The sequence below is a fragment of the Geminocystis sp. NIES-3708 genome, assembly GCF_001548095.1.
In the GTDB taxonomy this organism is placed as follows: Bacteria; Cyanobacteriota; Cyanobacteriia; order Cyanobacteriales; family Cyanobacteriaceae; genus Geminocystis.
The window spans coordinates 1,038,086-1,095,756 of record NZ_AP014815.1 but is presented as its reverse complement, the minus strand read 5'-3'; the positions used below and the strand labels follow the sequence as shown (position 1 = coordinate 1,095,756).

49 protein-coding genes (2 of these 49 running past the window's edge) are annotated in these 57,671 nt (G+C 31.0%); 23 read left to right on the top strand and 26 right to left on the bottom strand.

Going from position 1 to position 57,671, the window contains the following annotated elements:
• The 5 genes from GM3708_RS04765 to GM3708_RS04745 form a co-directional block, all read right to left on the bottom strand.
• Positions 1-5: the start of a PP2C family serine/threonine-protein phosphatase gene (locus GM3708_RS04765; RefSeq protein ID WP_066344544.1), read on the bottom strand. 1,852 nt of this gene lie to the left of the window's left edge; the window shows 5 of its 1,857 coding nt (coding positions 1-5); it begins with the start codon at positions 3-5; its stop codon lies off the left edge, out of view.
• 158 nt (positions 6-163) lie between these two features.
• Positions 164-1,168: a beta-ketoacyl-ACP synthase III gene (locus GM3708_RS04760; RefSeq protein ID WP_066344543.1), complete on the bottom strand. Its 1,005-nt coding sequence runs from the start codon at positions 1,166-1,168 to the stop codon at positions 164-166.
• A gap of 131 nt (positions 1,169-1,299) precedes the next feature.
• Positions 1,300-2,337: a phosphate acyltransferase PlsX gene (plsX, locus tag GM3708_RS04755; RefSeq protein WP_066344541.1), complete on the bottom strand. Its 1,038-nt coding sequence runs from the start codon at positions 2,335-2,337 to the stop codon at positions 1,300-1,302.
• A gap of 190 nt (positions 2,338-2,527) precedes the next feature.
• Positions 2,528-3,622 carry a response regulator gene (locus tag GM3708_RS04750; protein ID WP_066349337.1) on the bottom strand — a complete coding sequence of 365 codons (1,095 nt, stop codon included), beginning with the start codon at positions 3,620-3,622 and terminating at the stop codon, positions 2,528-2,530.
• 402 nt (positions 3,623-4,024) lie between these two features.
• On the bottom strand, positions 4,025-4,711 hold the full coding sequence (locus tag GM3708_RS04745) for an MBL fold metallo-hydrolase (protein WP_066344540.1): 687 nt from the start codon (positions 4,709-4,711) through the stop codon (positions 4,025-4,027).
• 84 nt (positions 4,712-4,795) lie between these two features.
• Here GM3708_RS04745 and GM3708_RS04740 point away from each other — a divergent pair, with 84 nt between their 5' ends.
• Complete coding sequence (locus GM3708_RS04740; RefSeq protein ID WP_066344538.1) at positions 4,796-6,304, top strand: site-2 protease family protein; 1,509 nt, start codon at positions 4,796-4,798, stop codon at positions 6,302-6,304.
• 303 nt (positions 6,305-6,607) lie between these two features.
• Here GM3708_RS04740 and GM3708_RS04735 read toward each other — a convergent pair whose 3' ends face one another.
• The 3 genes from GM3708_RS04735 to GM3708_RS19755 form a co-directional block, all read right to left on the bottom strand.
• Positions 6,608-8,185, bottom strand: coding sequence for an NAD(P)H-quinone oxidoreductase subunit 4 (locus tag GM3708_RS04735; protein ID WP_066344537.1), 1,578 nt, complete (start codon positions 8,183-8,185; stop codon positions 6,608-6,610).
• An 80-nt stretch (positions 8,186-8,265) separates the two neighbouring features.
• Positions 8,266-8,403, bottom strand: a complete 138-nt coding sequence (locus GM3708_RS18655; RefSeq protein ID WP_158505849.1) for a hypothetical protein — start codon at positions 8,401-8,403, stop codon at positions 8,266-8,268.
• Complete coding sequence (locus GM3708_RS19755; protein ID WP_396229665.1) at positions 8,379-8,471, bottom strand: hypothetical protein; 93 nt, start codon at positions 8,469-8,471, stop codon at positions 8,379-8,381. The genes GM3708_RS18655 and GM3708_RS19755 overlap by 25 nt, the downstream gene beginning before the upstream one ends.
• Positions 8,472-8,819: 348 nt before the next feature.
• Between GM3708_RS19755 and GM3708_RS04725 the strand changes: the two genes are divergently transcribed.
• From GM3708_RS04725 to GM3708_RS04715, 3 genes are all read left to right on the top strand, one after another.
• Complete coding sequence (locus tag GM3708_RS04725) at positions 8,820-9,548, top strand: 16S rRNA (uracil(1498)-N(3))-methyltransferase (RefSeq protein WP_066344534.1); 729 nt, start codon at positions 8,820-8,822, stop codon at positions 9,546-9,548.
• 85 nt (positions 9,549-9,633) lie between these two features.
• Positions 9,634-10,722: a tetratricopeptide repeat protein gene (locus GM3708_RS04720; protein WP_066344533.1), complete on the top strand. Its 1,089-nt coding sequence runs from the start codon at positions 9,634-9,636 to the stop codon at positions 10,720-10,722.
• A gap of 80 nt (positions 10,723-10,802) precedes the next feature.
• Positions 10,803-11,393: a phycobiliprotein lyase gene (locus tag GM3708_RS04715; RefSeq protein ID WP_066344532.1), complete on the top strand. Its 591-nt coding sequence runs from the start codon at positions 10,803-10,805 to the stop codon at positions 11,391-11,393.
• 133 nt (positions 11,394-11,526) lie between these two features.
• Here the strand turns inward: GM3708_RS04715 and pstS are convergent, their stop codons facing one another.
• Positions 11,527-12,612, bottom strand: coding sequence for a phosphate ABC transporter substrate-binding protein PstS (gene pstS, locus GM3708_RS04710; protein ID WP_066344530.1), 1,086 nt, complete (start codon positions 12,610-12,612; stop codon positions 11,527-11,529).
• A gap of 196 nt (positions 12,613-12,808) precedes the next feature.
• On the opposite strand from pstS, the gene GM3708_RS04705 reads away from it, so the two are divergent.
• The 4 genes from GM3708_RS04705 to GM3708_RS04690 all read left to right on the top strand — a co-directional run bounded on the left by GM3708_RS04705 (position 12,809) and on the right by GM3708_RS04690 (position 15,970).
• The gene (locus tag GM3708_RS04705) at positions 12,809-13,351 is read left to right on the top strand and encodes a PD40 domain-containing protein (protein ID WP_066344527.1); all 543 of its coding nucleotides are present in this window, start codon (positions 12,809-12,811) and stop codon (positions 13,349-13,351) included.
• A gap of 229 nt (positions 13,352-13,580) precedes the next feature.
• Positions 13,581-14,504: an alpha/beta fold hydrolase gene (locus GM3708_RS04700; protein ID WP_066344526.1), complete on the top strand. Its 924-nt coding sequence runs from the start codon at positions 13,581-13,583 to the stop codon at positions 14,502-14,504.
• A gap of 433 nt (positions 14,505-14,937) precedes the next feature.
• Entirely contained in the window at positions 14,938-15,240 is a 303-nt protein-coding gene (locus tag GM3708_RS04695) for a DUF6679 family protein (protein ID WP_066344524.1), read from the top strand.
• A 94-nt stretch (positions 15,241-15,334) separates the two neighbouring features.
• Positions 15,335-15,970, top strand: coding sequence for a ribonuclease H-like domain-containing protein (locus tag GM3708_RS04690; RefSeq protein WP_066344523.1), 636 nt, complete (start codon positions 15,335-15,337; stop codon positions 15,968-15,970).
• Between the two features lie 165 nt (positions 15,971-16,135).
• Here GM3708_RS04690 and GM3708_RS04685 read toward each other — a convergent pair whose 3' ends face one another.
• A complete protein-coding gene (locus GM3708_RS04685; RefSeq protein ID WP_066344521.1) occupies positions 16,136-18,055 on the bottom strand; it encodes an NERD domain-containing protein in 1,920 nt (639 codons plus the stop codon).
• A gap of 244 nt (positions 18,056-18,299) precedes the next feature.
• Between GM3708_RS04685 and GM3708_RS17810 the strand changes: the two genes are divergently transcribed.
• The 4 genes from GM3708_RS17810 to GM3708_RS04670 all read left to right on the top strand — a co-directional run bounded on the left by GM3708_RS17810 (position 18,300) and on the right by GM3708_RS04670 (position 27,262).
• Complete coding sequence (locus GM3708_RS17810) at positions 18,300-18,395, top strand: cytochrome b6-f complex subunit PetL (protein WP_071827582.1); 96 nt, start codon at positions 18,300-18,302, stop codon at positions 18,393-18,395.
• Positions 18,396-18,733: 338 nt separating this feature from the next.
• On the top strand, positions 18,734-25,072 hold the full coding sequence (locus GM3708_RS04680) for a translocation/assembly module TamB domain-containing protein (protein WP_066344520.1): 6,339 nt from the start codon (positions 18,734-18,736) through the stop codon (positions 25,070-25,072).
• 80 nt (positions 25,073-25,152) lie between these two features.
• Complete coding sequence (locus tag GM3708_RS04675; RefSeq protein ID WP_066344518.1) at positions 25,153-25,968, top strand: tetratricopeptide repeat protein; 816 nt, start codon at positions 25,153-25,155, stop codon at positions 25,966-25,968.
• Positions 25,969-26,128: 160 nt separating this feature from the next.
• Positions 26,129-27,262 carry a 5-(carboxyamino)imidazole ribonucleotide synthase gene (locus GM3708_RS04670; RefSeq protein WP_396229664.1) on the top strand — a complete coding sequence of 378 codons (1,134 nt, stop codon included), beginning with the start codon at positions 26,129-26,131 and terminating at the stop codon, positions 27,260-27,262.
• 68 nt (positions 27,263-27,330) lie between these two features.
• Here the strand turns inward: GM3708_RS04670 and GM3708_RS04665 are convergent, their stop codons facing one another.
• The gene (locus tag GM3708_RS04665; RefSeq protein ID WP_066344515.1) at positions 27,331-28,074 is read right to left on the bottom strand and encodes a Tic22 family protein; all 744 of its coding nucleotides are present in this window, start codon (positions 28,072-28,074) and stop codon (positions 27,331-27,333) included.
• A 286-nt stretch (positions 28,075-28,360) separates the two neighbouring features.
• Here GM3708_RS04665 and GM3708_RS04660 point away from each other — a divergent pair, with 286 nt between their 5' ends.
• The 8 genes from GM3708_RS04660 (at position 28,361) to priA (ending at position 38,850) form a co-directional block, all read left to right on the top strand.
• Positions 28,361-29,089: an OB-fold-containig protein gene (locus GM3708_RS04660; protein ID WP_066344513.1), complete on the top strand. Its 729-nt coding sequence runs from the start codon at positions 28,361-28,363 to the stop codon at positions 29,087-29,089.
• 77 nt (positions 29,090-29,166) lie between these two features.
• Entirely contained in the window at positions 29,167-31,254 is a 2,088-nt protein-coding gene (locus GM3708_RS04655) for a flotillin family protein (protein ID WP_066344511.1), read from the top strand.
• A 73-nt stretch (positions 31,255-31,327) separates the two neighbouring features.
• On the top strand, positions 31,328-31,618 hold the full coding sequence (locus GM3708_RS04650) for a hypothetical protein (RefSeq protein ID WP_066344510.1): 291 nt from the start codon (positions 31,328-31,330) through the stop codon (positions 31,616-31,618).
• The gene (menC, locus tag GM3708_RS04645; protein WP_066344508.1) at positions 31,615-32,724 is read left to right on the top strand and encodes an o-succinylbenzoate synthase; all 1,110 of its coding nucleotides are present in this window, start codon (positions 31,615-31,617) and stop codon (positions 32,722-32,724) included. Before GM3708_RS04650 ends, menC begins: the two co-directional genes overlap by 4 nt.
• 124 nt (positions 32,725-32,848) lie before the next feature.
• Positions 32,849-33,799: a bifunctional riboflavin kinase/FAD synthetase gene (locus GM3708_RS04640; RefSeq protein ID WP_066344506.1), complete on the top strand. Its 951-nt coding sequence runs from the start codon at positions 32,849-32,851 to the stop codon at positions 33,797-33,799.
• A 183-nt stretch (positions 33,800-33,982) separates the two neighbouring features.
• Positions 33,983-34,264: a KGK domain-containing protein gene (locus GM3708_RS04635; protein WP_066344505.1), complete on the top strand. Its 282-nt coding sequence runs from the start codon at positions 33,983-33,985 to the stop codon at positions 34,262-34,264.
• A gap of 114 nt (positions 34,265-34,378) precedes the next feature.
• Entirely contained in the window at positions 34,379-36,292 is a 1,914-nt protein-coding gene (gene mnmG, locus GM3708_RS04630; RefSeq protein ID WP_066344503.1) for a tRNA uridine-5-carboxymethylaminomethyl(34) synthesis enzyme MnmG, read from the top strand.
• Between the two features lie 11 nt (positions 36,293-36,303).
• Positions 36,304-38,850: a primosomal protein N' gene (gene priA, locus GM3708_RS04625; protein WP_082713998.1), complete on the top strand. Its 2,547-nt coding sequence runs from the start codon at positions 36,304-36,306 to the stop codon at positions 38,848-38,850.
• Between the two features lie 153 nt (positions 38,851-39,003).
• Here priA and GM3708_RS04620 read toward each other — a convergent pair whose 3' ends face one another.
• The 13 genes from GM3708_RS04620 to recJ form a co-directional block, all read right to left on the bottom strand.
• Complete coding sequence (locus GM3708_RS04620) at positions 39,004-40,080, bottom strand: acyl-CoA desaturase (RefSeq protein WP_066344499.1); 1,077 nt, start codon at positions 40,078-40,080, stop codon at positions 39,004-39,006.
• A gap of 165 nt (positions 40,081-40,245) precedes the next feature.
• Entirely contained in the window at positions 40,246-42,360 is a 2,115-nt protein-coding gene (gene pabB, locus GM3708_RS04615) for an aminodeoxychorismate synthase (protein ID WP_066344498.1), read from the bottom strand.
• A 128-nt stretch (positions 42,361-42,488) separates the two neighbouring features.
• Complete coding sequence (locus GM3708_RS04610) at positions 42,489-43,262, bottom strand: tetratricopeptide repeat protein (RefSeq protein ID WP_231933072.1); 774 nt, start codon at positions 43,260-43,262, stop codon at positions 42,489-42,491.
• A 38-nt stretch (positions 43,263-43,300) separates the two neighbouring features.
• On the bottom strand, positions 43,301-43,753 hold the full coding sequence (locus GM3708_RS04605; RefSeq protein WP_066344497.1) for a hypothetical protein: 453 nt from the start codon (positions 43,751-43,753) through the stop codon (positions 43,301-43,303).
• A gap of 36 nt (positions 43,754-43,789) precedes the next feature.
• On the bottom strand, positions 43,790-44,275 hold the full coding sequence (locus tag GM3708_RS04600; RefSeq protein WP_066344495.1) for a 2Fe-2S iron-sulfur cluster-binding protein: 486 nt from the start codon (positions 44,273-44,275) through the stop codon (positions 43,790-43,792).
• Positions 44,276-44,442: 167 nt separating this feature from the next.
• Positions 44,443-45,117: a V4R domain-containing protein gene (locus GM3708_RS04595; RefSeq protein WP_066344494.1), complete on the bottom strand. Its 675-nt coding sequence runs from the start codon at positions 45,115-45,117 to the stop codon at positions 44,443-44,445.
• A gap of 37 nt (positions 45,118-45,154) precedes the next feature.
• Complete coding sequence (locus tag GM3708_RS04590) at positions 45,155-45,631, bottom strand: phycobilisome protein (RefSeq protein WP_066344493.1); 477 nt, start codon at positions 45,629-45,631, stop codon at positions 45,155-45,157.
• Positions 45,632-45,640: 9 nt separating this feature from the next.
• The gene (locus GM3708_RS04585) at positions 45,641-46,066 is read right to left on the bottom strand and encodes a hypothetical protein (protein ID WP_066344487.1); all 426 of its coding nucleotides are present in this window, start codon (positions 46,064-46,066) and stop codon (positions 45,641-45,643) included.
• A complete protein-coding gene (locus GM3708_RS04580; protein WP_066344483.1) occupies positions 46,063-46,779 on the bottom strand; it encodes a V4R domain-containing protein in 717 nt (238 codons plus the stop codon). Before GM3708_RS04580 ends, GM3708_RS04585 begins: the two co-directional genes overlap by 4 nt.
• Positions 46,780-47,043: 264 nt before the next feature.
• Complete coding sequence (locus GM3708_RS04575) at positions 47,044-47,880, bottom strand: pentapeptide repeat-containing protein (RefSeq protein ID WP_066344482.1); 837 nt, start codon at positions 47,878-47,880, stop codon at positions 47,044-47,046.
• Between the two features lie 499 nt (positions 47,881-48,379).
• Positions 48,380-49,648, bottom strand: coding sequence for a cell wall metabolism sensor histidine kinase WalK (locus tag GM3708_RS04570; protein WP_066344481.1), 1,269 nt, complete (start codon positions 49,646-49,648; stop codon positions 48,380-48,382).
• Between the two features lie 81 nt (positions 49,649-49,729).
• A complete protein-coding gene (locus GM3708_RS04565; RefSeq protein ID WP_066344479.1) occupies positions 49,730-50,482 on the bottom strand; it encodes a response regulator transcription factor in 753 nt (250 codons plus the stop codon).
• A gap of 123 nt (positions 50,483-50,605) precedes the next feature.
• Positions 50,606-52,345, bottom strand: coding sequence for a single-stranded-DNA-specific exonuclease RecJ (recJ, locus tag GM3708_RS04560; RefSeq protein WP_066344478.1), 1,740 nt, complete (start codon positions 52,343-52,345; stop codon positions 50,606-50,608).
• Between the two features lie 82 nt (positions 52,346-52,427).
• Between recJ and GM3708_RS04555 the strand changes: the two genes are divergently transcribed.
• Positions 52,428-53,201, top strand: a complete 774-nt coding sequence (locus GM3708_RS04555) for a class I SAM-dependent methyltransferase (protein ID WP_066344477.1) — start codon at positions 52,428-52,430, stop codon at positions 53,199-53,201.
• 2 nt (positions 53,202-53,203) lie between these two features.
• Here GM3708_RS04555 and GM3708_RS04550 read toward each other — a convergent pair whose 3' ends face one another.
• Both GM3708_RS04550 and GM3708_RS04545 read right to left on the bottom strand, forming a co-directional pair.
• Positions 53,204-55,267, bottom strand: coding sequence for an AAA family ATPase (locus tag GM3708_RS04550; protein ID WP_066344476.1), 2,064 nt, complete (start codon positions 55,265-55,267; stop codon positions 53,204-53,206).
• Entirely contained in the window at positions 55,264-55,443 is a 180-nt protein-coding gene (locus GM3708_RS04545) for a hypothetical protein (protein WP_066344475.1), read from the bottom strand. Before GM3708_RS04545 ends, GM3708_RS04550 begins: the two co-directional genes overlap by 4 nt.
• Positions 55,444-55,622: 179 nt before the next feature.
• Here GM3708_RS04545 and GM3708_RS04540 point away from each other — a divergent pair, with 179 nt between their 5' ends.
• Both GM3708_RS04540 and typA read left to right on the top strand, forming a co-directional pair.
• The gene (locus GM3708_RS04540) at positions 55,623-56,534 is read left to right on the top strand and encodes a cation diffusion facilitator family transporter (RefSeq protein ID WP_066344473.1); all 912 of its coding nucleotides are present in this window, start codon (positions 55,623-55,625) and stop codon (positions 56,532-56,534) included.
• Between the two features lie 151 nt (positions 56,535-56,685).
• Positions 56,686-57,671, top strand: the 5' portion of a protein-coding gene (gene typA / locus GM3708_RS04535) for a translational GTPase TypA (protein ID WP_066344470.1). It continues 808 nt past the right edge of the window; only the first 986 of its 1,794 coding nucleotides appear in the window; it begins with the start codon at positions 56,686-56,688; the stop codon falls past the right edge of the window.

Genomic DNA, 57,671 nt, shown 5'->3' with positions numbered 1-57,671 from the left:
GTCATAATGGGAGGTTAACAATAGGGATTGAAAGTGACCTTAAATTCACTTAGAACAAAATCTATTTCAATCATAACTGTTATATTTGCATTTAAGATCAAAAAAATAAAAATCTTAGTCAACTGAAAGTTAGCTAATTTTTTATCCTGAATTTCTAACTATTTTATTCAAAAGCACCCCATTTAAAAATTGCAGCCCCCCAAGTCAAACCGGCACCAAAACCAGAAGTTACGATGGTGTCACCATTGCGAATTTTTCCATGACTAACAGCTTCATCTAAAGCGAGGGGAATAGAAGCGGCGGAAGTGTTACCATATTCGCTGAGATTACTAATGATTTTCCAACTAGGAATATTTAATCTTTCAGCGACGGCTTCAATAATTCTTTGATTTGCTTGATGTAAAATTAGCCAGTCTATTTGTTCTGTAGTTAAATCTGCTCTAAATAGTGCTTTTTCGATTACCTCTGGTACTTTATTAACGGCAAAACGATAAACTTCTCTACCGTTCATCGTGATTTTACCGAATCCACCTTGCACAATTTGTTTATTATGACCAATATTCTTTATCTCCCCTTGATAAGCTAGATTTAGGGCATTATTGAGCTTACCATTGCTACACATTTCAAAACCTAATAGGCGATCGCTAAATTCACTAGCTTGACAAACAACAGCCCCAGCCCCATCACCAAAAAGTACGCAAGTAGTGCGATCAGTCCAGTCCACCCAACGAGAAAGACAATCAGCACCGATGATGACAATATTTTCATAAACACCATTACGGATGAATTGACTAGCAGTAATCAAAGCAAAGACAAAACCAGAACAAGCGGCCGTTAAATCAAAGGCAACGGCTTTTGTCGCACCGATCATACTCTGTATTTGACTAGCACTACCAAATAAATCATCAGGGGTAGAAGTGGCAAGAATAATCATATCAATATCCGCAGGAGTCAACCCAGCGTTGAGAATAGCTTTTTGTGCGGCGAGAGAAGCTAAATCACTAAGAGAATTAACAGCAGAAATATGACGTTTTCTGATACCTGTACGGGTTTTTATCCAATCATCAGAAGTATCAACTATTTTACTCAAATCATGATTATCTAAAACTTGTGTAGCAGTTGCTGAACCACTACTGATAATAGTTACGCCTTTTTTTACCTGCTCCAATGATCTACTCCTTAAATAATTAGTAATTAGCCATTAGGAATCAATAATTAGGGAAAACTAGGAGACTCAGATCAAAAAATTCTAGCTCTTCCCTATTCTCTATTCCTTTTTTCACTATCAACTATTTACTATCAACTGTCAACGGTTACCTCTTTTTCCACTTGATACTGATCATTTTGTATTCTCTCGATCACATTATGACCAATAGCTTCTTTTGCAATGCGAATGGCGTTAAAAATAGAAGGTGCTTGGGAACTACCATGACTGACAATACAAATACCATTAACTCCAAGAAGTAACGCCCCTCCATGTTCAGCGTGATCAATTCTTTGCTTAATGCGTTTAAGGTTAGGTTTTAAAATCGCTGTGCCAATTTTACCTCTGATGCCGAAGGGTAATTCCTCTTTAATGATTTGTAACATAATTTCTCCCACTGCTTCCGCAAATTTTAAGAGAACATTTCCCACAAAACCATCACAAACAATTACATCGAAATCTCCCGACAAAACATCTCTACCTTCAGCATTGCCAAGAAAAGAAATTTTAGGATTATTCTCTAATAATTTATAGCTTTCCTTAGCTAATTCGTTACCCTTACTAGATTCTTCACCGATATTCACTAAACCTACTTTAGGATCTTCAACCTCTAAAACATATTTACTATAAATCGAACCCATGAGAGCGAATTGTTCTAAATACTTAGGTTTACAGTCAACATTTGCCCCCACATCTAGCACAATTACCGATTTATTGGCATACATCGTAGGAAAAACAGCCCCAATAGCGGGACGATCAATACCCTTAATCCTACCTAATCCTAGTAATGCTGCTGCCATTGCCGCCCCAGAATGACCTGCGGAGACTACCCCTTGAGCACGGTTTTCTTTTACTAAATTCATGGCTACATTGATGGAAGCGTTAGGTTTTCGGCGAACACCCACGAGAGCTTCTTCATCCATAGAGACAACACCATCAGCAGGTACAATTTCGATATTGTTGACAGTGTTACCATGTTTTTCTATTTGTGCCTGAATTGCATCAGGATCACCGACTAATAATATATCGACTTCGAGTTCTGCTGCGGCTCGGATTGCACCAGCAACAATCTCATCTGGGGCGTTATCTCCGCCCATTGCATCCACTGCTATTTTTGCGCGTGTCTGTGCCATTGCTCATTTTATTGGTTTAAAATCTCTCAAATTATACCATAACTGAGATGTTTGACTAAATTGAAAATTCCGTCAGGGTATCACCTCAGTTCGACAAAAAAAAGGTGAAGGCAAGACAGATGGACAAGTGGACAGGTGGATAACTGCAAAAATTACCAATAAGGGAATTAGAAATAATGATTACAATCAATTATCGCTTAAGTAGAATGTGAATTGTTGTTTGTTCATGAGGTACACTTTCAATAAAAAGAATACCTTGATAAATTTCAATGATTTTTTGCACAATAATTAAACCTAATCCACAACCATTTTGGGCATAAATATCTTTATGAAACTGCATAAATGCCGCTATATTTTCTCTTTCTTCTAATGTCATTCCTTGACCTTGATTTTGAATAAAAAGATTGAGATAATTATCATCATTAATATTTGTTCTAATTATAACTTCATCACCTTTATTAGAAAATTTAAAAGCATTTTCAACTAATTCTTCAACTATTTTCACAAAATCACTTTCAGACATATTAATATTAATGTCTTCTAACTCTAATTTTAAATCATTTTCTCTTTGAATTTTTCTGGCTTGTTTTTCAGCGATTGTCGATAAAATATTTTTAGTGTTACATTCATAGTTTTTCTCATGAATAGTCTGTAATTTTTCAGGATTATTGATTATTAATTCTAAATAAGTACAAAGTAAAAATTTTTCGCTCAAAGTTTTTAATCGTTGAGAAGATTCTACCAAAATCTTTGCTATTTCTTTAATTTCTTCGACCTTCATGGTATCTGCATATTCATGTAGCAAAGTTCCAGAAACAATTATTCCATTTAACGGTGTATATAATTCATGAGGTAATGTTTTTTGAATTTTAAAACTCAGTTTATCAAGTAAAGTTTGATTTTTGTTATTAATTTTAGCCTGTTTTTCTAAACGAGTTGTGATTCCTTTTAATAATTCTTCAGAAGTAAAAGGTTTAATTAAATAATCATCTGCACCTAAATTCATTCCTTTACGAAAATCTTGACTATTTGATTTAGCCGTTAAAAAAATAAAGGGTAGATTCCCATTATCATCATCTTTTCTGATTTCAGTTAATACTTGATAACCATCTAATTCTGGCATCATTATGTCACATAAAATTAAATCGGGGTTTTCTTTTTTTACTAAACTTAATCCTTCTTTTCCATCTTTGGCAATGATAGTTTGAAAATTTGATAAATCTAAAATTTGCTTGATATTTTTGGCAATATTACTTTCATCTTCTATGACTAGAATTTTAGGCATTGCAATTATCCCCATTTTTTTTATATTATCGACAGGTTTATATAATTATCTTGTTATTTATTTTTCTCTAACAAGATAAAACTTCAAAAAAGATTAAACACATTCTTTTTTTACCTATTTTTCTGATGATTTTTTAACGGTCAACATTTCAAATTTTACTTATTTTCTATAATATAATACATTTAGTTTATAACATTGAAAAACAATTGTTAAGAAATACTACATGAGAAAAAATTTCCCAATACTTGTGCATTTTTAAAATAATTTGATTGATTAACAAAAAAAATAATCCCCCTATCTCTGTGTCAGCTTGTCAACGAGAGTCAGTTGTCTCTTATTCTTATATTGAATTCAGCTTACATCCTATCTCCTACCTTCACCAAAAAACTTTTTCATCACATTCTAGTTAAGAATACTCATACTCGTATAAGCATTATCAATAAAACCTTTACCCCGTAAATAACCTGTATTTGCTCCCGGACATATATAGTTTAAATTCTCTTTTGAAAAGCGATGAGATAATAACTTTACATTACGTAATTGTCTTGGATGATGAAACGTTTTTTTTAATTTTAAGGCGGTAACTTGATTATTTCCAATAGGTAATAAATGTCTGCCTGAGAACAAAACTCCACCATTACCATCATAATATAAACAAGAAGATCCGGGAGAATAACCAGATGTCCATATCAGTTGACAATCATCATATATTTGATAATCTTGAACAAAAGTAATTGGGTTTTGATGAGGTAATAAATAACCCTCTTGTTCTTGAATAATTAAATCACAGTCAAGTTCTTTTTTTATTTGACTAATATGCTTACTAATACCATCACGATTAGTTAAAAATAAATATTTTACACCTCCTTTCTCAAGACAAAATTTTTGATTAAATTCATTCCATAATGGGCAATCAATTAAAATATTTCCTTTAGGATGAATCAGTAGATAAGAAGTACCTCCTAGGGTATCCCGATTAGGAGAAAAAGCAAAAATATTTTCTAAAATAAGTTTTGGAGATTTATAACGGGGATTAGTCTGGTTTGTCTGATGGTTATTTTTTTCTGTAGAATTAAGATTAGAGTTCATTTTAAAATTATTGATTATTTACTATCTTCTTTTTTTTCAAGATAATCCTAAAAATAGCTGACAGCGTTACTATTATAAATAAACATGGAATTAATTATTCTTTTTCTCTTGCTCAGTACCATTAGTTATATGGTAATTAAACGAAATATAGGCAAAATTACCACCACTCCCATTTGGTTATTATGGTTAGCCTTAATGAGTCCACCGTTAATTTGGGCAGGATGGTATATGATTAATCCGAATCAAAATTCCATGCCACCAATTCTCATCTTTATTCCTTTACTTCTTTCCCCTTTACTCTACATTTGGTTGATTGAAATAGGTAAAATACCACCAAAAAAAGAAGAATCGGATCATCAATCTCCATCTACGATGGAAAATTTAGAAAAATCACCTCCAGAATCTGAATCTGAAAATAAAGAAAAAAATAAGCCACCTCATCCTATCAACGCACAAGAAGAAAAAGCCTTAAGAGATTGCTTTCCTTGGGGAGTTTATTATCTACAAAAAATTGATTATTTACCTCAAGCAATTTTGTGTATGGGTAAATTAATGACAGCACCAGAAAAAGCTTATCCAATGGTTAAGAATAATTTAGAAAAAGTTTTTGAGGATCGTTTTTTAGTTATCTTTCAAGAAACATTACAAGGTCAACCTTTTTTTGCATTAGTACCAAATCCTTATTCTAATAAAGCTCAAGAAAAATTACCCCAAGAAAAATTAACTCGTCCGGGTATGGCTTTAGTATTATTATTATTAACCATTTTGACAACTACTATTATTGGTGCAGAAATTAGTGGTGTACAAGTTTCAGAATTAGAAACAAATCCATTCTTAATTTTGCAAGGATTACCCTATAGTTTATCTTTAATTGCTATTTTAGGTATTCATGAATTAAGTCATTATCTTTTCGCCGTTTACTATCAAATTCGTACAACTTTACCATATTTTATTCCTATTCCCTTCTTTTTAGGTACTTTTGGTGCTTTTATTTCCATTAAATCTCCTATGCCTAATCGTAAAGCAGTTTTTGATGTGGCGATCGCAGGCCCTATTGGTGGATTTTTAGTAACTATACCAGTATTAGTATGGGGTTTAGCCTATTCTAAAGTAGTACCAATGCCTGAACAGATAAATATGTTAAATTTTGAAGCATTAGATCCTCGCTTTTCTCTTTTGTTTGCTATTATTAGTAAAATTGCATTAGGTAGTAAATTAGTAGCAGATCAAGCCATTGGTTTACATCCAGCCGCCGTAGCAGGTTATATAGGTTTAATCATCACCGCTTTAAACTTAATGCCCGTAGGACAACTTGACGGGGGACATATGGTTCATGCTATGTTTGGACAAGGAAAAGCTCTAATCATCGGACAGATAACTCGAATTTTAGTCATAATGTTAGCTCTAGTACGGGGAGAATTTTTGTTATGGGCAATAATTTTAATATTTATGCCAGTGACAGATCAACCAGCTTTAAATGATGTTACAGAATTGGATAATGTTAGAGACTTTTTAGGATTACTAGCACTAATTTTGTTAATTACCATTTTATTACCGTTGCCACCTACCGTTGCACAGTGGTTAAATCTTTAGGTAATCAATAGGCAATTGATGATTTTTAAACAATAATTAATTTTAAGTTTCTTTTTTTAAAGATGTCTAATCAGCACTCTTGCAATAACAACTATGCACAAGATAAGCTAGTGGTAAAGACAGGCAATAGGCAATGGGCAAGATTTTTAGGTGTTTTCATTAGTTTGAAAAAATGCAAGTTAAATGCGTTTTAGCTTATGAGTTTTTTTATTTGTGACTAATTTAAAAGGAAGCAGATTAAATGGGTTTTATCTCAGGTAATCAGAGATTAATTGTTAATTGTTAATTGTTAATTGTTAATTATTAATGATTAATATCTGCAATTGTGAAATTAGCTTCAGAATTAAGATCAGATTTTAAGACAATAACTTCTAAAGAAGATCGAACTTTACTAGCTATTTCAACTGTTTTCACATCATAACTATCCATCGCAATTTTAGGATATAAACCAATAGCGATAATTGGTAAAATTAAACAAGCAGTAATAAAAATTTCACGAGGTTTAGCATCAAAAGAAAAACCCTCTAATTTTAAACTGGTTTCTTGTTTACCATAAAAAACGATTCTTAACATTGAAAGTAAATAAATAGGAGTTAAAATTAAACCAACTCCAGCTAAAAAGAGGATAACTACTTTAAAAGTTGAACTATAAGCATCACTTTGGGCAACTCCTAAGAAAATACTCAATTCACTGACAAAACCACTCATGCCGGGTAAAGCTAAAGAAGCCATAGAAACTGCTGTAAATAAAGCAAAGGTTTTTGGCATTATTTTTCCCATGCCTCCCATTTCATCCATCATTAGGGTATGAGTTCTTTCATAAGTAACTCCTGAAAGGAAGAATAAAGCGGCGGCTATTAAACCGTGAGACAACATCTGCAACATCGCACCGTTTAAACCTAAGTCAGTAAAGGAAGCGATACCAATTAAAACAAATCCCATATGGGAAATAGAAGAAGAAGCTAAACGACGTTTAAGGTTAGTTTGTCCAAAGGCAGTAAATGCACCATAAACTATATTAATTACCCCTAATGTAATCAATAAAGGAGCAAATTTGATATGAGCATCAGGTAAAAGCTCCATATTGAAGCGAATTAAACCATATCCCCCCATTTTTAACAAAACTCCGGCTAAAATCATCGATACAGGGGCTGAGGCTTCGCTATGGGCATCTGGCAGCCATGTATGGAATGGAAAAATAGGTAGTTTTACACCAAAAGCGATTAAGAATCCTACATAAGCTAATGTTTCTAAAGCTATAGGATAATTTTTCATGCCCAATTCAGCGATATTAAGGGTGAAGTTATCCCCATAAAATGCCATGGCTAAACCAGCAACGAGAATGAAAATAGAAGCTAAGGCGGTGTAAAGAATGAATTTTGTGGCGGCATAAAGGCGTTTTTTCCCACCCCAAATAGATATTAATAAATAAACGGGAACTAATTCTAATTCCCACATAATAAAAAATAAAAATAAATCTTGAGCTGCAAATACACCGATTTGAGCACTATATAAAACTAATAATAAGAAAAAATATAATTTAGATTTGTGTTTGACTTGCCATGAAGCAAGAATTGCAAGGGTAGAAATTAAACCTGATAAGATGATTAAGGGCATTGATAAACCATCAACTCCTAATGCCCAATTTAAACCAATTTGAGGTAACCAACTATAAGATTCCTGTAATTGAAAATCTTTAGTAGTAGTAGTATAATTTTGCCAGAAACCGTAAATTATTAAAGAAAAATTGATTAAAGCAACGCTAAGAGCATAGTTTCTGATATTTTTACCATATTTATCAGGAATAAGAGGAATCGCAAAGGCACTTATGAATGGAAAAAGAATAATTGCGGTAAGCCACGGAAATTCTGAACTAATCATGACTAATAGTAATTTATACTTAGTGAATCTCTTTCTTATTGTATTAAGTTTTGTATAGATTGCCAACTATAAGTTAAAAATTAAACATGAATAATTAAAGATAGAAATAATGCTACATAAAAATAAGTCAGTTTATTTTTGATTTTTTCCGCTTTTTTCATCCTCATGAGCAAACTTCTCTGGCTACTAATAATTATTTGTTGGCGATTTCTTGCCATTCCAATAAAACGGGATAAGGTATTTTGAGAGTCAGATATGTTTCCTTAACAGGTAGTGATACGGTGATAGATTTTTCTTCTGCTAATTGAGGTAATATTCCTACAAAATTATATTCTCCCTATTCCCGTTATTATCTACTAGGCGATTTCTGGCTTGATATAGCATTTGTCCTTGTCCTTCTGTTTGTTTGATAATATTCGCTAAACTGGGGTCAGCTACGGAAAAATTGATCGTTATGGTTAATAAAAACAGTATGATAATTTTTATTAGCTTATATCTTTTTAAAATCTTAAATAGCTTTATAGTTATATAATAATTCATACACTAGGAATTAGAGTCAAAAATTAGATTCAGAAATTAAATAAATATCGTTATAGTAAAAAAATAATCAAGTTAGCTTAAAATTTTAATTAGTTTGTTATACCGTTTAGTTATTAATCCTCATCAAAAACAAGATAATCTGATTAACCTTTTTTCAGAACAAGAACATTATTTACGTCGAGTAGTTAGACTCAATAATGAACAAAATTTTATCGCCTTAGATGGGAAAGGAAATTGTTGGTTGGTAAAATTGACAGATAGAGGAGGAGAAATTATTAATTATCTTCAAGAAAATCGGGAATTGAATTCTTCTGTGACTTTAATAGTTGCTTTACCAAAAGGGAATGGTTTTGAAGATATTATTCGTTGCACCACAGAATTAGGAGTCAATCAATTACAGCCCGTCATCAGTGAGCGCACTTTATTAAAACCCAAAGACAATAAATTGGAACGATGGCGTAAAATAGCGATAGAGTCGGCAGAACAATCAGAAAGACAAATAGTGCCTTATATTGCCCAACCAGTATCTATTTTTGAGGCTTTCAAGAAGATGAGTGACAGAAATATTCCAAAATATATCGGTGTTGCCCGTACAAATGCACCTCATTTACTTAATTTTTTGACAAGGGATTTATCTGATTATGCTTCGGAAATTGTGATTGCTACTGGATGTGAAGGAGGATGGACTCCTAATGAAGTTCAAATAGCTACTGACTGTAAATTTCAAGAAATTTCTTTAGGTAAAAGAATTTTAAGGGCTGTTACTGCACCGATTATGGCGATGTCTTTAATCGCTTCTGTTGGTGAAATAAGTAATAAATAAGAATTGAGAATTAAATACTAATAACAAAAAATAAATTTCAAAATATTGATTAATTATTAACCATTAGCGAAATAAAATTATTAAAATGTTTGAAGAAGTAAAACTAGCAATTGAGAACAAAAATTATAATCAAGCTAAAGAAATTTTAAATCAATTAGCTATGGATGATTATGATAATTTATGGATAAAATACTATTATTCATTAATTTTAGAAAGAGAAGGAAATTTCCAAGAAGCAGAAGCAAATTATCGTCAAATTATTAAAGATAGTATATATCCTGATCCAACTTTAATTAAAATAATTCGTGATAGTATTGAAAGAATAGTTGAAATTGAAAAACAAATAAAGCAAAAAAAAATTAATGATTTTAAAAATATTGAAAATGGTCAAGATTTAGCTGTATTAATTTTAGAGTCTGTTAGTTTAATTGAAAAAAAAATCTTAGCGCCTAAGTTATCTAAAATTATGAACATCGATAATTATACTGCTACTTTACAAATACCTACTCGTAGTTGGCGTTTATATAAAACTGGTCATTTAGGCGAACTTAATTATTGGCAAACAGAATTATCTCAAGTTAATATACCTTGTTTTTGTGAAACGATTAAGAACATTAATAAAATCGTAGTTTATCAAGTAAAATATATTATTCAAGATAGTGAACAAGTAACTATTTTAGTGGAAGATAAAGAGCAAAAAGAAAAAGAAATAACATTCAAATGGAATAATATCAATAATAAAGTACAGGGTTTAATTCCCATCTTTGAGTTAACTTTAAATTTTGATGCTAAAGGAAAACCATATCGAAAACAATCTATACTAGATTACGCACAGTTTTATGATTTACATTTATTATCAAATAATTTAATTTTAAGATTTACTGATAATTTTTATAAATTTGATCAAGGTTTAAAGATGATCAAAGAACAAAAAACTTCTAAAGAAAAATGGCAAATTTTAATTAATTTATTAACTAATAATATGCCTGAGCAAAAATTATGGTCCGATTTTAATTTATTTGGCGAAGGGGTGATACAATTTCCTGAAATGTTAAAACAAATTGAATCTCATATTAATCTTTTTCATCGAGAGAAAAATATCTGGGATGAGGCTTTTCAACTTTATAGTGGTTTAATTTTTTCTCAGTCTTTATTAAAGTTGAATTCTTATTAATAAAATATTTTTATTCCTATTCATCTTTATAAATTACTTATGATAAGATAATCTGTTAATCTAAATTTTTTTTACATTTTATGGATGGTTTAACCTTTTTTCAAAATAGTGCAGGAAAATGGCGATCGCAGCGTACAACTCATCATTTACCCTTTAGAAGAGCAGAAACAGGAGGATCTGAAATTAAAGTAGAGACATTAAACAAAAATGACCCTAAAATAGTCGAAATTTGTCAAATGCACTCCTTTGAACCAGAATTATCTGTTGGTGGTTCTTATGTAACGTGGGATGGTGCTATGCAATGGGATAAGGAAAATGAAGATCACAAAGGTGAGACAGTTTTTGCCTTAATTCCTGCCACTGATAATCCTCGACAAGGTAAATTATTAAGAGAAAGAGGTTATGCTGAAATAGTACCCGTTGCTGGAGAATATTACTTAGATCATGATGATGCTCTAGTTTTAACTACAGAGTATGAGACCATGACAATTCATGAAAGATTTTGGTTTGTCACCGATGATATTAGGATGAGAACTAGCACTGTAAAACGTTTTGGTGGCTTTAATACGGCAACTTTTTGTATCGAAGTAAGAGAAACTCCGAAAAATCAAAATTCGATACACAATCAGGAAAAAACTTTTCTTGATACTCCTGCTATTACGGGATGGTAAAACTTAACTTAGATCTTGTTCTAATAATAAAAAATAAACGGCAAAGGGCAAAAGAGAAATATTAGTAACGAATTACTTTTGAGGGTTTTATCATAACCTAATCAACTCATTTTCTCTAGCCCAAAGCCTGATACTAAAAACTATTATTAAGGGAAGTGATCACCTTTTCTTGTAAATCATCAGGAATAGGTAAATAACCTAAAGTACTTGCATTTTGGTCTCCTTCGATTAAACTCCATTGTACAAAATTTTTAATAACTTCTATTTTATTAGGATCATTATAGTTTGCATATAGAAGCAACCACGTTAAACCGACAATAGGATAAGCATCAGTAATGTCTGTATCTGGTATCACCAAAGCAAAATCGTCAGGGACATTAGTATTAGCAAATGCTTTAGAAGCACTTTCAGGAGAAGGCTTAATAAAGTTACCTGCTTTATTTTCAATGGTGGCTGTTTTTAAATTTTTGGTTTTAGCGTAAGAATACTCAATATAGCCAATAGCACCATCAGTTTGTTGAATTTGCGTACTTACTCCCTCATTTCCATCAGCCCCAATGCCCGAAGGCCACTCAACCTTTTTTCCTGCTCCTGCTTTCCAATCATTACAGACTTTTTCGATATGACTTGTAAAGATAAAAGTAGTTCCACTACCATCAGAACGATGAACAAAAATTACGGGAAGATCTGGTAATCTTAAATCAGGATTATCCGCCATAATTTGGGGATCATTCCATTTCGTAATATTGCCAGTAACAATACCACAATAACTATCCCTAGAAAGACGAATATCCTCTAATCCTTCATAATTTGAGAGATTATAAGCAAAAACAACTAATCCTCCTGTCATGGGAATTTGTAAAGCCTTACCCCTATTTTTAGGCATTTTTTGCTTTTCTTCTTCATTTAAAGGTGCATCACTAGCACCAAAATCTACATTTTCACTTAAGAAATTTTTAACCCCTGCACCGCTACCGACGGAATCATAAGCAATTTTAATATTTTGTTTATCTTTTTCTTCGCTATATTTCTGTATCCATAGCTGATATAATGGAGCAGGAAATGTAGCTCCAGCACCTTTAATCATGACTGTTTGATTGGGATCAATACTAGGTGCACTGACGGACGAATTAGATTTACTTTCACAACCAGTTAATACTCCGGTAAAAAGAACTGCACCAAATAAACTAGAAGCTAAATTTTTAGATACCTTAACCATAAATCCCTAAATATGTCCATGAATAACTATTTCTAAAACAACAATATCTTAGGTAGTTTAAATTCAGGTAAAGGAAAACAAATTAGTAAATTAAGAGTTGTTTAATCGTTGAATTTATGATAATATTTTTGGGCTTACAAATGTTTTATTAAAAGTTTTTTTTACATTCAACTACTCTTAATTATTCTTTTGCTGAATGCTTGTAAATAGTGTGAAATTACTTCGTTTTGTCAATGTTGGTGTGTGTGTTTTTGTCTTAACCAGTTGTAGTAATTATCCTCGATTATTAAGTTTTTCTTTTTCTGATAATAATAAAAGTTTTAATAGTCGTTCATCAGAATTAAATCCTTCTATTTCAGGTCAGTATATTACATTTGTTTCTGATCGTAATAGCTCTCAAGATGTTTTTTTATTTGATGCAAAAAATAGACGTTTAATTGATTTGCCCGGTTTAAATTCTATAGAAGAAATTGCTTCTAGCCCTTCTATATCAGAGGATGGACGTTATTTATTATTTATTGCTTTAGTGCAAGGAAAATCAAGTTTATTTTTATATGATCGTACAACTCAGCAAAAACGTCCTTTAATTACTCAGCTCAAAAATGAAATTAGAAATGCCATGATTAGCAGTAACGGTGAAAGAATAACTTTTGAAATAGCTAATAATGGTCAATGGGATATTGTAGTGACTGATATAAAAGGAAACGTATTGAATATTCCTACTAATTTGTTGCAGTAAATAATTTACTGGCGAAAACTGGTAAATCGGAAGACTCGGAAGACAGGAGAGGCGAAGACTTTCCGCCTAATTGATAGTTGATAACATAATATTTTATATCATTAACAATAATTTATACAATATTGGGAGTCAATTTTTTTCTTTAACCATTGTGAGTTATATTGAAAAAATGGAAGAATTTAATCGTTTCCTAAAATGTATTAGGAAGTAGTGAAAGCCAACTAAATCGATGAATAAAATTAATATTCGTGGTGTTAATCATTATTATGAATTTACAAAAAGTGAATCTTACGACTCATCTAAACCAATATTGGTTTTTATTCATGGATGGTTATTAAGTGGTCAATATTGGACACCATTAATTGATCAACTCAAGCATCAATATTCTTGTTTAGTTTATGATTTAAGAGGATTTGGCGCTTCTCAGATTTTATCTTCATCAACGGAAGAAAGTGATGAAAAGAATCAACTATTATCAAAAAATAAATCTTTTAGTTTACATAGTTATGCGGAAGATTTAAAAGAATTATTAACTCAATTAAATATTCAAAATGCTTGGCTTATTGGTCATTCTTTGGGTGGTAGTATTGCTTTATGGGGAGCTGATATTTGCAGTGATATTGTCGAAGGAGTGATTTGTGTCAATGCTGGGGGAGGAATTTATCTTCAAGAAGAATTTGAGCGTTTTCGCAAAGCAGGAGAAAACTTAGTTAAATTTCGTCCTCAATGGTTGTTGAAGATACCATTTTTTGATTTTATTTTTGCTATAATGATGGTCAAAAAACCTTTAAAACTTCGGTGGGGTAAACAAAGACTCAAAGATTTTTTATTCGCTGATGAAAAAGCGGCTATTGGTTCATTATTAGAATCTACCACTGAAGATGAAGTTCATTATTTACCGCAAATAGTAGCTCGTTTAAATCAACCCGTATATTTTATCGCTGGAAAACAAGATCAAATTATGGAAACTCAATATGTTAAACATTTAGCTAGTTTTCATACTCTTTTTCAACATCATCAACAAAATGTGTATGAAATTAATGATTGTGGACATTTTGCCATGTTAGAACAAACAAAATTGGTCGCTGAATATACTTTTAATATTATTCAATCTAATAAGATCAAGATTAATCCAAATAAAATGCTACGATAGATCAATAAGTTCAAAATTTTAGAATCAATTCTCCCTAAGAAATAACCATGCCCATCCAAAGTTTATCTTCATGGCTTTTAATATTTTTGATGTTTCCAATAATGTTTATGTACTCAAATCTTAAAAATTATTTCAGTTCGATAGAAAAAAAATAATGAAGACAAGACAGAAGGACGAGTAGAAAAGTGGACAAGGAGAAAAAATCTCAGTCTTTGTATATTTTTGAGAAAGTTTTATTAATTTATGAAAAACACAATCTACGTGTCAATGAGAGTCAGTCACCGCTTATTTTTAGCTCGAACTTAGATAAAAATTAGTTACCATAGACATTTTTATTTACCTTGATTTTGAAAAAAAAACTCGCCTTAAGAAGTTTTACCATTACAATTATTCTAAAAATTATTTTGATCTTTAGCAGTGTAAGGAGAAGTATATGTTAGACCGCAAAATTTATCAGATGTATAAAGAAGGTTGTGATGTCTCTATTTTCCTGCGAGATCAACAACGTTGGATTGAAGACGCTCAAGTCATTGCCATCGAGGGCGATGTAGTTACTATTCGTTATGAAATGGAAGAAGACTATGAGAATAGCTCTTGGGAAGAATTTGTTCGTCTTGAAAGCATTGGTGCTATTAGTCGGAAATTAGCTTCTGTGCCTCGTGGTTATAGTGAAATACTTGTGTCAGATGATTGTCCTGAAGCCGAGCAAATTTATCCTCGTCACCAAGAAGAATAATTAATAAGTAATAAGTAATCACAAGAGAAAAAAGAGGACAATAAAAATTCCTCATCTCTAATCCTCAATCTCTCAATTCTCAACTTTTATATAAATGTCATTAAATAATTTCTTAGTGTGTGAAGGGGATTTACCTGAAAATATTTTTAATCAGTATCTCCAAGCAGAATGTTTAGCTATGGATACTGAAACTATGGGTTTAGTACCACAGCGCGATCGCCTTTGTTTAGTACAAATATGTGATCCTCAAGGTTTTGTTACCGCCATTCGTATTACGAAAGGGCAAACTTCTGCTCCTAATTTGACTAGATTATTAGAATCTTCTAAAATTACGAAAATTTTTCATTACGCTCGATTTGATGTTTGTCAATTCAAATATACTTTTAATGTGGAAACAGCATCTATTTTTTGTACGAAAATAGCTAGTAAAATTGCACGTACTTATACTCAAAGTCATGGTTTAAAAAGCCTTGTACAAGAATTAGAAGGGGTAGAATTAGATAAAAAGGCTCAAAGTTCAGATTGGGGTAATGTTAATAGTTTATCAGCTGAACAACTAAGTTATGCGGCTAATGATGTTCGTTATTTAATTCCTGTAAGACAAAAGCTAATTACAATGTTGCAAAGAGAAGATCGTTGGGAGTTAACGAAAAGATGTTTTGAAGCCATTTCTTTATTTGTAGATTTAGATTTGATGTATTATAACAATGTGTTTGAACATCAAACGTAGTTAAAAATTAACAATTAAGTAAATGAGTATCATTAATTGTGGATTTTATCTTTCTTAAACCTTTGGCAACAATGGGTAACAAGGGGTTTAAACCCCTTGGCTTAGACTACTTATACACAATTAATTTTGCCTAAGTATTTAACAATTTATAATTGAGATTTGAGATTAAACACGGATGTGATCAGATGATAAAAAAGATTGGAAAAAATCTTTATAACGATTGCCTTCTAAATCGATGATAAATAAATTATTACGACAACGAGTAATAGCCGTATAAATTAATTCATCAGTTATAAAACAGTTTTTTTCTGAGTCTTTTTCAATAAGTAAAAATAAAGTATCGATTTCCCAACCTTTAAAGCTGTGTATGGTAGAAAATTTAGTATTTCCTGTATTCATCCAAAAATGTCTTTTTTTATTTTTTCTGATAGTTTCTAAAGTATTTCTAAATCTATTTCTAGTGAGATTTTTTTCGGCTAAATTTTGATAGATTTCTTGAGTTTCAAATATTCTAGTTGTTTTTAATTTTTGAGTATTTCTAAAATAATAGTCTATTTTTCTTAAACATCCTATTCGTGAACTTTGAATAGAAATATCATTAGGGTGAATAGCATATTTTTCTACTTTTTCTTTAATTAAATTAGTGATTTTTTCTGAAGAAAATGAAGTCATAGAAATATATTCTATATTTTGTGAAAAAGAAAATATATTATGTTCGCTAATTTCCACCTTTTCTATTTCATATTTATCAGTAAAAAATTCTTGCTGAAAATTACTAGCTAAATTAGCAATATTAGAGGATAAACGAAAAGATTGTTTTAATAAATTCCATGCACCACCTATTCCAGTATAAGGTTTTTTATCTACTTCCATTTTTCGTTCATAAACATTTTGTTTTTCATCTCCAAAAACTACATATTCTCCATTATCTTCTAAATAACATTTTTTAATTATTTCTACCCATTCTTTTTTATAATCCTGAATTTCATCAATAAAAATGACAGAATATTGCTTAATTTTTCTTGTATTGTTAAGAAATAAATCAAGATTGCTATAATAATTAGTCTCAAAATATAGAGAACGGGATTCACTATTCCAATCATCAAAATCATCAGGAATATCTATTTTTATTTCTAAATTATTTAATTCTTGAGTGATAAAATCGTGATAATTTATAATATGAAAACTACTCCAATTAAAATCTTCCTTTATCTCACTAATTCGATCATGAATATAATTTATTAAAGTTATATTATATGTGAGTATCAGAATTTTTGGTTGATAAATATTATCTTCATTTTCTATTCTTTTTAAAGCATTTACTGCTCTTTTTGCTAACACACAAGTTTTTCCCGAACCAGCTACACCTTTAGCTTTTTGTTGCCCTATTTTACTGATGATTAACTCTTGTTGTTTACTGGTATAATTTAACTCTTTCCCTTCTTCTTTTGTGTGATAAGGAGGTTGTAAATGACGTTTAAAACTTTTATATAATTGCTCATCAAAATATTTTGATTTTTTATTCAAATAATTTTTATCTAAAATCTTATTAAAATTCTCCTTTTTTAAAGAATCATTTCCTAATATTATTTGATGACTTAAAAAGTTAAGATAACTTTGATCCTGTTGAAAATGACCAGTTAAAAAGTGATTAATTTTTGCTTCTGTTTCACAATGGAAATAAACCGCACAAGTGACAATTGCCCAATGATGAGATTGTTTAATATTTTTTTCTAATAAATTCTCAATATGCAAATCATAAAGATTTTGTTTATAAACTAAAACTTGATCTATTGGTGATTTAATACTATACCAATTTTCACCATTTTGAGTAACTTCCCATTGCTTTTTTTGATTAATTCTATAATTTTCTAAATGCCAGTCTTTTACTTCAATAATCATTACTCCCGAATATTCTCTCATTAATATAATATCAGGGCGATCGCCATTTAAAAAAGGCTGAAAATAGATTTCATAAGAATCATCTAAATTATTGATCAAAAAATTGATTAAATGAGATTCTCCATCAGTGGGTTTTTGACGAAGATTAGGAAATTGCTCTAAAGAAGGAAATACTTTTGCCATACTTTAACTCACAATAAATATTGGGACTTACATTTTACTATCCTATGTAAAAATCTGAAATATTCTTAAGTACTTCGGCAAAATTAATTGTGTATAAGTAGCCAAGGGGTTTAAACCCATTATTACCAAAAGCTTAGAAAAAATAAAATCCACAAATAATTATACTCACTTACTTAACCTTGTTCATTGTCTTAAAGTATTATAAAATACGAAATTATTAATAATTTATTAGGAGATTTTCTTTATGACCGGATTGATTGCTTACGTAGGATTTATTGGTGGATTTTCCGTGATTGCTTTAAGCTTATATTATGGTTTCCGTGCTATTAAATTTCTTTAATTTTGAAGATTATTTTTTTGTATGTAAATGGTTGATGAATTTATTGTCAGCCATTTTAATTCTTTTATATTACAAAATAGGCGGATCACTATTATCATATGTACTCTATTGTGTCAAAATAATTATGATTTGTCAAGGGTAATATTGAAAAATTTGAAAAGAAAAGTTAACAAATAATTTTTGATTTTTTAACAACGTCATTATCTGGTGGATAATATATTAATTAAAATATTATGCAACCTAAAAACTAATTAAAATCAATACTTCACCTTTGTCTTTTAACGTCTGTTATAGTTAAAAGAAAATATCAGATTGAATTGATATTGTGAGAGTGAAACATGACTAATCAATCACCGCTAGATTCAGAAAATAATCAAGCAACAAGGAGTTTCGGCAATAAGGTGGTAAAAATCTTACAGAAACCTCAAACTCAAGTTATCTCCTTGATAACGTTAACGGCGATAATTATGGGTGGTTATGCTGGTGGTAAGCATTTATTAACAGTTATTCCTTTAAAAGTAGAAAAAGAATTAGAGAAAGTTTTAAACAGAGATGTTAGTTTAGGAAACATTAGTTTTTTTTCGTTTAATCAAGTTATTTTTGAAAATTTAGAGATTCCACAGACACAAAAAGACTCAAGTTTTTTGGAAATAGATGCGATTAAAGTGAGGGTTGATTTATTATCAATAATTTTGCATCGTCAATTATTTCTTGATGTTATTGTTAATGATGTTATGGGTTATGGGCAATTAGATACTTTATTCTTAATGGAGGAAAAAAAGCCTTTACCTAATTCTTTTAAGTTATCACCATTACCCATAGAAACGAAAATTAATTTACGTTTAAATAATAGCAAGATTGCAGTTACTCCTAATATGCAAACTCAAGCGGTGGAAATAAAGACAAAGGGAAAACTTCAGTTAGTTTATGATAATGACACTCAACCATTAAGTTATCAGTTAGAAAATTCCATTAACAATAGTCGCATTGATATTAAGGGAGAAACTTTATTAAGCAATACGAAAAGTAAAAATCAGGTGGAAATTCATCATCTTTATTTGCCAGAAGTTGCTTATTTAATTCCTAATTTACCTTTAGAGATAAAAGAAGGAAGATTTAACAGTAATTTAGAATTAGTGACTTCTTCCTTGCCAGAATTTAGGGCGACAAAAGTTAAGGGTAATATTAGTTTGGAGGATGTAGAAGGAAAATTAAACTCCTCGAAGATTAGTGAAATAGAAAAACTAAATAAGATTCCCCTCTTAGAAAAAAAGTTTACAGCGAATGTGTTTTTAAATTTGGAAGAAGATTCTCTTAATATTGAAACGGCTAAATTTACTTTAGGTGAGTTAGGCGGTTTTGTTAACGGTGATATTGCTAGAGAAGAAGGATATAATTTAACAGCAAATATTAACCCAGTAATTATCAATCGAGTTTTACCTAGTTTAAATATCAAGACTCCTGTTTTTGTTAATGGTTTATTATCAGGAAATTTTCAGGTTAAAGGAGAGATAGATAATCCCAAAATTTTAGGAAAGGTTAAAGTAAAAAATAGTGAAATCGATAAATTAGAGTTAGGGGAAATTAATAGTCAATTTTTGGCAGACTTAGATAAAGTTACTGTTAAAGAAATTGTCATTCAACCTCCGACTAAGGGAAAAATTGTCAGTCAAGGAGTTATTAATACTAATTTTCGTCAAACTCTTACTGATAAAAAACCTTTTCAAATCGAGAAGACTCCTTTCAATTTTCGATTTACTGCCAATTTACCTTCAAGTCAATTAATTGATAGTTATGATATTTTACCGACTGGCATTGATATAGGAAATTTATTAGCGGCGGGAGAAATTAAAGGCAATCTTTTGCAACCTCAAGGAAGAGTCTCTTTTTCTTTGCCGAATATGACGGGAGAAAATTTAGGTATCATTTCGACACAAGGAAAGTTAGTTATTAGTAAAAATGAGGTTAATCTTCTCGATACGGAATTACTTATTAATGAAAGTCAGATTCAAGTTAACGGTAATAGTAATTTTCAAGAAAAAAGTTGGCAAGTTTCGGCAGTTAGTAATGACAATATCAACTTAACTCCTTTTCTTCGTCAATTTTGTCAAAACTCTGATAACTGTGGGAATCTTCCTGTCAATGTTAACTTACCCATCAAAGCAAAAGATTTTGATGTTAGTTTTCGAGGCAATTTCGTTGAAACAGGAAGACGGGGAGACGGGGAGACAAGAAGACAGGAAGACAGGCAGACAGGAAGAGTAGGTGAAGAAAAAAATCAATATCAAAATAGTAATGAATTGGCAAGAATTAATTTTAATAGTATAGAAGGGGAAGGAAAAGTTAACCTTATTATCGATGATGGTAATTTAGATTTAGATACTCGTTTAGTTAATGGCAATTTAGTTATTAACGGTGAAGCAAATCAAATTTCTGTCAATAATTTATTCCCTTCTTTACCCACAACGACTCATATTATTAATAGTCAATTTAATCTTAGTGGTGATGTTGCACAATTATTAGACATCGGTAACGAAAACAGAGAGAATCTTCCTTCGAGTTTAGTTATTACTGCTGATAGTCAACTGCACATTGACAACAACGGTTTATTAAATACTGTCGTTAAAATTGATGAGGAAAAGACTGAATTTTCCGCTAATCTCAATCAAGTTAGTCTTAATCAAATCATTAATAGTTTTCGAGAAGAAGAAGGAAAACCAAAGCTAAAAGAAAATGATAATTTTGCTAGTCAAATAAATGTTTCAGCTAAAACGAGGGAGTTATATCAATTAGTAAGGCTACCTTCTAACTTAAATAATTTTTCTACCATTAATAGTCTTAACTTGACAGGAAATTTTCAAGGTAATTTCGGAGATGGAAATTTTAATAGTCAAGCTACCGTTAACAATGGCGTTTTTACCTTAGATGGAAAGACTCAAAATATTTCTCTTTCACAATTTTTACCTGATAGTAAGCTAAAAGCAAAAAATATTCATACTAATATCAGTCTCTCTAGTAATTTTTCTGAGTTGTTGTCTTTTGCCGTTAACTATATCGATACTCAAACTTTTTCACCGTTGCCGAGTTTAAATTTGCAAGGAAAAGTTAATACGAATATTGCTGAAGGAAAAGTTTTTCTTTCAACGCAAGTTAATAACAATCAGTGGCAAAGTCAAATTAATAGTGAAAATCTTAATCTTAAAAGTCTCAATCAACAGTTAGCATTTCTTGATAGTAAGTCGAAAATTAATCTTGCTGATGTCGAAAATATTAATAGTCAAATAAATATTGGGGGGAATCTTCTCGTTTTTGGTGAGAAAGTCACTTCTTTTCCTGTCAATATTTTATCGGCGGTTATCGAATCAGGAAAAAATATCGTCAATGCTAAAGGTAAGTTTAATCTTGTCAATGTTTTCACTAAACCTGATGTTAATAATTTACAACTGCAAGTAACGGCTAACTCTAGCTTAAATGTTATTCCCGTCAATCAACTTTTGTCTTTGAATAATAATCAAAAGAATTTTGTTTCTCAAGGAAAAAAAGAAGTTAAAAAAAATAATCAAGTTTCTTCCTTGCCTAACAATAAAGGGATGAATTTTCTTCCGCAATCAGTTAATCTCGATGGTAAGGCAAATTTTGAGGGAGTCTTCACGGCAACAAATTTATTAACTAATCCCCTTGGCAAAAATAATCTTAACCTCGAAGGAAATTTAACTCTTCATAACCTTAATTTTAGTCAATTGCAATTCGAGTCTTTATTGACAGGAAAAGTTATTATTAATCCGAGTCAAAAAATCTTCTTCAATTTACAAGGAAAAGAAGACATCATCGCTGCCGAATTTATTAACAAAAAGTTATCAATTCCATCAGCTAATTTTACTTTACCCTTCACTCCTAACAATATCGAAATTAATAAAAGTGGGAATTTTCCTTTTAATTTTCAAGGAAGACGAGAAGAAAATCAGTTTATTGCTTCCGTAAAAAACTTTGCCTTAGAAACTTTACAACTAAAACCAGTTATTAATTATGGTATTAAAGGCGAAATTAAAGGAAACCTAGCAACAAATTTTGCTATCAATTTAACTGATTTAACAGCAAAAGGCGACTTAAAGTTAGATAACCTCGGTATTGGCAATATTATCGGTAAACAATTTATAACAAATTTTAACTATCAAAATAATATCGCACAATTAAATAATGGACGGCTAAAATTTGCCGAAACTGTCTATGATTTACAAGGAAAAATAAACTTAGTCACGCAAAATATCGAAGGCAAAATTAACTTACAAGGCAATATCGAAGACATTTTTAACACTTTACAAATAACCGATGTCGCTACCTTAACTGGCTTACTCAAACAATGGCAAAATCAAGACTTTTTCGCCGATGCTTCTGCTATTCCTTCCCAATTTCTTGACAAGAAAGACGACTCCATTAAAACTAAAATCAATCTACTTTCTCGTATAGATGATCAAATTCGTGCGATCGCCAAACAAGTGGAATCTGGTACAATACCTAATGATTTAGACATATCTGGTGGCTATAAAGGAGAGATTCTTCTGGGAGGTAAACTAACTAAACCTGAGATTGGAGTTAACTTTGAGGGTAATCAATGGCAATGGCTACCACAACAACCTTTTCCGAATATTGTTGAAGGTTTAGGCTTAATAATTCAAGACAGTCAAGCAATTCCCATTCAAAAAATTGCTGTTAATGCTAATTTCAAAAATGATAATTTAACTGTTAATCCTTTTCTTCTAAATGTTGCCAATAGTCAAATTTTCTTTGCTGGAAATTTATCTCCTGAAACCCAAGAAGGAAAATTTAAAATCAAAGATTTTCCTCTCGATTTTATTACGGCATTTTTCCCATTACCATTCGATGTGAATAGTATTATTGATATGGAAGGAAACCTCGCTGGAAATTTATTAAATCCGGAAATAAAAGGTAACTTAGTTTTAAATAACACAGCTATAGATGGGGCAATAATTGAAGATAAAATTAATACTAAATTTACTTATCAAAATTATCAATTAGATATAGCCACATTTGATACTAAAAATATTAAATTTAATGCTATTTTACCTTATCATCCTTTAAATTTAGAAGAGAAACTAGCAGAAATTAATTTACATCTTAACACTGAAAATATAACATTTTTAGAGCTATTTACTAGAGGTAATTTACAATTACAAGAAGGTAAAATCTCTACCAATTTAAGGATAACTACTGCTTCATTATCACAACTTTTTAATAACTTTAATTTAGACCAAATTAGAGTGGGAGGAAACATAAATTTTGAGGAAGCAAAAATCAATTCTATTACTTTGAATACCCCTATTAATTTATCAGGAGAAGTTAACTTATTAGAAGATAAACAAGCGATTGATGTAACTAATTTACAAGCAAAAATTAACAATACTGATGTTAATATTTCAGGAATTTTACCCTTAATTAAACCTTTAGAAAATAACGAAAATCTCCTTACCTTAAACATTCCTAACCAAGCCTTACAAATAAAAGATATTTATTCAGGGAAAGTTGACGCTGATATAACCATAGATGGTACAGTATTAAAGCCACAAATCGGTGGTTATGTAAATCTAAACGGTGGCAACTTTAGCCTTCCTGAAGCCGAAACAACTATCACAAAATCGGAAAATAAACAACTGTGGCAAGATTGGCTTGGTGATTCTTCCTCCTCAAATTCCTACTTTTTTCAACCTGAATTTAAAGATTTTGCTCTGAAACTAAATAATACACAAGCTATTGAAAGAAGACTTTATCGCTTTTTATTCGGTGGTGAACTTAGTCTTAATGGTAGTGTATTAGATTGGCAAAATATCAGGGCAGATGGGGCAATTAATATTCGTAGAGGTCAAATTTACTTGGGAGGAGCAAGTCCTTTAACAAGTTTATCATCCGATTTAGCTGTAGGACAAACTACATTTTTTCTATCTCGTACAAATAAGAATATAATCACATTTCAACCTGATGAAAATATTCTCAATCCAGACATTGATTTAGAATTTCAAGGGGATATAGTAGATTACTCAAGACAATTACCCACTACTCAACGAAACGAAATATCAGATCCTATTTTAAAGGGTGGAAGGGGAGAAACCATCAGAGTAGTGTTAAAAATTGATGGTGGCTTGGCTCAATTGTTACCAGTTTTATCCGATAACGGTTATGGTATTTGTCGTGTGCCGTCTTCGACTCCTATCTCTAATAATATTCAACTATCACCGTCACAATTAAATAAAGTATCACAATGTATTAACTTAACAGTCTTAAACCAACAAGGCACAAACTTAAACTTGTTAAATTCTCCGTTAGTTTCTTTGAGTAGTACTCCTAATCGTAGTGAAGGGGAATTAATTAATTTAATTATAGGGGGACAATTGTTAAATTTAGCAACTCAATTACAAGAGTTAAGCGGTGAGGAATTATTTGAAAATGGTTTAGTCCAATTTTTGGTTGTACCTTTAGCCAATAATATCAGTTTCGGGATCAATGAAAAAGTTAGTACTTGGGGTAAACCTTTAGGGATGAAAGATTTAAGGGTTTTTCCTTTGGTTGAAGGGGTTTATGAAGTAAAAGATAACTCTAATGTTACGGTTTCTTATGACTATATCTATGGTGAGTTTAAAGTGAGGTATCAAATGCGATTTTGACAATGTACAATGAACAATTAACAATATAAATATTTATCTTTTGTTCTTGATTAATTTTTATCATCAAAATACAGAATCTTATGTTAAGACTAATTATTGTCATGGTGCTTTTTTGTACCTGTTTTTTTATTAATCCGACTATCGCTGAAGAAATTAATATCAATACTTCCATCACCGAAGCACAGTTACAAGAAGGGGAAAACATCGCTATTGAAGCCTTACAAGCTACTGATGAAGGTAATTTTATCCTTGCGGAAAAATATTGGAGTGATTTAATTGAAAAATTCCCTACTAATCCTGCGGTATGGAGTAATCGAGGTAACGCCAGAGTTAGTCAAAATAAATTAGAAGAAGCTATTGCTGACTATAACGAGTCTATCAAACTTGCCCCCACTGCACCAGATCCTTATCTCAATCGTGGTACTGCCTATGAAGGTTTAGGAGAATATGAACAGGCGATCGCCGATTATGAGAAAGTATTAACATTAGATCCAGAAGATGCTATGGCGTATAATAACATTGGTAATGCTAAAGCAGGATTAAATGATTGGAAAACCGCCGTAGAATATTATCATAAAGCCACAGAATTAGCCCCCAATTTTGCCTTTGCTGGGGCGAATGAATCTCTTGCCTTATATGAATTAGGGAAAAAAGATGAAGCCTTGAGAAAAATGCGTAATCTTGTGCGTAAGTATCCGATGTTTCCTGATATGCGGGCGGCGTTGACGGCGGTTTTATGGGAAAATGGAAAACAAGGGGAAGCTGAAAGTAACTGGGTTGCTACCATCGGCATCGATAGTCGTTATAAAGATGTGGAGTGGTTAAAAGAGGTTAGACGTTGGCCTCCCACTATGATTATAGCACTTGAGAACTTCTTGACTTTAGATGCAAAATAAATCAATAGACTTGGGGTGAATTAAATATCTGCATATCTGAAATCCTTGTCATATCAGGGGTAAATTTTAGAACAATCCTATTTCACAACAATTCCAATTAATAATTAACAATTAAAGATACATTATTGGCAATAATTAAAAAGTAATTAAAAAAAATATAATAATGAAAAAAAAAGTTGGAGTTATCGGTGGTGGTCAGTTAGCATGGATGATGGCACAAGTTGCACCATCGCAAAATATTGATTTATTAATACAAACCCCTAGTAACTCCGATTCTGCCGTTAGTCTTGCTACAAAAACAATTTTTGCTCCTATTGATGATGCGATCGCCACAGCAACATTAGCCCAAAATTCTGAGATTATTACTTTTGAGAATGAATTTGTTAATTTAGATGAGTTGCAGAAATTAGCTGATAAAGGCGTTTGTTTTTATCCTCGTCTTTCTAGTTTATCGCCTTTACTAGATAAATATGAGCAAAGATGTTTTTTGAAAGATAATGGTTTTCCAGTGCCTAATTTTAAGGCTTATAATTCATTCAATGATTTTGATTCTTTTTCTTTTCCTCTGGTCTTAAAAGCTCGTCGTCACGGTTATGATGGACAGGGTACAATTATTGTTAAGTCTGAAGCAGAATTAAAGACTATTTTGCCTAAATTTGATGGTGTTTCGTTGTTAATTGAAGAATTTATTACTTTTGAAAAAGAATTAGCAATTGTCGCCGCTCGTAGTGTAAATGGAGAAATTAAAGTTTATCCCGTGGTGGAAACTTATCAACAGAATCAAGTGTGTCGCTGGGTAATTGCCCCTGCTTTGCTTAATTCTGATAAAATTACTGAAATTGAAACCATTACTCAAAAACTGCTTATAGCATTAGATTATGTAGGAGTATTAGCTATTGAGCTATTTTTGACTAAAGATGGAAAAATTTTAGTCAATGAAACTGCACCTCGTACTCATAATTCTGGTCATTATACCCTTGATGCTTGTGAAACTTCTCAGTTTGCTTTACAGTTACAAGCTATTACGGGAAAACCTTTTGGTGATACAACATTAAAGACTTCTGGGGCAGTGATGATTAACTTACTTGGTTATGAATCGGCGAATTCTGATTATTTAGAAAAACGACAAAAAATTGAAAGTTTAGGAGCATTTGTCTATTGGTATGGAAAAACAGAATCTCGTGTCGGGCGAAAACTGGGTCATGTGACGGTATTATTAACCGATGATAACCCAGAAAAATTATATCAACAAGCTAAGTTGGCGATCGAAAAAGTTGAATCTATATGGCGATGAATAATTAAGATGAATAATTAATAATTAACAATCAAGAAATTTTTTCTAGTCTCCTTTATTTAATTTACTTATTTTTTAGGAGCTTCAGTTTTAGGAGCATTAGCACGGAGAAACTCAATAGACTCTTTGGAAGGCCAAAGAACAATTTTGGTGAGCATTTCGTCTTTTCCTTGTTTTAATGCGTCTAATATTCCTTCTAAAATAACGACTTCAATTTTGACACTAGAAGCTAAGTTAGGTTGAGATTTTTTGAAACTTTCGACTAATTGTTCTACTTGTTGTTGATCGAAAAAGAATGGTATTACTTCTTGATCATTTTGTTTAATAGTTAAATAACCTTGCTCATCTCCTGCTTTAGCGACAAATAAAGGCACACCTGCCTGATATTGATTATTGAGTTTTTTGGCTTGATCTACTTGATTTTTGGAAGGCACATAAGCAAAATTAACCGCATCTTTTTGTTTAGCATTGGCTTCTGATAATTCAAAGATTTCTCCTAAAGACACAGGCACAACTTGCACTTGTTTACCCAATTCGGGATTTTCTTGTTTTAATTTTTGGACAAAACCGTTAGCATCCTGTTGACTGATAAAAACTCCTGCTACTTTGCCATCTTGATCATTAGAGGCAATTAGAGGTGCACCTTGGGCATCAGCAATAGTAAATACAGGAATTGGTTTTAGTTTTTGTACGATTACTTCTTGGGGTAAGGCTAATAATTTGGTGGTTTGGGTTAACCAGCAACTAAGTACCGTGGCGCCGACTAAACTGACATTTTTAACTTTACTTAATAAAGATTTTTTCTTCGACATAATTTTTTTAAAAGATTAATTTTGGTGGTGATGTTTAACTAAGACGACTATTTTACTTTATGGTTTCCCTCGATAACATATCAAACTAAATTGATAGTTAATTTGCCACTTAATTACACTATATCAAGATTTTTAAATTTTTGAAGATTCCAATATAATCGAAAATTAGCTATTTATCTTCATATATATAAAGATTTTCTTTACATTATGAATATTTCCTTGATCTTAAGAGTAAGCTAATAAATAAGAGTTATTTAACTTTTTGGATAAGTTTTTAATCACAAAAATGCTTTTTGATGCGGCAAATTTAACTTATTGGATTTTTTTAGGTATTGGTATCTTGTTATTTCTTATTGTAATTCTCACTGGAGGTGGGGAAGATCAAGATATAGATACTGATGTTGATTTGGACGCTGATATGGATTTAGACGGTGATGTTGATAATGATTTTGATACTCATGTCACTCCTGATTTAGCTTCTGATAATGATTCTGATGTTGATTTTTTCCTTATGTTGTCATGGTTAGGGGTTGGAAAATCTCCTCTTTTAATTTTATTAGCCATTGATTTTTCTACATGGGGAGTTAGCGGTTGGTTTTTAAATGTTTTAGTGGGAGGTTTTATTAATGGTATTCCTGATGGTTTAATTGCTGCTTTAATTTTCCTTCTTTCTTTTCTATTTAGTCTTTGGGTTGGTAAATTAACTTCTAATCCTATTGGTAAAATTTTTGCTAATTTTGGAGAAGACACTGAAGGCGATCGCCTAATTGGTTGTACGGGAACTGTAACATCAAAACAAATTCCTTATCTCATTCATGGCAGAATTGGTCAAGTTGATGTAGTTGATAGTGCTGGAAATTTAGTTACCATTGAAGTCTGTTTACCCGATTGGGCGAAAGTTATACCCCATAGGCGACAAGAAGTTGTCATTATCGATCGCCAGAAACACTGTTTTATTGCAGTCGCAAAAGATACTTCTGATCAAGATAAATGGCTTAATTCAATGAATAATTAATAATAAAAATCTCTAATATTGAAAAATTAAATACGTAGATTAAGAGTTAATAAGTATAAAATATAGGAGTTAAAAATATGAAATTTTGGTTATTGTTTATTCAGACTTTACCTATTAGTAATTTAAAAAATATTCAAGTTAATAATTTTATTGATTATGATCATAATTTACCACAAATAAATAGTAAATTAAATGTAAATATTGTTAAAGTTCCTGTAACAAATACCCCCACTTTAGCTCAATTAAATTTGGGTAGTATGACTTTTTTTGGAGGGTTAATTGGTGGCTTAGTATTGCTGGGTTTACTTGCTATCTGGGGTTATACTAGAGTTTACGTTGTGACTCCAAATAACGAGGCATTTGTACGCAATGGCGGTTTATTTACCAAAGAAAAAAAAGTAATTCTTAATGGTGGTTGTATCGTGATTCCGGGGATTCATGAATTAACTCGTGTGCCTTTAAGAGAAATTTTTATTGACGTAGTTAGACAAGGTAATTTAGCCGTACGCACAAAAGATTATTTAAGAGCAAATATGCGGGTGACTTTTTATGTTTGCATTAGTGCAGACAAAGATGCAGTTTTAACAGCCGCTCAAAGGTTATCTAAACAAGGTAAAATTTCTGAAACTGACATCAAAGATGCTTTAGAAAAACGAGCAGATGATGCTATTAGGGCAGCCGCCAAACAAAAAAGTATTGCTGAAATTGACTCAGATAAGTTAGGTTTTGCTGAAGAAGTTTTAAATTTAATTCAACAAGATTTAAGAAAAGTTGGTTTAACCTTAAATAATATTGCTGTTTCCGAAATTGAGGAGAGTGATACCTACGATGAAAATAATTATTTTGATGCTCAAGGGGTTCGTTTACGTACAGAAACAATTCAAAAATCTATTAAACAAAAATTAGGTGTAGAATTAGAAACTCAACGGGAAAAAAGAGAGATTGAATTGAATACTCAGGTAGCTATTCAACAACAAGAATTAGCGGCGGAAAAACAATCTTTAAATATTAATAAAGAAAAAGAAGAAGCCAAGCTAACACAAATGAAAGAAATTGAATTTTTGAAAGTTCAAAGGGAAAGAGAAGTTCAAGAAGCAAGAGATCAAGAACAAGCTAAAATAGAACGAAATAAAATTCTCCAACAACAAGCTATTGAGGAAGAAAGAATTAAGCAACAATTAGCAGTACAACAGAGTCAAATTGATGCTAATATTTCCCTTGAAGAACGAAATAAACAATTCAAAGTTGCTCAAATTGCTCAAACTCAAGAAGCAGAAGTAGCAGAAATTGATCGTCAAAGAATTGTAGAAGCGACTAGATTATTGGCACAAATTGCCATTGCTGAAGCTGATCAACAATCTCAAATAGCACAACAACAAGCCGCCATCGCTATTACGGAAAAAGAACGGGAAAGATTTACAGCTGAAGCACAAAGAGCTAAAGCAGAAGAAGCCGTTAATACTGCCCGTAAAGTGGAAAATGCTGAGAGAGAGAAACAGTTATCTTTAATTGTCGCCGAAAGAGAAGCAGCAGAAAAACGTATTACCGATCAAAACGTAGTAGAAATTGATGTATTTCGTCGTCGTCGTCAAGCAGAAATTGCCCGTCAAGCAGCAGAATTAGAAGCTGAATCTATTCGTACTTTAGCGGATGCTGAAAAATATAAATTATTAGCTGAAGCCCAAGGTAAATTATCAGCGATTCAAGCTGAAAACACTCTCAGTGATGCAAATCGCACGGCTGACCTCATAAAAGTCATTTTCCCCATCATTGCCCCTCAATTGCCTGAAATCCTCAAATCTTTAGCTCCTCAACCCGGAGTATTAGGAGATGCTCGAATTTATGCTTTTCCCGGATTAAATGGTAATGGCACAAATAATGGTAATGACATTAATAAAATTCTGCTTTCTACGAGCGGTTTATCTTTAATTAATACTTTATTAGATGAGGGTAAATTAGGCAATATTCTTGCTCAAATTAAAGGCTTATTACAGTCAGATCAATTACAAAATAATACTCAATTAAACAATGATTTGAATTTGGAATATAATGTTAATTCAGAAATTATTAATGCTGAAAATTCATCTTCCACTATAGATGAAATAGATCAATCTGTGTCACCATCAGAAGATGTAGATTTTTCTCCTTGGGCAGAAAATAGTTAATCAATAATTGATAATGAATAGTTAATGAGTAATAAAACTAAACAAAAATTAATATAAAAATATAATAAATATCATGTCAAATTCACAGAATAATAACAGAAAAAAAATAGAAGAAATTGAAGCTGAATTATTTAATTCAACTCCCATTAAACCAAAAACATTTAGTAGTTTGATTATATCTGTTCAAAATTGGTTTATAAGTTTGCCTTCAGGGGGTAAGGTTATTGTTGGTGTGTTTGGTTTAATGGTTGCTTTTTCTCTTTTAAAAACCGTTTTATCTCTAGTACAATTAACTTTCAGTTTAGCTATTTTAGTGGTCATAGGTTATATTGTTTTTCAATTTGTTTCTAAATCTAAATTATGAAAATTGAGCAAATTGCACTTTATAATGTTTCAATTCCTTTTGTTTTTCCTTTTAAATTTAGTAATGGTGAATTATTAAATCATACTTGCTTAATTATTGAGGTAAAAAGTGAAGGTTTAACAGGGTGGGGTGAATGTCCAACTTTTGATAATCCTTACTATACTTATGAAACTATTAACACTGCTAGTCATATTTTAAAAGATTTTTTAATACCTAGAATTATCAATAAAACTATTAATTCCCCTCAAGAAATAAGGAATTTATTAGCACCCATTCGAGGGCATAATATGGCAAAATCAGCTTTAGATTGTGCAATTTATGATTTATTTGCTAAAAAACAAAAAGTTTCTTTAAGTCAATTTTTGGGGGGTATAAAAAATTCTATTAAAGTAGGGGTGAGTGTTTCTTTACAAGGAGATATTTCTCAATTATTAAACAGAGTTGAAAGTTACGTTAATGAAGGTTATCAAAGAGTTAAATTAAAAATTGCCCCTGATTGGAATTTAAAACCGTTACGAGAAGTTAGGAAAAAATATCCTGATTTACAGTTAATGGCAGATGCTAATTCGGCTTTTAGCCTCGATGATGTCGCTTTATTTCAAAAAATGGATGAATTAAATTTGACGATGATTGAACAACCTTTGGCTTATGATGATTTATTAGATCATCGTACTTTACAAAGTCAGATTAATACTCCTATTTGTCTCGATGAAAGCATTAATTCTCTCCATGATACCAGAATGGCGATCGCCTTAAAATCTTGTCAAGTCATCAATTTAAAAGTTTCCAGAGTCGGAGGTATCACTAATAGTCTAGCCATTCATGATTTATGCGAAAAAAAGGGCATAAAATTATGGTGCGGAGGAATGCTAGAATCAGCTATTGGTAGAGCAACGAATCTACACTTAGCTAGTTTGAGTAATTTTGTTTATCCTGCCGATATTTCTTCTACTAATCGCTATTTTCAGGAAGATATAACTCAAACAGTAATTGATCTTAATTCTGAAGATTCTACCATTACTGTACCCACAAATTCAGGTATTGGTATAGAAGTTGACGAAAATCTTTTGTCGAAATATTGTCACCATCAACAAGTTTTTCGATAACCAATAATTAGGAGTTGCACATGAAGATGTAAAAAAGATTCGGTGTGAAAGTATAGTAAAATGTTAACTTGTTTTAAGAAATGTTTAGAATCAATAAAATTCTCTGAAATTTTACTTACCATTAATTGTGTTGAAGATTATTACTGCATCCCTCGAAAATATTTCCTCTTCTACGGAAAAAATATTGTATCCCTGTGCTATAGCCTTGGGTAATTTTGATGGAATACATAAAGGGCATCAACAAGTAATTCAACCTATTTTTAAATATTCAAATTTAACACCTTCTTTAGTTACATTTATTCCTCATCCTCAAGAATTTTTTACAGGCATAAAGAAACAACTTCTTACTCCTATTCCTGAAAAATGTATTTTGTTAGAAAAGTTAGGAATTAAACAGTTAATATTATTACCTTTTGACAGAGAATTAGCTCATTTAAGTGCCGAAAAATTTGTAGAAGATATTTTAATTAAAAAAATCAACGCTAAATTTATTAGTGTTGGGGAAGACTTTTGTTTCGGTTATCAACGACAAGGAAATGCAAAATATTTAGAATCATTAGCTAATAAATATAATGTAAAAGTCAGTATTACTAAACAACAAAATCTCACGATAAAAAAAGAAAATGTTAGAATTAGTAGCTCTTCTATTCGACACAGTTTAAGTAATGGTAAACCAGAATTAGCAACAGAAATGTTAGGAAGAGAATATCAAATTATTGGCAAAGTAATTGAAGGGAAAAAATTAGGTCGAAAAATTGGTTTTCCTACTGCTAATTTAGAAATTTCTTCCGAAAAATTCTTACCTAAAAAAGGAGTTTATAGTGTTAAAGTAGAGGTAAAAAATAATCATATTCTATCTAATTTACATGGCGTAATGAATATTGGCACACGTCCAACTATCGAAGGTAAAAATATATCAGTAGAAATTCATTTATTAGATTGGAAAGGAGATTTATATAATCAAATTTTAACAGTTAAATTGCTGACATTTATTCGTCCTGAGCAAAAATTTTCTTCTTTAGATGAGCTAAAAAAACAAATAAAATTAGATTGTCAACAATTAATCATTAAATAAAAATATGGCATGAATTTAGTTTATATCAAAATTTTCAATTATTAATATAAAAAAATAGTTATTAGAAAAAATATAATCAATCATTTAATTTATTTAAGAGAAAATCGATACAAATTTTTTAGATAAACTTGAAGATAAATCAGTTATATAATGTAGTGATTAAGCTAAATAATAATATTAATTATGACCGAGAAAATAGAACTTTTAAATTCACAAGACGTTATCAGTGTCGAAAATGATAAAATTAACCCAAGAATGCCTCATAAAACTTTTAAAGTAGAAGAATTCACAAATTTACTTGCAAAATATTTAAGCTTAAATGAAGATCAAAAAGAATGGTTAAATAATGGTGTATCTGCTAATGTTTTAGTAGCGGGAAAACTTTGGCGTAAAGGTAAAGTAAGGCTATGTGTTGATTTTATTCCCGATGAAGCTGAATCACCTTTAGATGAGTTTAGAAAATAACGCTAAATTGAAGAGAATAACTAAACTTGTTAAGATTATAATGTGGTGTCAGCTTAAAACTGTTACTTATCCTTACTTAAACTTAAGTTATCCTCTCGTAAAGCATAGATAAAAATGACCATTAAAACCCCTGTAGAATTTCAAGATGAGTTTGACGTAATTATAATTGGCGGAGGACATTCAGGTTGTGAAGCGGCTTTGGCTAGTGCTAGATTGGGGTGTCGCACTATGATGTTAACTCTCAATTTAGATAAAATTGCGTGGCAACCTTGTAATCCAGCCGTAGGTGGACCAGCAAAATCCCAACTTACCCACGAAGTCGATGCGTTAGGGGGTGAAATTGGCAAAATGGCTGATCGAACTTACTTACAAAAAAGAGTGTTGAATAATTCAAGAGGTCCTGCGGTATGGGCATTACGAGCGCAAACTGATAAAAGAGAATATGCCGCCGTGATGAAAAATATTGTTGAAAATGAGCCTAACTTGTCCATCAGAGAAGGGATGGTAACAGATTTAGTATTAGGGAAAAATGATGAAATTATTGGCGTTCAAACTTACTTCGGAACTTGTTTCAAAACCAAAGCAGTAGTATTGACTACAGGCACATTTTTAGACGGAAAAATCTGGATTGGCGGTAAATCCATGTCAGCAGGAAGGGCAGGAGAATTTGCAGCCATTGGCTTAACCCAAACTCTTAATGATTTAGGCTTTGAAACGGGAAGGCTAAAAACTGGTACACCTGCACGGGTTGACAAAAGAACTGTTGATTACTCCAAAATGGAAGTACAACCTCCTGATGATGAAATACGTTGGTTTAGTTTTGATCCTGAAGTATGGATTGAACGAGAACAAATGAACTGCTATCTCACTCGCACCACCCAAGCAACTCATACATTAATTAAAGATAATCTCCATTTATCTCCTATTTACGGTGGTTTCATTGATTCTAAAGGACCGAGATATTGCCCTAGTATTGAAGATAAAATCGTCCGTTTTGCTGATAAAGAAAGTCATCAAATTTTCATCGAGCCTGAAGGTAGAGACATCCCTGAATTATATATACAAGGCTTTTCCACTGGTTTACCTGAAAATATTCAGTTAGCGATGTTACACACTTTACCCGGTTTAGAAAATTGTGTCATGTTACGCCCTGCCTATGCAGTAGAATATGATTTTTTACCAGCTACTCAGTGTTATCCAACTTTGATGACGAAAAAAATTGAGGGGTTATTTTCCGCAGGACAAATTAATGGTACAACTGGTTATGAAGAAGCCGCAGCTCAAGGAATTGTTGCTGGAATAAATGCCGCCAAATTTGCTCAAAATCAAGAGATGATTGTGTTTTCCCGTGAGCAAAGTTATCTTGGTACGCTTATTGATGACTTGTGTACTAAAGACCTTCGTGAACCTTACCGAATGTTAACCTCACGCTCAGAATATCGGCTTATTTTACGCTCAGATAATGCAGATCAACGTTTGACTCCTTTAGGTCGAGAAATAGGCTTAATTGACGATCGCCGTTGGGAGTTATATCAAAGAAAACAAATAAATATAATTGCAGAACAAGAAAGATTATATGAAACAAGAATTAAAGAAAAAGAGGAAGTTTCGATAAAAATTATTACTGATACACAACAGAAAATAAAAGGCTCAATTACTTTAGCAGATTTATTGCGTCGTCCAAGTTTTCACTATGAAGATTTAGTTAAATATAATTTACATAATCCTGAGTTAAATAAAGCTGAAAAAGAAGGAGCAGAAATTGAAATAAAATACTCTGGTTACATCAAAAGACAACAAACTCAAATTGATCAAGTTGCTCGTCATAGTAATCGTAAATTAGACGAAAATTTAGATTATATGAACATAGAAACTTTATCCATGGAAGCCAGAGAGAAATTAACAAAAGTTAAACCTTTAACCATCGGACAAGCTACGAGAATTGGCGGTGTAAATCCTGCAGATGTCAATGCTTTATTAGTTTATTTAGAAGTGCAAAAAAATCTTTGTAAAGCTAACAATAATTAATCATAGAAATGATGAAAGTTGCCGAACCAATTTATGATTATAAAGTGGAAAAAATGTCATCTCCTCAATGGGTAGAAGTCTTAGTTGATTGTGTTTATGCAGAAGGATTATACACTTATAAAATTAAGCCTAATACTATTATTAAAACGGGTGATATTGTCAGTATTCCCTTTAGTAATTCTATTGTTGGTGGCATTGTCATTAAATTATTATTTCAACTTCCCGAAAATTTAGAAATAGAAAAAATTAAAGAAATTGATGATATTATTACCACTGGTTTTTTTCCTCCACATTATTGGGAATTACTCCAACGTAGTGCAACATATTATCTTACGGATTTAATCAACGTAGTAAGAGTGGCTTTACCGCCAAAGTTGTTAGGTAAATCTCAACGACGGGTAAGATTGTTAAATCAAAATATCCCTGATAATCCTGATAATAGTGAGAATGATTGTACTGTCAACCAATTAGAAGTAATTAATTTACTTAAACAAAGCAAAACAGGAGATTATACTTACAACTTCATTAATCAAAAAGTTAAAAACGCCAGAAATGCTATTAAAGGATTAGTTACAAAACAGTGGTTAGAAATTTATTTGCAACCACCCTCAAGGGCAACCCCAAAGTTAACCAAAGTTGTGACATTTTTAGGGGAAAACGAAGATAATCAGCTTACTCAAAAACAACGGGATGTATTGACGATTCTGAAAAATAATGATGGTGAATTGCCTTTACCTGAATTACTGAGAATCTGTGAGTTAAATAGTAATTCTGTGGTGAATACTTTGGCAAAAAAAGGTTGTGTCGTAATTCAAGAAAGAGAAACTTTACGTTTATTACAGGATTCTTCCCCAAAAAAAGATGAACCTAAAATATTGACAAAAGATCAATCCCGTGCTTTAGAAATCATCAACGGTCTATATTCTTATTCTACTGTATTATTACATGGAGTGACAGGTTCAGGCAAAACCGAAGTTTATTTACAGGCGATCGCACCTATTTTACAACAGAAAAAATCCGCCTTAGTGTTAGTGCCAGAAATTGGCTTAACTCCTCAATTAACCGATAGATTTCGAGCCAGATTCGGCGATAAAGTCTGTGTATATCATAGTGCCTTAAGTGACGGTGAAAGATATGACACTTGGCGACAAATGTTAACAGGAGAATCACAAGTTGTCATTGGCACAAGGAGTGCAGTTTTTGCACCGTTACCCAATATAGGCATCATTATTTTAGACGAAGAACATGATACCAGCTTTAAACAACATCAACCTGTCCCCACCTATCATGCCGTCAAAATAGCTCAATATCGAGCAAAATTAGTCAATTGTCCGCTAATTTTAGGCTCTGCTACTCCTTCCCTCGAATCTTGGCGACTGGCAACTGAAAATAAGCCTTTAATACTCCAAAATACCGAACTTTTATCTTCCTCAGACTTGGAGGTTGAAGGACAAAAACACCAACATTACTACTTATCCTTGCCTAATCGTATTCAAAATCGCCCATTGCCACCTGTAGAAATTGTGGATATGCGTCAAGAATTGCGAAAAGGTAATCGCAGTATTTTTAGTTATAGCCTTCGCAATGGGTTAAACAACCTAAAAGCCGAAGGAAAACAGGGAATTTTATTTATTTCTCGCCGAGGACACAGTACTTTTGTTTCTTGTCGTAGCTGTGGTTATGTCATGGAATGTCCCCATTGTGATGTATCTTTATCCTATCATTACACCCACGAAGGAGCAACAGAATTATTACGATGTCATTATTGCAACCATACCGAATTGCATCCGAAAAAATGTCCTCAATGTTTTTCTCCTTACCTAAAGTTTTTCGGTACAGGCACACAAAAAGTATTATTAGAGTTAGAAAAAGAATTTCCTGATTTAAAAATCTTACGTTTTGATAGCGATACTACTAGCAAAAAAAATGCCCATAGACGTATTTTAGAGGCATTTGCTGAGGGTAAAGCTGATGTGTTAATAGGCACTCAAATGTTAACCAAAGGTATCGATTTAGCTCAAGTAACCCTCGTTGGTGTCGTTTCTGCTGATGGTTTACTCTTTCATTCTGATTATAAAGCTAGTGAACGAGCTTTTCAAACTTTAACTCAAGTGGCAGGACGTGCAGGTAGAGGTGATGATGCGGGAAAAGTGATCATTCAAACTTACTCCCCAGAGCATCCCGTAATTCAAGCTGTAAAAAATCATGATTATTTAGCCTTTTGTAAACGAGAATTACCAGAAAGAGAGAGTTTAAATTATCCTCCTTACGGTAAATTAATTTTGCTCAGATTGAGTGGCACTGACGGTGATAAAGTTCGACAATCTGCCGACAATATCGCTGATATTTGTGCTAACTTATTACCAGATCATATCGAAATATTAGGTCCTGCACCGGCAAATGTAATGAGAGTTGCAAGGCGTTATCGTTGGCAAATATTACTCAAATCTGCAAATAATTTTACAGTAGAGATCAAGGAAAAATTGTTAACTTTAAAACAATATTGTCATGTTAATGTATCCTTAGTTATTGACGCTGATCCTTTAAGGATAGAGTAAAAACAATAAATCTCTTTCAGAAATCAAGCAATGGGCAATGATGACGATAATAATTAGTGATTTCTAAACAAAAATTAAGGTTAATTTTTTTCCCATATGTGCGATGAGTGTTAATTGTTAATTATGTGGGTGAATACCATTCACCCCTAAGGATTAATTATCAATGACAAATTGTGGTTTACCTAAGTCTTGTAAATACTTTATATGCTCTATAGTCGCTTCCCAGATAGTACCATAGTTAACATAGTCAATATTAAATTCTTGACAAGTTTGTTTAACTATAGAGTGAATATTCGGATAATGAATATGTGACATACGAGGAAAAATATGATGCTCGATTTGAAAATTTAATCCCCCTAAATACCAAGTCAAAAACCAGTTATCTGTAGCAAAATTAGCGGTAGTTTTTACTTGATGTATCGCCCATTCATCTTGTAAATATTGACCTTTAATCATAGGAAACTCATTTTTATTCATAATGTGAGCAAGATTAAAGATAATCGAAAGATTAAATCCTACCATTCCTAAAATTAAAAGATTCGCAATGATTACGTGAGATATAGGATGAAAAAAGGAAGGTAATATTAAGGCATAAAAAATATAAAAAGCCTTAAATGATAATAATATACTAAGTCTTTTATATCCTAATTTTGGTAACTTATAATCTCCTATTTTTCCTGTAATTAACTTTTGAAAATCAGACAGATAAATCCAATAAAATAGTAAAATTGCGTAAATAAAAACAAAATATAAATGTTGAAAACGATGCCAAGGTTTCCATTCTTGATGAGGATTTAATCTTAATAAAGATAATGTTTCCATATCTGCATCTATATTGTCAATATTGGTGTAGGTATGATGCAAAAAATTATGGGCTTGTTTCCATAACGCACTACTACCACCGACAAAGTCTAAGGATAATGATCCTAACTTATTTAACCATGAATGATTTGAATAACTATTGTGATTTGCATCATGTTGGATATTAAAGCCAATCATGACATAAAACTGGGATAACAAAAAACCAATTAATAAAGCTACCCAAATATTATGAGTAAAAAAGACTAGAGAAATATAACAAGTTATATAACCTATGAGGATAATTCCTGTTTTCAGAAATATTCGCCAATTGCCATGATAATGTAAATTTTCTTCGGCAAAATATTCATCAACACGAAGTTTTAAGGTTTTATAAAAACCAGTTTTCTGGGGAAATTTAGCGAGAGTCATTCTATCGATTTGTATATGTATGAGAATCAAGATTAAGCTGGTAACAATAGCTACCAGTAAAAACGATAACACGATCCATACCTCATTGATTCAAAAAAAACCGATGAATATTAACTCAAATTGTCTTCACTTTTAGGTGCTTAATAAAATTGTGAAAAAATAATTTTAAAGACTATCAATCAAGGCTTTAGCTTTAAGTATTATTTCTTCAAATTCTTTGTCTGGCTGTGATAAGATTGTTATTGCACCACCAACGCCAATCGAAGTTTGCTCTGGAGTTATAATGGCGGTACGAATTACTATATTTAAGTCCATCGTACCATTGAGGGCTAAAAATCCGATACTGCCTGAGTAAATACCCCTTGATTCAGTTTCTAATTCATCAATTATTTCTAGTGTCCTCTTTTTTGGTGTCCCTGTCATTGAACCACCGGGGAAACAAGCCTTAATACAATCAACAGGTTTTACTTCTTCCCGAATTTTGCCTTTGACCGTAGATACCATTTGATGTAAAGTTGCATAAGTTTCAATAGCCATTAATTTAGGGACTGTTACTGTAGCAATTTCGCAAACTCTACCTAAATCGTTACGCAATAAATCTACAATCATTAAGTTTTCGGCTTTCTCTTTTTCGGACTTTTTTAAACTATTTTTTAGGTGTATATCTTCTTCTTTATTATTACCTCTTTTTACTGTGCCTTTAATTGGTTTTGATTCTAAATTACCATCTTTTTCTAATAATAAAAATCTTTCAGGAGATGAGCAAATAATAGCTATCTTATCGAATTTTAAAAAAGCACTATAAGGAGCGGGATTTTCTTTTCTTAGTTTTAAGTAAAAATTTAAAGGCTCTGATATAGTCGGTAAATAAAGATGATTTGTTAAACAAATTTCGTAACTTTCTCCTTGTTTTATTTTCTCTAAACAAGTGTTTATATTATCTAAATATTCTCTTTTATCTCGACTTAATTTATAAGAGTATTTTTGTTTTTTATTGTTTTGATTATTGGGTATTTTATTCCCATGAATTATATCTTTATTTTTACTAATTAGTTTAAGTTTATTTTCTGTTTCTTTAAACCATTGACCTGCTTTGTTTTCTTGATTAACTTTATCGACAAATATTAAGTAAATTTCCTGACAAATATGATCAAATATAATTAGTCGATCACAAAATATAAAATTAGCATCTGGTAAGAAGGATTGATGTTTATTTTTATTACCTAATAATCCTTTTAATTCATAACCAAAATAACCAATAAAACCACCATTAAAATTAAAGGGTAAATCTGGGTTATCAAAACTGTAAATATCTAAAGTATCTTGTAAAAATTTAAAAATATCAACAGTAAAAATATCTATGTTATTATTTTGAGTAATTTTTATTTGTTGATTATTAACATTATATTCAACTAAAAAACTATTATCACCTTCACTGTCTCCCATATAAGAAAACCTTGATAAACCTTGGGCTATCATACTACTATCTAACCAAAAACTATGATTAGATTGACTGTAAATTTTTTCAAAAACTAGAGCAGAATCTATAAATATGTCTATTTTTCTACTATAAACTTGATAATTATTATTACTTATTTTTAAATTATTTAGTTGATTTTTTTCATTTATTTCGTATTGTTTATTATTACTTTTATTTTGTAGAGAAGATGATAAATAATCAATTTTATTTACAGATTTATAATAGCTTTTTGTTAGATTATGAAAATTAATTAATAACTCTTTGCCATATTCAGAAGCGATGGATTCAGGATGAAATTGTACACCCCAAAGAGGTTTATATTTATGTTTAATTCCCATAACTAAATTATCATCGGTTTTAGCAATAACTTCTAAATCATCAGATAAAGAATTCTCAATAATTAAAGAATGGTAACGCATCACCGAAAAAGGAGAAGGAATACTTTGAAAAATAGTGTGTTGGTGATGATAAATTTTACTGATTCTACCATGAAAAGGTTGAGGAGATTTATTAATTTTAGCACCATAAAAATAGCCTAAACCTTGATGCCCCAAACAAATACCTAAAACGGGAATATTTGCTTTTAATAATACTTCACCACAGACACCAAAATCATTGATATTTTCAGGATGACCAGGTCCTGGAGATATAATAATATTATCAATATTAAGCTCTTTTATTTCCTGCCAAGATAATTCATTATTTGTAATAACTATCGGCTTTTTTTGATTAACTTCTGCCAATAATTGGTAAATATTGTACGTAAAAGAATCATAATTATCAATAATTAAACTTTTCATATAATTTCTTAATTCATCAAGCTAACCCTAATTAGTCACAAAAAAAAGGACAAATATTTATCCCTACAAATAGTTAAATTGATTTTATGGAGGGTTAATACCATTAACCCCTAAATTAATTTCTTTGATTATTCTCCAAATAATTTTGTACCAACAACCATTTCTGAAACATTACCATTACTGTCTGTGCGTAATTCGTGAATATTACGACTCATTTCTCTAGCTTGATGGTAACTTTCGATGTCTCCTTGCTCAAAATACAGTAAAGCTGCTTTCCGTAAGTCATCTACAGCTTTTTGTTTTGCACCATCATCGAGGTAAAGAACTCCTCTTTTATGGTAGGCTTTAGCAAGGCTAGAGTTTTTCTTAATAGCTTCAGTATAGTCTTCGATCGCTCCATGATAATTACCTAATTTTTCGTAACTTAATCCTCTTTGATAAAAGAAGTCGGCGGAGTCAGGTTGAGAGCGTAATTCCTGAGAAAAAGTTTCTACTTCTTTAATATTACTAACAATATTATTTAAGTCTTGATGTTGTAATTCGAGCCTTTTAATTTCACTGTTAATATCTTGTTTTTGTTTAGCTAAATTATCTTGCATAGATAACTGTAATTTTTCCACTCGATTAGCTAAATCTGTTTGATTATTGGTGAGTTTTTCAGTTAATTCTCCATGATTAACCTCTAATTTATTCATCAACTCATTAATTGTTTGTTGTTGAGTATTATAGGCTTCCACTAAAGTATCATTAAACTGTTTACGACTAGCAAGGTTACAACCAACCCCAATAGTTAAAGGAATAGAAGCTAAAAGAGGATTGTTTAGTGCTACAGAAGCAATTACTCCTACTACGGAAACCCCTAAACCTGTAAAACCGATTATATCTTGTTTTTTTTCTATCATTTTAATTAAAATACTCCAAAATACCGAACATAAAAAAATTAAACTAAAACTGCACAATTAAGCTCAAAAATCGGAAGAGCAAGTTTAGCTTCTTCTGGGGTTAAAAATTGTGGAATTACTTGTAACAATACATCATAAGTATCGTTATTATCATCTTCAAAAGTCCAAGATTTAGCAATGGTTTGAAACCATAACAACATATTAGTACGTAACCGTTCTAAATCATCAAATAATAACGCCGCCGCACTATAACGAATTAAATCGATAAAATCCCGTTTACAAGTGGCATAATAATCTTTAAATTCAGGATTACGCTTATTTTTACCTACTCTTACCGCTTCTACGATAGCATCAGCATTATCTCGAATTTTAATATAAGCACTCATTCTTAAATCTTGAGATTCTAAATAATCCTCTAAAAATTTTAACTCATAATCTTCAGCGTAACGTCCATCAGCTTCGATGGTTAAATCCGCAAATTGTTTTAACATTGTTGAATACTCCTAGTAAAAATTAATAAAATGATGTTAAACTGCATCACTGGTATTGGCTAAATATTGGGTAACTTCTCCTTTTGTATTCTCTAATTGACTAATCATTGAGCGAGTAATTAACTTTCCTTCCTCTACCAAAATCTTCCCAGAGATAGGATGAAGAATATTTTGTTGTGCTCTTCTACCAATTAAGGATTCAACGTCATCAATCTGACTTAAATACATCCCTGAAGGCAATTCAACTACTACTCCTTCACCGATAACCCTAGCTTGACAAGCCAGACGAGAATTAAGTTTACAAGTGGTAATTACTTCTAAAGTTCTTTTTTCTCTGCGATTCAGAGGTGATAAACTTTCCATGCCTTCTTTGATATAAACATGACAAGTAGAACACATTCCTCTGCCACCGCATTCCTGCAGGACATTTAATTGACTTTTCAATAATCCTGATAAGAGGTTATCATTAGTTTTAATTGCTGTATCTGTACCTAAAGGATCTAGTCTGATGGATTTTGCCACTATCTTCTTATCTAAATTTATAAAGGGTATAATTTAAGATTAGCTTATGTTTTAGTGAAAATTAAAGATAGTTAAACAATTAATAATTAACAGTTAACAATTAGCTATTAACTATTATTTGTATGTAAATTAAAAGTTAATTTTTGAGATATTTCTTGAAGTTATCTTTAGTTATCAGCAGAATTACTTTCTAATAAACGATCAAGAATGGTAGAATGATCATGACCTTCCTCCGATAAAGTTTTGGCTAACTTCACCCTTTCATCTAAGCCGATAACAAAATAGTTAGATTTCGCACCCATCGATTCACAACTAAGTTGAATACAATCAAGATTTTCTCCCGTCAATTGACTGAAAAAAGAAGTTAAAATTCCAGATTCTGGCTGACAAGCAAAACCTTTTCCTTGAGGTGCGGCTTGGGCAAAAGGAGAGTTAACTGTATTTGCCACGATAAAACCTTGAGAATAGTAATCGAAATTAAAATTAATCACCCCCCAACCGTGAGTTTTCCAACATTGTTTTAAACAACTCAAAAATTGAGCCATCTCCATTTGTGCTAATGGCATCTCATAATATTCGCTGACTTCTTGGATAAAACGGCGATAAAAACTTTTGCCCCACCAACGTCCACAATTATAAAGAACTATCCCTGTCGCTTGACCAATTTCTTCTTCTAAACCAGCGTAAATACCTTGTAAAAGAACTTCAGGTAAAGCGATTAATCTTGAGCCTAGTCTTGTTTCTAATAATCCTAACTCAAAATCTCCTTGCACATAGGCAGAAGGGGCAAAATAATTACCTTTTAAGGCTTTTTCTTGAACTAAATCCGCAACGGAAATCATTGATTTTTCCTCTTATTTTTGATCGATTTTTGATGCTTTAATTAGCTAAAACAGAAGTATTCATTAAATAATCATTGGCTTGGGCTAAAAATGGCTGAAGATGATTTAATTCATCATTAGAAAAAACCTCAGTTAATTTAGCAATTAATAATGAATAAATAGTCGAAAAAATAGCTTCAGATTGATGAGCTTGAACTATATCTGTCAACCATTCTAATAAACGATGTTCGAGAAATTCGTGGTTATTTAACATCATCGCCATGGCAGAATATCTTGTAATTAATAACCAATGACGGATAGCAGTTTCAATTTTCTTAGGATTTTCTTTGGGAAATTTAATAACTACATCATCGGCAATTTCTTGAAAAATACTTATTTCTTCATCTCGCAGAAGTTTATAAGCCGCAATTCTATTTTTAAGAGTGGAGATTTCTTGAGAGAATTGATTTAAGTTTTCTTGATTAAGATACTGAAATTCGGCTTCGTGAATTAATGCTTGTAATTCTGGATACATAATTTTTCCTTAAAGTAAATCAGATAAATCTTTGACATTCAATACTTGAGGTTTAAGATTGATAACATCAGACATCTTTGGCATGGAGGCGATATTAGTTTTCTTGTACATTTTATAATTTTGTCCTTGCCAAGCCATACGCTGGAAAAATTCTCCTACTGACATCGTCAGGGGGTAAGATGGTTGTTTTGTTACCAATAATTCTTCTTCTTTTTCAACAGTTTCTGTTTGATGTTGATAAGTTTTGAAAATACCCTGCCAATTATGTAAAGAGAAAAAACTTTCCACTGTTAAACCAAAATGAGCAATAGGGGTTGTCTCTTCGGTTAGTATCTTCTCCGTTGAAGGAGTTTTATTGTCATGAATGAGTTTAAAACCTTGCCAATTAGCTTCCTGAAAAAATTTTTCGACTGTAACACAGGTTAAGGGTATCATTTGAGATATTCTCCATTCACTAATTTTTTCTGAATATCTTTTGCACCAGCACCCTCATTTTGCCAGAAAGTAGCGGCATCAATTCGATCTTGTTTTCCTAACAAAAATTTACAATAGGTTTCACCCATAGAGTAGCACTGAATTTCAATGCAGTTAAGTTGTTTGTTGATAAAACGACTGAAAAAACCAGCCATTAAACCTGCATAAATATGACATACTGGTTTACCAACATCTCCTAAAGTACGAGCAACGGCGGAATCAAAGATATTAACAAACATAAAACCATTTTTTTGTTCACTTAAATCAACATCCCAGTTGCCCCATCCTTGAGTCGTGAAAGGCCACCACCACGCTTCAAGAACATATAATAAATTCATATCTTTACTATTTTTGGGATACTCATATTCTTTTTGAAACCATTGTTCAAAAAATTCAGCGTCTCTAATACCCCACGCTTTACCGATATTATACATAACCACACTAGAAGCAGAACCTACTTCTTCTTCTAAACCTTCGATTAATCCCACGATAAAATCTTCAGTTACAAGAACATTTCGAGATTCATTCCAATCAGTAATGTCCCCATTTTGAGTGTCAAAATGAAAAAAGTCTTCTAAGGTATAATGATCATGTTTTTTAGGGTATTTATTTTTCCATAGATTCTTGGAAATTGTTTCTACAGTACGACTTGATTTTGTAGGTGTAAAAGTCATCTGATTTTCAATCCTCTTATACTTATAATGTAATGGTTCTTCAATTATTAAATTAGTCGTAAATTAATTTACCTTCTGCACTTATTTTAACTAAATTTTTATTTTTGAATCTTCTTTTTAAACATTTCTATACAATTGCGAAATTTCGCTTAATAATTAGCATTTATACCTATTTTTAAATTTATTAATCATAGTAAATGATAAAGATGAGAATACAAATATAAATTATGAAGAAATAAACAAAAAAATAAGTTTTATTAACAATTAAGCGACATTATTTTTGATTAAATACTCAACAGTGAGATGTTTTTCTTCAATAATATTTGGTAAGTCTTGAATAATGATGGAAGATTTTTTGATAAAAGCATTTGTCCATTTTTCAAACCATTTTAATTGCATCATCGTGGCTTGATTACTCATTGTGCCCGTAAAAGAAATTTTCCCTTTTTTATCCATACAAAATTGTTGTAACCATTCTACATCAGGGCGAGAATCTTCAAAATTTTTGGCGGTAATTGTACCCCCTAAGTAATGACTTGTTATGCTAGCGATGCTTTCAAAATTACTAGTTATATCACCAATACTAACTTTTCTTGCAGCGGTTTGTTGAAAAGAGGAACTAATTTTCATACCCAAAGAATTAGGCTCGAAAGATTTATCAAAACGAGTGCTGTTATCATAAACTGCTTCTCTAAAATTAGCACCATTAAGATGAGCTCCATTTAAAAATGCACCACATAAATCTGCTTGACTTAAATCTGCTTTAGTAAGAAAACTACCTGTTAAATATGTTTCTTTAAGGATAGCTTTTTTGAAAGATACTCTAGTTAAATATGCTTTAATTAAATATGCTCCTTTCAAGTTCGCACCACTCAAATTAGCACCACTTAAATTAGCCTCATTCAAATAGCAATTACTGAGATTAGCATTGGTTAAATCAACATCTCTTAAGTCAGCATAACTTAAATCTGATCCTGCTAAATTAATTCCTCTAAGTTTATTATTTCTTAAATCTATTCTTCTTAATTGCAATTTTGGAAAATCTCTTTCTCCTTGATTATATTGAGTTTGGATGTCAATGGTTGCAGTATTTCTAATCATTTTTTCCCCTCTACAGTTAAGATTAAAGTCTAAATTTAAGATGATATTTTTTTATGATGAAAAATTTTATCTTGTTAATTTATATTGCTTTTTCTTAAATTATAACTAGATTTATTTTTTAAATGTCTTATTTTTTACAAAACTTAGTTAAAGTTTTATTCATGGATTTATTTAAAGTTAATCATAAAATTCAGTATTTATACGTATATAAAGTATTTGTACTCATGAATAATTTTTAAATAATTTATTTTATTTTTTGAAAAAAAATCTTATACAACAATAATTTATCAATAATTAGAGGTTGTTGAAAAAGTGTTTTTGTGAGGGTAGTAGATAGAGGTTAAGAGAAATACTTATAGATAAAGATGTCGATGTCAATATTATAATTAAATATAAAAAATACTTAATTGTATAGAATGGGATTGAAAATGTTAGTTTTTTGGAATAAAATTAGCCAAAATCTGAGACTTTTTTGTTAATTAAGTATTTTTTCAACCCTTTATTTAAAAGGAAAAATAATTTTAAACCATGCACCTTTAGTTTGAGGATGATTATTAGCTATTATTGAACCTTGATGTGCTTCAATAATTTGTTTAACAATACTTAATCCTAAGCCAGTACCGCCTGTTGAATTTCTTGCTCTTGATTTATCTCCTCTATAGAGTCGCTCAAAAATATAAGGTAAATCAGCCGTATTAAAACCTGTCCCTGAATCAATTAAGTTAATTTCTAAAAATTGATGATTTTCATCATAACTTTTAATATCAATTTTAACAGTAATTAAACCACCAAAAGAACTATGTTTAATACTATTATCAAATAAGTTAACAAAAACTTGAGTTAAACGGTTAAGATCTGCTTCAATAATTAATTTTTCTTCTCCTTGATATTCTAATGATATTTGTTCTTTATCTGCTAATATTTTTAATGATTCCCATGCAGATAATATTAATTGTTTTAAGTCTAAATGTTGAATTTTTAGGGTTTGATAAGGATTTTTTTCTAAGCTCGAAATTTCTAGCCAATTTTGAACTAAATTAATTAAACGGTTAATTTCTTGATACATTTGCTGTACCCAAATTTTACTTTTCTCATCGCTATATTTGAGTAAGGTTTCTGTTAATAACGAAAGAGATGTTAAGGGTGTTCGTAATTCATGACTTAAATCAGAATAAGCCTCATCTCGTCTTGCTGATAACTCTTTAATTATTTGTTTATTTTCGATAAAAATACTAACGTGTTCTGCTGGTAAAGGATAACTATAAGCTTTAAGAAAAAGAGATTTATAGCTTTCTATTTCGAGATTAGATTCATTTTCTAAAACATAGTTAGTAGTAGGAAAAAATTCCCATTCAATGATTAAATTTTGTTGCGTTTTTCGAGTTTGTTGAATTAATTGATCTAGTTCATAAGAACGCACTAATTCCAAAAATAATCTTAATATTTCAGAATTCCAACGCTGAATATTTAACAAAGTTTTTGCTTGTTCATTACATTCTATTAAACAATTTTCTTCATTTATTCTTAAGTAACCTAGAGGAATTTTATTGATTAAATGACGATGAAGATCTAATTCTAATTGAGTATAATAAAAATGATTATTGAGTAAGTTAACATTTCGCCTAACTTGGGCTATTTTTGAAAGAGAATGGACGAATTCAAATTGTGATAGGGAGTGTAAAATATCTGTTAATTCGGTATCAATTTGATATTTCTTCCAAAAATAAATAATTAAGCCAAGGGTTAAACCACATAAAAAATAAAACATTCATTAACAATCAATAATTAATAATTAATAATTAATAATTAATAATGAAAAACGCTATATCAACTATTAATTATCAATTTATCAGCCAAATCTATAACCAAATCCACGAACAGTTATTAAGTACTCAGGATTACTTGGGTCTTTCTCTAATTTTTCTCTTAACCAACGAATATGTACATCTACGGTTTTTGTATCCCCTAAAAAATCTGCCCCCCAAATATTTTCTATTAGTTGTTCTCTATCCCATACCCTTTTAGGATAAGTCATAAATAACTCTAATAAACGATATTCTTTTGGAGAAAGGTTAACTTCTTCTTGTCTTACCATAACTCTACATTCATTAGAAAGCATGGTTATATCTTTAAATTGGCGAATGGAAGTAGATGATGTCGTATTTACTGAATTTCGACGTAATAAGGCACGACAACGAGCGACTAATTCTTTCATACTAAAAGGTTTAGTCAAATAATCATCAGCCCCAACTTCTAAACCCAAAACTCGGTCTGTTTCAGCGGCTTTAGCACTTAATATTAAAATAGGAATCATATTACCACGATGACGAAGTAAGCGACAAACATCTAATCCATTAACTTCAGGTAACATTAAATCTAAGATAACCATATCAATATTATCTCCTGAACTTTGCAAATGTTGACGTTCAAGGATATTTAGGGCTTCCCTACCGTTACAGGCTTTAATTACTTCATATCCCTCTTCTTCAAGGTTTAAAGCAATTATATTCCTGATCAATTCTTCATCTTCAATCAATAAAATACGACTTGATAATTGTATTTTTTCACGGACGGCAGTACTGGGTAATTCCAGAGACAACATAAAAATTCTCTACATTTTGTTCTCTATTAACATATATACCAGAAATATCAAAAATGAACAATAGAAGAATTAAGAATTAAAAATAAAGAATCAAAAATCGACTTACTATTGAAAACAAATAGTTTATACTTTATCCGATTCTCTTGCACCAATAATTTCTAGTTGAATTGATTTGTCTCCATTCCACTCATTTTCTTTGAGTCGATAGGCTATATCAACTACTGGCGGTAAAGGATAATAATGATGCCAACCCCATGCTATTCCTTTTAATTGTTGGGCTTGATCTATTAGAGTTAATTGTAAATGTTCTCCTGTTTTTGTCAACTTTTGGCTAATAACTTTTACTTTAGATGTACAAAAAGTTGGGGCTTTATTTTCAATTCCCCAAGGGTATAAACTGTCTATTTCTTTTAGTAATTTAAAGTTTATTTGTGAAAAGTTTATTTGTGCATCTATTTTTATTAAAGGCTTCAAATATTCTGGAATTAAACACTTATGAGAAAAATCTTTTAAACGCTCATGAATTAATGATAAATTTTGACGAGAAAAACTAAATCCTCCTGCGGCTTTATGCCCTCCATATTTATCTAGTAAATCATCGCAATATTGTAAAGCTAAAAAAACATTATATTCTTCAATTCCTCTAGCCGAGCCTCTTATTATATCTGTTTTTTCTTCGTCGTAAGTGCCGATAAAAACAGGTACACCATATCTTTCTAATAAACGAGAAGCAACGATTCCAATTACGCCATGATGCCAATTTTCATGAATGATTAATAAAACTCGATCTTCTTGCCAATTTAAAGGAGTTTCTTCAATAATTTTAATAGCTTCTTGTTCAATTTGTTTACATAAATTTTGACGAGTTTGATTACTTAAATTACATTGCATTGCTCTAGTTATAGCAATTTCTTCATCTTCTGTCGTCAATAATTCAATGACAATTTGAGGATCATCTATTCGCCCAATAGCGTTAATTCTCGGACCAATTTTAAAGCCTATATCATCAGAATTTAAAAGTTTTTTTTGTCCATCAACTTCTGCTAATTTAATCAATGATCTTATTCCCAAAATATCAGAATTTGACAATAATTTTAAACCTCTTTTTAACCAACGGCGATTTACTCCTGTTAAGGGTGCAAGATCGGCGATCGTCCCAACGGTGTATAATTCTAATAATGGCTTTGTTAAACCTTGTAATTGATTCAAATTTTGTGCTAAAGTCACCGCCAAAATATAAGCAACTCCAACTCCTGCTAAACTACGATAAGGAGAATCTTCAGGCAATAATTTTGGATTTAAAATGGCATCAGCAGGGGGCAACTTTGGTGGTAAATCATGATGATCCGTGATAATTACTTTTAAGTCTAACTCTTTAGCCCTTGCGATCGCATCATAAGCAGAAATACCATTATCTACAGTTAAAATCAGGCTTACCCCTTCTTGCTTGAATTCTTCCACAATACGACGATTAATACCATAACCATCTGTCATGCGACTGGGAATAGCATAATCCACCTGTGCCCCTAAATGTCTTAAACCTCTCAACAATAAAGCCGTACTAGTCATACCATCAGCGTCATAGTCACCACATATTGCTATTTTTTGCCTAGAAGCGATGGCGTTTTTTAATATTTCAATACTTTTATCTAAATCAAGAAATTCTGTTAAAGGAGAAGGCAAATCAATAATTTCAGGATTAACATAACCTTGAGCTTCTTTTATATCAACGATACCACGATTTAAAATCACTTGGGTAATGATAGGAGATAAACCTAAATAAGAGATTAAATTATTAACTAAACTGGGATTTTGAGGATAAAATTTCCAACGTTGACGAGGCAAATTATATTCTGTCGTCATAACTGATATTATTATTAAAGTTTCTGGTATTTTAAAGGTCAACTTAAAATTATAACGAGAAAAAAAGATTAATTTAACAATTATGGATTATCAAAAATTTATTCAAGAGTTATCTAACAAATATCATAATTATAGCACTGATTTAATTACTCCAAAAGACTCTATTTTTAGTTCGATATTAAATCATATTGATGGCATGACAACTACTAATATTTTACAGTTATTAAATTGGGCAGTTGAATGTATGGAAAAAGATGAAATTTACTGCGAAATTGGTACATACAAAGGTTCAACTTTAATTGGTGCTTTAATAAATAATCATGACAAAACTGCCTATGCAGTGGATGACTTTTCAGAATTTGATTTTGAAGGTAAAAATATGAATCAATTAGAGAATAATTTATCTTATTTTAACTTAGAAGAACAAGTAAATTTCTGTAATCAAGACTTTGAAGAATTCTTTTTTGACTTTAGAGAATATCAAATAGAGGAAAAAATTGGCGTTTATTTTTATGATGGTGCCCACGATTATCGCTCACAATTAATGGGATTATTAATGGTAATACCTTTTTTGGCAGATAAGGCGTTAATTGTAGTTGATGATAGTAACTTTATTTCAGCCCAACAAGCAAATTTCGATTTTTTAGCCTTACAGCCTCATTGTGAATTAATATTAGATTTTCCTACTCCCCAAAATTGTTATTCAACTTTTTGGAATGGTATTCAAGTTTTTAGTTGGGATAAAAGTAAAAATAGTAATAATAATTGGCATAATTTTTCTAGTAAATTTCGGAATCTAAAATTCTTACAATATCTTTATGATACTTTCCTTAAATTTGAAAATTTACCCTCTTAAACTTAAATATTAACTTCTATAATTTCTGTATATTCAAACTGATTATCGCTTTTTTTAACCAACGGATATTCTTCACCATTAAGAATAATAAAATCTTCTTGACAATCTTCTTTTGGCGATCGATATACTAAAATATATTGTTTATTGATATAAGGATTCATCTCCGTTTCCACTTCATTTCGCCATTGAGTTTTTGTGACTAAAACTACTAATTGATTAGCTAATTTAGGGATAGATTTACCCACTTGACGGCGATAAATTTCATCTAAACTGCCGAAGGGTGAATCCATAATTATGGGAAATTTACTAGAATCTAAGCCGACTAAATTACTTTGTTTTGACCATTCTCTTACCATATCAATAATAGCACCGATAAAAGATAAACTTAAGATTTGATTTTCTCCTGTTGATGCCGCCACTGCCAAATCAATTCCTGATGTATTTTCAATTAAATTTAACTCATAATTTTCATTTAAATGAGGTTGATAAGGGGTAAAAGAGATCGAGTTAAAAATTTCTTGAACTTTTTTTTCTAAGGCTAATCTAAATTGATTTTCCAGTCTTTTTTGCACTTCAAGAATACATTTTATAGAATCATCTGCCCCTTGAATTCTTCTAATAATTAGAGAATGTTTTTCTTGTTTTACTTCTTGTTTTTTTAACTGTTTTTCTAAATTTATTAACTCTTCTTTAATATTTTCTAATTGTAAATTATTTTCTCCTTGATTTAAAGTAATTTCGCGAATATGCTGTTCAATATTATCTAATTGTCTTTGTTTTTCTTGAATATTATGATCAGGGTATTGTCTTAATTGTTCATTTATTTTATCTAATTCTTCTTCAATAGTGCTTAACTGAATTCGCCAATTATTAATATTTTCTTGATATTTATTTATTTCTATCCAAAAATTATTTTTTAAAGACTCAATATTATTGACTTGAGTTTCTAATCTAATAACAGCTTCTTCTATCTCAGTACTTCCCGCAAGATTAATCCAATTTTTTACTTGTGAATAAGGCTTTGTTTCAGGATATAATTCTGTTCCACAAATACATTTTTTTTCATGTAATAATTGTTCTATAAATTGCTTCTTAATGCCACTAGGTAATTCTCCTTTATGTCTTAAGTCTTTAATAATCAGATTAAATTCCGCTATGGTTGAAGATAAAAAAGTTAAATAACCTCTGGTAGAAATTTCTTTTTTTATAGCTTGTTGAGTGTTAATTAAATTCTTTCTAACTTCTTTTTCATCGGTTAATAATTTTTGCTTTAAGACTTGTAAATTTTCAATACCACCCATAGCTAACATTTGTGCAGAAATACTTTGCTTATCTAAAAGTAATTGTTCTAATCTAGTGATAAGTAAGTTATTATCTTTTTCTAATTTTATTTTGAAAATTTCTTGATCTTTTTGTTGTTTAATCAACGTTGTAATTGTTATATCGCCTATAGAATTTAACTCATCTTTTAAGATTTTTTGAGCATTTTTTAAGTGACTGACTGCCCTTTCTAAAACTTTTACCCCTATTAATTCCTTTGTATCTTCAGCAATTTTATGTCTTTCTTCTATGCGAAAAAGATGATCAATATGTTCACCATCAAAGAAAAAATATTGATGTAAACTTTTAGGTAAAATTCTTTCAATTATATCCATTGGTTGTTCTAAGGGATGTTGCCATTTTCCATCATCTCCAGCTATCATCATGAATAATTGTGGTTGATTAATGACAATTTTATTTTCTTTATTTCGATGAGCAAAACACTTTCTTTTTAACTGATAAGTTTTATAATCATGATCAAAAATTATTTCTACAAAACATTCTATCGCAGTACCGAATTCTACTTCATTAATTGCCTTTTTATTTACTAATAAATCAGGAGAAGCAAAAGCGGCAGAAAATTTCTCATAAAATACCCAAGTAAAAGCATTTAATATAGTGGTTTTTCCTGCTCCATTATTACCATGAATAATCGTGGTATTTTTTTCACCATGAGCAAAGTAAATAACTGGAGTTTTACCGTAAAATTGGCGAAAATTCAATAATTGTAAACTAATAATTTTCATTGAATATATTGCTTAATTATTTTCAACACATCATCATTAATATAGCGGATATTTTTTTGAGATAATCGATCTTTTTCTAATTGTAACACTTCTTCTACGATGGCTTTTATTTGAGGTTTAGCTTGAGCGATAGGTTCAGTAATTTTATCTAAATTATAATAATTATGATTAATCATAGTATTTATTCTCAATAATTAGTGATTCTTTTAAAATAAAATATTCAAGTTAAATGTAAATATTATTTTTTCTAAATTTACAAAAATTAATAGTGTTTAAAATTAAAAAGATTTATAATAAAATTTTAGTTACTAATTCTCATTATTAATTATCAATTGTTAATTAATTATTATCCATTATGGCTCAAGATAAGCGTCAAAAAGTTCGTCAAGTATTAATAATTACTTTAATTTTAAATCTTGTGGTTTTAGCATTAAAAGCAGTGGTTGGTGTCATGACTGGTTCATTAAGTTTACAAGCAGATGCTTTACATAGTGTAACCGATAGTGCTAATAATGTTTTAGGTTTAGTGACGAATCAACTTTCTTCCCCAATTCCTGATCGAGATCATCCATATGGGCATCATAAATTTGAAGCTATTGGTGCTTTGGGTATCGCTGCATTTTTAGGTATTGCCTGTTTTGAGATTGTAACTTCGGCATTAAATAGAATTTTTTTTGGTGGTGATCCTGTTAATATTGCAGGAAGTGAATTATGGGTTTTAATTCTTATTTTAGGTATCAATATTTTCGTAGCTTTTTATGAGCGTAGTGTGGGAGAAAAAATAGGCAGTAATATTTTAATTGCTGATGCAACTCATACCATGAGTGATATTTGGGTAACAATATCTGTATTATTAGGTTTAATAGCTGCTTGGCAAGCAGAAAATTGGAATTTACCGATGTTAAAATCTCTTGATTATTTACTAGCATTTCCTGTGGCTTTTCTAGTATTAAAAAGTGGTTGGCAAGTTTTGAAAAGTAACTTACCATGGTTAGTAGATGAAATGGCTATCGCTCCCGAATTAATTCATCAAATAGTGATAGAAGTACCCGGAGTAGTTAACTGTCATAATATAGCATCGAGAGGATTATTAGGCAGACAAGTATTTATAGAAATGCACTTAATTGTGGATAGTGAAAATGTAAAAACTGCCCATGATATAACTGAAGAAGTAGAAGCTAAATTAGAAGCTAAATTTGCCCCTGTCAGAATCTTAATTCATGTCGAACCTTTAGAGTATCAATCCCCGCAAATTAGCTATGAATAAGATTAATGTTAATTTTTTACTAAGCACTAAGAAGAATTACATGAATTTAGCTCAAAAATCAAGAAATAAAAACAAAAATTAATAAAAAATAACAATAATCAGTTAGAATTAAGGGAACTATAAATAATCATTACATTAAATTAACAGATTTATGTCTCTCCCCATTCGCAATCTTGCGATTATTGCCCACGTTGATCACGGCAAAACAACCCTCGTTGATGCACTATTAAAACAGTCTGGTATCTTCCGAGAAGGTGAAGAAGTGCCTACCTGTGTAATGGACTCCAATGATATTGAAAGAGAAAGAGGAATTACCATTCTTTCAAAAAATACAGCAGTACGTTATAAAGAAACATTAATTAATATAGTTGATACCCCCGGACACGCTGACTTTGGCGGTGAAGTTGAACGAGTTTTAGGAATGGTTGACGGTTGTATTTTAATCGTAGATGCCAACGAAGGACCGATGCCTCAAACCCGTTTTGTACTAAAAAAAGCTCTCGAAAAAGGTTTACGTCCCATTGTTGTAGTTAATAAAATAGATCGTCCCCGTTCCGAGCCAGATAAGGCAGTAGATAAAGTATTTGACTTATTTGTAGAACTAGGTGCAGATGATGATCAGTGTGATTTTACTACCCTTTACGCATCGGGTATTAGTGGCTATGCCAAAAATAACATTGAAGATGAGGGTGTCGATATGCAACCCTTATTTGAAGCTATTTTAGGTCATGTTCCACCCCCAGCAGGTGATCCTACTAAACCTTTACAATTACAAGTTACTACCCTTGACTATTCCGAATATTTAGGACGTATTGTAATCGGCAAAATTCATAATGGAACAATTCAGGCAGGACAACAAGCTGCTTTAATTAAAGAAGATGGTAGTATTGTTAAAGCTCGTATCAGTAAATTGCTAGGTTTTGAAGGCTTACAACGAGTAGAATTACAAGAAGCTAGTGCTGGTTTTATCGTAGCCGTAGCAGGTTTTGCCGATGCGAATATCGGTGAGACCATAACTTGTCCTACTGAACCTCAAGCGTTACCATTGATTAAAGTCGATGAACCGACCTTACGTATGACATTTTCTGTAAATAATTCTCCTTTTGCAGGTCAAGAAGGTAAATTTGTAACATCTCG

Bases quoted from the DNA above. Each gene is read 5' to 3' on its own strand.
- plsX (WP_066344541.1), bottom strand. From the start codon at position 2,337: ATGGCACAGACACGCGCAAAAATAGCAGTGGATGCAATGGGCGGAGAT.
- GM3708_RS04750 (WP_066349337.1), bottom strand. From the start codon at position 3,622: ATGCCTAAAATTCTAGTCATAGAAGATGAAAGTAATATTGCCAAAAAT.
- GM3708_RS04745 (WP_066344540.1), bottom strand. From the start codon at position 4,711: ATGAACTCTAATCTTAATTCTACAGAAAAAAATAACCATCAGACAAAC.
- GM3708_RS04740 (WP_066344538.1), top strand. From the start codon at position 4,796: ATGGAATTAATTATTCTTTTTCTCTTGCTCAGTACCATTAGTTATATG.
- GM3708_RS04735 (WP_066344537.1), bottom strand. From the start codon at position 8,185: ATGATTAGTTCAGAATTTCCGTGGCTTACCGCAATTATTCTTTTTCCA.
- GM3708_RS18655 (WP_158505849.1), bottom strand. From the start codon at position 8,403: ATGGCAAGAAATCGCCAACAAATAATTATTAGTAGCCAGAGAAGTTTG.
- GM3708_RS04720 (WP_066344533.1), top strand. From the start codon at position 9,634: ATGTTTGAAGAAGTAAAACTAGCAATTGAGAACAAAAATTATAATCAA.
- GM3708_RS04715 (WP_066344532.1), top strand. From the start codon at position 10,803: ATGGATGGTTTAACCTTTTTTCAAAATAGTGCAGGAAAATGGCGATCG.
- pstS (WP_066344530.1), bottom strand. From the start codon at position 12,612: ATGGTTAAGGTATCTAAAAATTTAGCTTCTAGTTTATTTGGTGCAGTT.
- GM3708_RS04705 (WP_066344527.1), top strand. From the start codon at position 12,809: ATGCTTGTAAATAGTGTGAAATTACTTCGTTTTGTCAATGTTGGTGTG.
- GM3708_RS04700 (WP_066344526.1), top strand. From the start codon at position 13,581: ATGAATAAAATTAATATTCGTGGTGTTAATCATTATTATGAATTTACA.
- GM3708_RS04695 (WP_066344524.1), top strand. From the start codon at position 14,938: ATGTTAGACCGCAAAATTTATCAGATGTATAAAGAAGGTTGTGATGTC.
- GM3708_RS04690 (WP_066344523.1), top strand. From the start codon at position 15,335: ATGTCATTAAATAATTTCTTAGTGTGTGAAGGGGATTTACCTGAAAAT.
- GM3708_RS04685 (WP_066344521.1), bottom strand. From the start codon at position 18,055: ATGGCAAAAGTATTTCCTTCTTTAGAGCAATTTCCTAATCTTCGTCAA.
- GM3708_RS17810 (WP_071827582.1), top strand. From the start codon at position 18,300: ATGACCGGATTGATTGCTTACGTAGGATTTATTGGTGGATTTTCCGTG.
- GM3708_RS04680 (WP_066344520.1), top strand. From the start codon at position 18,734: ATGACTAATCAATCACCGCTAGATTCAGAAAATAATCAAGCAACAAGG.
- GM3708_RS04675 (WP_066344518.1), top strand. From the start codon at position 25,153: ATGTTAAGACTAATTATTGTCATGGTGCTTTTTTGTACCTGTTTTTTT.
- GM3708_RS04665 (WP_066344515.1), bottom strand. From the start codon at position 28,074: ATGTCGAAGAAAAAATCTTTATTAAGTAAAGTTAAAAATGTCAGTTTA.
- GM3708_RS04660 (WP_066344513.1), top strand. From the start codon at position 28,361: ATGCTTTTTGATGCGGCAAATTTAACTTATTGGATTTTTTTAGGTATT.
- GM3708_RS04655 (WP_066344511.1), top strand. From the start codon at position 29,167: ATGAAATTTTGGTTATTGTTTATTCAGACTTTACCTATTAGTAATTTA.
- GM3708_RS04650 (WP_066344510.1), top strand. From the start codon at position 31,328: ATGTCAAATTCACAGAATAATAACAGAAAAAAAATAGAAGAAATTGAA.
- menC (WP_066344508.1), top strand. From the start codon at position 31,615: ATGAAAATTGAGCAAATTGCACTTTATAATGTTTCAATTCCTTTTGTT.
- GM3708_RS04635 (WP_066344505.1), top strand. From the start codon at position 33,983: ATGACCGAGAAAATAGAACTTTTAAATTCACAAGACGTTATCAGTGTC.
- mnmG (WP_066344503.1), top strand. From the start codon at position 34,379: ATGACCATTAAAACCCCTGTAGAATTTCAAGATGAGTTTGACGTAATT.
- priA (WP_082713998.1), top strand. From the start codon at position 36,304: ATGAAAGTTGCCGAACCAATTTATGATTATAAAGTGGAAAAAATGTCA.
- GM3708_RS04620 (WP_066344499.1), bottom strand. From the start codon at position 40,080: ATGACTCTCGCTAAATTTCCCCAGAAAACTGGTTTTTATAAAACCTTA.
- pabB (WP_066344498.1), bottom strand. From the start codon at position 42,360: ATGAAAAGTTTAATTATTGATAATTATGATTCTTTTACGTACAATATT.
- GM3708_RS04610 (WP_231933072.1), bottom strand. From the start codon at position 43,262: ATGATAGAAAAAAAACAAGATATAATCGGTTTTACAGGTTTAGGGGTT.
- GM3708_RS04605 (WP_066344497.1), bottom strand. From the start codon at position 43,753: ATGTTAAAACAATTTGCGGATTTAACCATCGAAGCTGATGGACGTTAC.
- GM3708_RS04595 (WP_066344494.1), bottom strand. From the start codon at position 45,117: ATGATTTCCGTTGCGGATTTAGTTCAAGAAAAAGCCTTAAAAGGTAAT.
- GM3708_RS04590 (WP_066344493.1), bottom strand. From the start codon at position 45,631: ATGTATCCAGAATTACAAGCATTAATTCACGAAGCCGAATTTCAGTAT.
- GM3708_RS04585 (WP_066344487.1), bottom strand. From the start codon at position 46,066: ATGATACCCTTAACCTGTGTTACAGTCGAAAAATTTTTTCAGGAAGCT.
- GM3708_RS04580 (WP_066344483.1), bottom strand. From the start codon at position 46,779: ATGACTTTTACACCTACAAAATCAAGTCGTACTGTAGAAACAATTTCC.
- GM3708_RS04575 (WP_066344482.1), bottom strand. From the start codon at position 47,880: ATGATTAGAAATACTGCAACCATTGACATCCAAACTCAATATAATCAA.
- GM3708_RS04570 (WP_066344481.1), bottom strand. From the start codon at position 49,648: ATGTTTTATTTTTTATGTGGTTTAACCCTTGGCTTAATTATTTATTTT.
- GM3708_RS04565 (WP_066344479.1), bottom strand. From the start codon at position 50,482: ATGTTGTCTCTGGAATTACCCAGTACTGCCGTCCGTGAAAAAATACAA.
- recJ (WP_066344478.1), bottom strand. From the start codon at position 52,345: ATGACGACAGAATATAATTTGCCTCGTCAACGTTGGAAATTTTATCCT.
- GM3708_RS04555 (WP_066344477.1), top strand. From the start codon at position 52,428: ATGGATTATCAAAAATTTATTCAAGAGTTATCTAACAAATATCATAAT.
- GM3708_RS04550 (WP_066344476.1), bottom strand. From the start codon at position 55,267: ATGAAAATTATTAGTTTACAATTATTGAATTTTCGCCAATTTTACGGT.
- GM3708_RS04545 (WP_066344475.1), bottom strand. From the start codon at position 55,443: ATGATTAATCATAATTATTATAATTTAGATAAAATTACTGAACCTATC.
- GM3708_RS04540 (WP_066344473.1), top strand. From the start codon at position 55,623: ATGGCTCAAGATAAGCGTCAAAAAGTTCGTCAAGTATTAATAATTACT.